We start from the raw sequence: 57,671 nt of genomic DNA on the forward strand, positions 1-57,671 counted from the left end.
GGTTGAAGACCGGGATCGTCGCCAACGCGACCGAGCTGTTCCAATGCCCCGTTGCCGCGACCACCGCGGGATCGTTGACCAGCTTCTGCGCCGCCGAAACGCCGACGGCCGGATCGGAGGCGTCATCGAGCACGACGCCTTCCACCTGGTGCGGATAGCCGCTGGCATTGGCCTGCTTGATGGCGAGCAGGAAGCCGTTGCGGGCGCCGAGGCCCTGCTGGGCGTTGCCGCCGGAGAGCGGCCCGATGAAGCCGAGCTTGATCTGGTCGGCCTGCGCCTGGGCGGCGCCCAGGGCGATGGCAAACAGAGAGCCGGCCAGAATTGACGATACGCGGATAAGCGCACTGCGCCTGTTTTGCATGGTTCCACCTCAAACAGAATTATCTGCCGCCGTCGTAGCGACCCGGCCGATCGTGATCGTCGGCTGATCATCAGTGTACGGGCGCGTATTCAGTGACGAAATTCGGAAATTGTGACTCGTGAGTTCGGAGATTCGTTCTGTCCGCCCGGGATGGCGATTGATACCTGTCGGCTTCAATCGAGAGACCGACCGCATGGCGGAACTGCTTGTCCAGCAACTGGTGAACTGGATAACCCTTGGCTGCATCTATGCCTTGCTGGCGATCGGATTCAGCCTGATCTTCGGTGTCTTGAACGTCATTCATTTCTCGCACGGCGATGTCGCGATGACGGCGCCGTTCATCACGCTGGCGCTTGCCCAGGCGTTGGCGACCGCTCTTGGCGCCTCGGGGCCCGCCTGGCTGGTGCTTGCGGTTCCGGTCGCCGTGCTCGCCGTCGGTTTGATCGGCGTCCTGCTGGACAAGGTGGTCATCAGGCGCTTCCGCGATGCGCCCGCCATGATGGCGCTGGTGGCGACCGTGGCGCTCGGCATCGTCATCCGCGAACTGATCCGCCATCTCTATCCGCAGGGATCGAACCCGCATGCCTTCCCGCGCCTGGTGTCGGGCATGGCTTTCGAAATCTCCGGCGTTGCCATCAGCTGGTTCGCGCTGCTGGTGGTGGTGCTGACCGTCGCGCTGGTTGCCATGCTGTTTGTCTTCCTGCGCATGACCCCGCTCGGGCTGCGCATCCGGGCGGCCTCGGAGGACCGGGTCGTGGCGCGCATGATGGGCATCCGCGATGCACGCGTCTTCCGTGCGACGTTCTTCATTGCCTCGGCTATCGGCGCCATCGCTGGACTTCTGTTCGCAAGCTATGCCGGCGTGACACGGTTCGACTTCGGCGTCATGGCCGGCCTGCTCGGCTTTTCCGCCGCGGTCATCGGCGGCCTCGGCTCGATGCCGGGCGCCATACTGGGCGGACTGATCATTGCCGGCATCGAAGTGCTGGCGCAGACATTCGTGCCGGACGGCGCTTCCTACCGGCTGGTCTTCGTCTTCCTGCTGGTCATCGCCGTGCTCATCTTCCGCCCCGCCGGCCTGCTTGGGCGCACCGTCATGGAGAAAGTCTAGCATGCAGGGTCGTGCTTCACCCGACGTGCCGGGCATAGCCGCGGCCACGGTCTTCGCCATCGCCTCGCAAATCATCGGGGCAGCGTTCCTGTACCTCATCCTCAAAGTCGACCGCGGCTGGCAGGTGGTCGGCCTGCTGGCCTTGCTCGGCCTCGGTTTCTATCTGCTGGAGAGGCTGCCGTGGATCGCCGACTATGCGTTGGCGAGCTTTGCCCGGGTTCCGCTCGTGGCGATGATCACTGCGGCGGTCATCGTGCTGGCCTTTCCGTTCTTCGTCGGATCCAACACCTATATCCTCCATCTGCTGATCGTCGCCGAGCTTTATGCGGTGCTGGCGCTGGCGCTCAATTTCCAGCTCGGCAGCGCCAACATCCCGAACTTCGCCACCGGCGCTTCCTACGGCATCGGCGCCTACGTGTCGGCGCTGCTGGCGATCAATTTCGGCGTCAGCTTCTGGCTGACGCTGCCGGTCGCGGCGCTGGCGGCGACCCTGTTCGGTTTCATCATCGGCATCCCGTCGATGCGCACGCGCGACACTTATCTGGCGCTTGTCACCATCGCCTTCGGCGTCGTGGTCCAGCAATTGCTGAACAATTTCAGCTGGACCGGCGGACCCAACGGACTGGTCGGCATTCCGGCGCCCAGCCTGTTCGGCCATTCCTTTGCCGATCCGCTGGTGATCTTCGGCTGGAAGCTGCCGAGCCAGGCGAATTTCTATTATTTGTCGGCCGCACTGGTCGTCGTCGCCATCGTCACCGCGCATCGGCTGCACGGTTCGCGCATCGGTCTGGCCTGGAATGCGCTGCGCGCCGACGAGATCGCCGCCAAGGCGCAAGGCATCAATGTGGCGTGGTTCAAGGTTCTGGCCTTCGCCGTCGACGCCTTTCTCGCCGCCTTCGCCGGCACGATCTACGCCTTCTACGTCTCCTACATTTCTCCCGACAATTTCACCTTCCTGGTCTCCGTCACCATCATGACCATGGTCATCGTCGGCGGCATGGACAATATTTTCGGTGTCATCGTCGGTGCGTTCCTGCTGACCATCCTGCCGGAGAAATTGCGCGCGTTCGCCGACTACCGCCTGCTGTTCTTCGGCGTCGTCATCATCGGCTTCCTGATGATCCGGCCGCAAGGTCTGTTCCCGCAACGCATGCGGCGCTACGGAGGCGGACTGTGAGCGCGCTTCTCAAGGTCGAGAATTTGACGATGCGCTTCGGCGGCCTGGTCGCGCTCAACGATGTCAGCCTGTCGATCGACAAGGGCGCGGTGCTCGCCGTCATCGGCCCGAACGGCGCCGGCAAGTCGACGCTGTTCAATGTCGTGACCGGCGTCTACCGGCCAACCTCCGGTCGCGTGACCTTCGACGGCGCCGAGATCACCGGCCGCCCGTCCTACGAAGTTGTCGACCGCGGCATCGCCCGCACATTCCAGTCGTCGCGTCTGTTCTCCGACCTCAGTGTCCTCGACAACGTCATCATCGGCATGCACACCCGCACCAGGACCGGCGTGCTGACCGCGCTGTTTCGGCCCGGCGCGTCGCGCCGTGAGATGGCGGCCTGCGTGGAAAAGGCCGAAACCCTGCTCAAGCTCGGCTCCGGCGACCTGTTCGAACAACGCTACCGGCCAGCGGGCACGCTGGCGCAGGCCGACAGGCGACGGCTGGAAATTGCCCGCGCGCTCGCATCGCAGCCCAAGCTCTTGCTGCTCGACGAACCTTCGGTCGGCATGGACGACACGGAAACCGACGCACTGGTGGCCGACATCACGCGGCTGCGCGTACAAAACCCTGCTCTGTCGGTAGTTCTGATCGAGCACGACATGCGGGTGGTCGAAGCGTTCCCGCAGCATGTCACCTGCATCGACTATGGCAGCAAGATCGCCGAGGGCGACTTCGCGGCGGTGCGCGCCGACCCGCGCGTCCAGGAAGCCTATCTCGGGAAGGCGGTCGCCCATGCTTGAACTCAGGGATGTCGATACTTCCTATGGCGCGGTGCCGATGCTGCGCGGCGTGGCGATGAGCGTGCGCCCCGGCGAACTGGTCTGCCTGCTGGGGCCGAACGGCGCCGGCAAGACGACGACCTTCATGACAGTCTGCGGCGTCGTGCGGGCGCAGCGCGGCAAGGTCGAGGTGATGGGCAGGGACATGGCGACGCTCGGCACGGAAAACCTGGCGTCGCTCGGCGTCGGGCTCGTTCCCGAAGGGCGCCGGCTGTTCCCCGGCCTGACCGTGATGGAGAATTTGCGCCTGGGCTATGACGCGGTGTCGGGCAGGGGACCCAATTTCGGGGTGCAACTGGACAAGATGTGCAAGCTGTTTCCGCGCATCCAGGAGCGCCTGCGCCAGGTCGCCGGGACTTTGTCGGGCGGCGAACAGGCGATGGTGGCGCTGGCGCGCGCGCTGATCGGCGAACCCAGACTGGTGATCATGGACGAGCCGTCGCTCGGTCTCTCGCCAAAACTCATCGGCGAGTATTTCGAGATCACAAGGGAGATCCATCGCCAAGGCACGACCATCCTGTTGATCGAACAGAATGCCGAAATGGGGCTGGGCATCGCCGATCGCGGCTATGTGCTGGTCAAGGGTAAGGTCGCCCAGGAGGGGCCGGCAAAGGAGTTGCTCTCGTCCAAGGCGGCCAGAAGCCTCTATCTCTGAGCCGTCCGTTTCTTCTGACTCAACAGTGATGATCCACGCCCCGCGCTCCACATCTTCGGCCATGCTTCCCGGCATTTAGGGACAAGCTAACCACTGCCACATGAAATCATAATTTTCGCTGCCCGGTGCCTCCAGTAAATCAACGATCAGATCTCCGCCGCATCCGCAGACACTCCCGGGGAGAGCCAGAAAGGGCCGCTGAAATGCCAGTCGAAACGGTAGACACGCTTGTTGTTGGCGGCGGCCAGGCGGGGCTGGCCATGAGCGAGCATCTGAGCAAGTGCGGGGTGCCGCATCTCGTGCTCGAGCGAAGCCGCATCGCCGAACGCTGGCGTACCGAAAGATGGGACTCGCTGGTTGCCAATGGTCCCGCCTGGCATGATCGTTTTCCCGGCATGGAATTTCCGGATGCCGGTCCCGACGCCTTTGTCGGCAAGGAGAAGGTCGCCGACTATTTTGTCGCTTACGCCAGCATGATCGCTGCCCCCATCCGCTGCGGCGTGGAGGTCAGGAGCGTGGAAAGGCTTGTCGGCCGTCCCGGCTTCCGGGTCGAAACCTCGGATGGCGTGATCGAGGCCAGGAGCGTGGTTGCCGCTACCGGGGCTTTCCAGCATCCGGTCATTCCGGCGGTTGTCCCCGGGGATGCCGGAGCGATGCAGATCCATTCCAGCGCCTATCGCAATCCGGGCCAGTTGCCCGAAGGTGCGGTGCTGGTGGTCGGCTCGGGATCTTCGGGAGTGCAGATCGCCGACGAACTCCAGCGCGCGGGAAGGCGCGTCTATCTCTCTGTCGGGCCGCATGATCGGCCGCCGCGGGCGTATCGCGAGCGTGACTTCTGCTGGTGGCTGGGGGTTTTAGGCAAGTGGGACGCCCAGGCGCCGGCGCCGGGCACCGAACATGTCACTATCGCGGTCAGCGGTGCGCGCGGCGGCCAGACGATCGACTTCCGGCGTCTTGCCGCGCAAGGGATAATGCTGGTTGGCCGGACTGAATCCTACAAGGACGGGGTTCTGACCTTCGCGTCGGACTTGGCTAAAAATATCGCGCGCGGCGATGCGAACTACATGTCGGTGCTGGACGAGGCCGACGCCTATGTCGCTCGCAACGGCCTCGACCTTCCAGAGGAGCCTGCGGCCCGCGAGATCGGACCGGACCCGCAATGCATGACCGATCCCATTCTCGAGCTGAACCTGGCGGAAGCCGGGATAGGTTCGATCATCTGGGCAACGGGTTTCACCGTCGATTACAACTGGCTGAAGGTCGATGTGTTTGACGAAAAGGGCAAGCCGAAGCACCAGCGCGGCGTGTCGACCGAGCCGGGAATCTATTTCCTGGGACTGCCGTGGCAATCGCGGCGGGGGTCGAGCTTCATCTGGGGCGTCTGGCACGACGCCCAGCATGTGGCGGACCATATCTCCACGCAGCGCAAGTACCTGGCCTACCATGCGTCCGCGAAGCGCGAGACCAAAGTGGCATAGAAACGGACGTCCCGACCTCGAGCCGACTGACGGAGACCAAGATGGCCCATACAAGAATTCGCAAGTTCAACACCAAGGACACCTATCCCGAGCAGAAGCTCGACAATGATCTGTGCCAGGCGGTCGTTACGCGGGGCGGCAGGACCGTCTATCTGCGCGGCCAATGCCCGCAGGACCTCGACACGGCCAAGAATATCGAAAGCCATGATCCGGTCGAACAGACGCACAAGGTCATGCAGAACATCCGCCAGCTGATCGAGGAGTGCGGCGGCACCATGGAGCATTTGGTCAAGGTGGTGGTCTACATTACCGATGTCCGCTATCGCGAGGCGGTCTACCGCACCATGGGCGAGTATATCAAAGGCGTGCATCCCGTCTCGACCGGCCTTGTCGTGCAGGCCCTGGCGCGGCCGGACTGGCTGGTCGAGATCGACGGCACCGCAGTTATCCCGGATTAAAGTCATGACATTCTCCATCGTCGCGCGGTGCAGCCGCACCGGCATGTTCGGGGTCGCGGTGTCCTCCTCGTCGCCTGCTGTGGCGGCGCGCTGCGCCTATGCGCAGGCGGGCGCCGGCGCCGTTGCCAGTCAGAACGTCACCGATCCTACGCTGGGACTGCGCGGTCTCGAATTGCTGGCGCGCGGCGCGTCGGCGGCAGAGGCGATTGTCATATTGAAGCGCACCGGTGCCTATCCCGAATACCGGCAGGTGCTGGCTGTCGATGCCGCCGGGACGACCGCTATCCACTCAGGGCCCAAGGCGCTTGGCATCTGGGCGGAGGCGCGTGCGGACAATGTCGCCTGCGGCGGCAACATGCTGGCCCATGACGGCGTTCCGCAAGCCATGGTCGAGGCTTTCCTGGCGTCGGAAGGGCATCTCGGCGACCGCCTCATCGCGACCATGCGCGCCGCGCTGAAAGCGGGCGGCGAGGCCGGCCCGGTCCATTCGGCTGGCATGAAGCTGGTGCGCGAGGTTGCGTGGCCGGTCGCCGATCTGCGCTGCGACTGGACCGACGACTGCCCGATCGAGCAACTGGCGACGCTGTGGGAACTCTACAAGCCACAGCTCGATGCCTATGTGACCCGTGCCATAAACCCATCCGATGCGCCGAGCTACGGCGTGCCGGGCGACGAATAGTCAAGACAGGGGTCGCCTGCGATGAGCGAACTCAGCCACAAGGACTGGATCGGCAAGGCGTCGGCGATCCGTTTTCGCGACAAGGCGTTCATCGACGGCAAGACGGTTGCGGCGCGTTCGGGCCGGACTTTTGCCAGCGTCAATCCGGCAACCGGCGAGGTGCTGGCCGAAGTGGCGTCCTGCGGTGAGGAAGACATCGATCTGGCGGTTGCCGCAGCGCGGCGCAGCTTCAACGCCGGCGTCTGGTCGCGGACCAGTCCGGCGCACCGTAAGGAGGTGCTGCTGCGGCTGGCGCAATTGCTGCGCGAAAACCTGCATGAACTGGCTCTGCTGGAATCGCTCGACATGGGCAAACTGGTCAGGGATGCGGCCGCGGTCGACGTTCCCGGCTCGGCAGCGATCTTCCAATGGTATGGCGAGGCCATCGACAAGATCTATGGCGAAGTGGCGCCGACCGGCGAAGGTGATCTGGTGCTGGTGCGGCGCGAACCGCTTGGCGTGGTCGGCGCGGTGGTGCCGTGGAATTTCCCGCTCGACATGGCGACCTGGAAATGCGCGCCGGCACTGGCGGCAGGCAATTCGGTGGTGCTGAAACCCGCCGAGCAGTCGCCTTTGTCGGCCCTGCTTCTGGCGGAACTGGCAATGGAAGCGGGCCTGCCTGCAGGCGTGCTCAATGTCGTGCCCGGCCTTGGCGAAACCGCCGGCCAGGCGCTTGGCCGCCATATGGATGTGGATTGCCTCGCCTTCACCGGTTCGACCGCCGTGGGCAAGATGTTTCTGCAGTATTCCGGCCAGTCGAACATGAAGCAGGTCTGGCTGGAAACCGGCGGCAAGAGCCCGAACCTCATCTTTGCCGATTGCGGCGATCTTGACACGGCAGCCGACATGGCTGCCTTCGGCATCTTCTTCAACCAGGGCGAGGTCTGTTCCGCCAATTCACGCCTGCTCGTCCAGCGCGGCATCAAGGATGCCCTGATGGAGAAACTGGTGCAACGTGCGGCGGCCACGCAGCCCGGCGATCCGCTCGATCCGGCTTCGAAAATGGGCGCGATGGTCGATGCCCGCCACGCGGCCAATGTCATGCGGTTCGTCGAGGCCGGCAAGAAAAGCGCGCGCCTGGTCGCGGGCGGCGACCTGGTCACGGTCAATGGGCGCGGCAGCTTTGTCCAGCCGACCATCTTCGACGATGTCGCACCTGCCGATCCGATTGCTCGCGACGAGATCTTCGGGCCGGTGCTTTCGGTCATCGCCTTCGACGACGAGGCCGACGCGATCCGCATCGCCAATGACAGCCCCTATGGGCTGGCCGCATCGCTGTGGACCGACAGCCTGTCGCGCGCGCATCGTATCGCCGGCCGGCTGCATGCCGGCACGGTTTCCGTCAACACGGTCGACGCGCTGAGCCCGATGACGCCGTTCGGCGGTTTCAAGCAATCCGGCTTCGGCCGCGACCTGTCGCTGCATGCGCTCGACAAATACACCGCGCTCAAAACGACATGGATCAAATACTGATGGGCGCCTAAAGCGCATCGCGATTGAACGGATTCAAGCGATGCGCTTTAGGCCTTTGCTCTATGCATGTCATTTGCGCAAAACCGGGGCCACTTTTGCGCGACATGCATTAGGCTTGATCGAAGCCCTCAAACCAGCAACATAGCCAGCCATGCCGCTACGCTTCACGCTCAGACAGCTGGAATATTTCGTCGCCGTGGGCGAAGCCGGTTCCATCGCTAAGGCGGCCGAACAGGTCAATGTATCGCCGCCATCGATTTCGGCCTCGATCGCGCAGCTGGAAACCGAGTTCGGTGTCCAGCTGTTTGTCCGCAAGCATTCGCACGGCCTCTCGCTGACGGCCGGTGGCCGCATCTTCCTCAAGGAAGCCGCCCGGCTGCTCAACGATGCAGACGCCTTGCACGACGTCGCCGGCGACTTTGCCGAGAAGGTGCGCGGCCCGCTGGCGGTGGGATGCCTGCTGACCTTTGCGCAAATCGTGCTGCCGGCGCTGCGCATGCGGTTCGAACGCGCCTATCCCGATGTGCGCGTGCGCCAGTTCGAGCGCAATCAGGGGCAATTGCTCGAGATGCTGCAGCGCGGTGAAATCGATCTTGCCCTGACCTACGATCTCGAACTGTCGCAGGACATGACCTTCGAGCCGCTGATGCTGGTGCCGGCCTATGTCATGCTGCCGGCGGGGCATCGCTTTGCGGCAAAGGCGTCGATCACGACGGAGGAATTGGCCGACGAGCCGATGGTGCTGCTCGACCTGCCGTTCAGCCGCGAATATTTCCTTTCGGCATTCCACCAGCGCGGGATCCGCCCCAACATTGCCGAGCGCACCGGCGACATCGCCGTCATGCGTTCCATGGTGGCCAACGGCTTCGGCTACGGCATCGCCAATATGCGGCCGCTCAACACGCTGGCGCCGGACGGCAAGCCGCTGGTCTTCGTGCCGCTGGACGGCGATCTGCGGCCGCTGACCATGGGCGTCGCCTTGCCCAGTTCCGAACACCGCACGCAAACCGTCCAGGCCTTCATCGACCACTGCCGGCATTTCGTCGTCGAGCAAGGCGTGTTCGGCGCCGAGCGGGCTGTCGGCCAGGCAGCACTTCCACAGAAGTAGCCCCGGTTAAGCCAACTGCTGGTCGGCAAGCCGCTGCAGCAATTTTTCCAGCATGCCATCGCAACGGCGCATCTGCTCGACGCTGACGAACTCATCCGGCTTGTGTCCCTGCGCCATCGATCCCGGTCCGCACACGACCGTCGGCGTGCCGAGATCGCGGCTGAACAGGCCGCCCTCCGTGCCGTAGGCAACCTTGATGGTGTTGTTGGCGCCGGTCAGCGATTTGATGAAAGCGACGGCTTGCGAACTGACCGGCGTGTCCAGGCCGGGATAGGTGTTGGTGATGTCGATGTCGATTGCCGCCTCGAGCGCGATAGCCGAGGCTTCGGTGGCAATGCGCGCGGCCTCCACGCGCAGACGCTCGAGAATCTCATGCGGGTCGTCGGCCGCGACATTGCGGATCTCGAAGTCGACCTGGCAGAGGTTCGGCACGATGTTCAGCGCCACGCCGGCGTTGATCTTGCCGACATGGACGGTTGTGTAGGCAATGTCGTAGTCGCCGTCGCGGGCGCCATCGCGCACCAGCCGGTCCTGTTCGCGGCGCAAGGCGGCGACGAAATCGCAGCCGAGATGGATGGCGTTGAGCGCCAGCGGGGCCAGCGCCGAATGGCCCTCGCGTCCCTTGCAAAGCGCGCGTGCGGCAAGCTTGCCCTTGTGGCCCGTCGCCACCTGCATATCGGTCGGCTCGCCGACAATGCATAGCAACGGCCGCTGCGGGGCTGCTTGCAGCATGTCGATCAGGCTTCGCACACCAATGCAGCCGATCTCCTCGTCGTAGGAGAGCGCCAAATGCAGCGGCGTGCGCAGCGTCATTTTCGAGGCTTTAAGGCACGCCGCGAGCGCGCAGGCCACAAAACCCTTCATGTCGGCTGTGCCACGTCCGTAAAGCTTGCCGTCTCGGCTCGTCATCTCGAAGGGCGGCAGCGTCCAGGCCTGGCCGTCGACGGGGACGACGTCGGTGTGGCCGGACAGCATGATGCCGGAAGCATCAGTCGGTCCGATGGTGGCAAACAAATTGGCTTTGTGGCCGTCCTCGCTGTGGATGATCCGGCTGGCAATGCCGTGCGCGTCCAGCAGCTCCGCCACGTAGCCGACGAGGGCGAGGTTCGAATCGCGGCTCACCGTCGGGAACGCGATCAGTTTTTCAAGGATCTGGATGCTGTCCATGCGTCTTGTGTCTCATTGGGCGTGCGCGCTATCTAACATCGCGCGGCGGCGGCCTTGAAGTCGCATTTGGCTCAGCCGGAATTCAGCGGATGCTAATCCATGCAGTGCTGCCGATTAGGCGCGTCCTAACCGGCACAGAAGAAATCTGTTGTTTCCCGGCGCTTGCCGCAACTTATGAATGGTCTCACGGCATCAACCCACTGGGCTGGCCGGCTTGCACCTTGGCTCGAAACCATGATCGGGCATGTGCAAGGCGACGCTGGCAGGAAGGCACGTTCCATGCGCGATCCGCGCTACGACATTCTGTTCGAGCCCGTGAAGATCGGTCCGGTGACCGCCAAGAACCGCTTCTATCAGGTTCCGCATTGCAATGGCGGCGGCTATCGCGATCCTTCGGCCGCGGCCGAGATGCGCCGCATCAAGTCGGAAGGCGGCTGGGGCGTCATCTTCACCGAGCAGACCGAGATGCACCACACATCGGAGATCACGCCCTTCATCGAGCTCAGGCTGTGGGACGACGCCGATATCCCGGCGTTGGCGAAGATGGCAGAGGCCATGCACCAGCATGGCGCGCTGGCCGGCATCCAGTTGGCCTATTCGGGCATCAACGGTCCCAACCTCTACACCAAGGAGGTACCGCGCGGACCGTCGGCCCTGCCGATCCGAACCTTCACCAACGATCCGGTGCAGGCGCGCGCCATGGACAAGCAGGATATTCGCGACCTGCGCCGCTGGCACCGCAATGCATTCAAGCGTGCCAAACTGGCGGGCTTCGACCTGGTCTGCCTCTACGGCGCGCATGGCTTCGGCATCATCCAGCACTTCCTGTCCACCGCCACGAACCAGCGCAGCGACGAATATGGCGGCTCGCTGGAAAACCGCTCGCGGCTGATGCGTGAGCTGATCGAAGAGGGCAGGAACGCCATCGGCGACACGTGCGGCCTAACGCTGCGGCTGTCGCTGGACGAGATGATCGGCGAGCTTGGCTTCGGCAACTCCGAAGTGCGCGACATGATCGAGATGCATGCCGACCTGCCAGACCTCTGGGACCTGGCGCATGGCGCCTGGGAGGACTGTTCGGGGCCGTCGCGGTTCAAGGAGGAGGGCGCGCAGGAGAGCCTGGTGTCCGGCATCAAGATGCTGACCTCGAAGCCGGTCGTCGGCGTCGGTCGCTTCACCTCGCCGGATGTGATGGTGAAGATGATCAAGTCCGGCACGCTGGACTTCATTGGCTGCGCGCGGCCGTCGATTGCCGATCCCTTCCTGCCGAAGAAGGTGGAGGAGGGGCGGATCGAGGACATTCGCGAATGCATCGGCTGCAACATCTGCATCACCGGCGACATGACCATGTCGATCTCTCGCTGCACGCAGAACCCGACCTTCATGGAGGAGTGGCGCAAGGGCTGGCATCCCGAACGGATGCAGGCCAAGGGCGACAGCGACAGCGTGCTGATCGTCGGCGCCGGCCCGGCCGGGCTGGAGGCGGCGCGTGCACTCGGCCTGCGCGGCTACCAGGTGGCCATCGCCGAAGCCGGAACCGAACTCGGCGGCCGCGTGGCGCGCGAGTGCCGCTTGCCCGGTCTCTCGGCATGGGGGCGTGTGCGCGACTATCGCCAGTACCAGATCAGCCAGATGTCCAATGTCGACGTCTATTTCGAAAGCCGGCTGTCGGCCGAGGAAATCCTCGCCTTCGGCTTCCAGAACATTGCCGTCGCCACCGGCTCGACATGGCGCCGCGATGGCGTGGCGCGCGCGCATGTCGTGCCGATGCCGGTGGACCCGGCCATGCCGGTCTACACGCCGGACGATTTGATGGGCGGCAATATACCGACCGGCACTGTCGTGCTGTTCGACGACGATCACTATTACATGGGCGGTGTCCTGGCCGAGCTGATGGCGCGGCAGGGCGCGAAGGTGACGCTGGTGACGCCGTCGGCCTATGTGTCCGACTGGACCCGCAACACGCTGGAGCAGGGCGCCATCCACCGCCGGCTGGCCGAACTCGGCGTCGATATCGTGCTGAACCGGACCGTGACGCGCATCGTCCCGGGCGGCGTCGCCACGGCCTGCGCCTATACGGGCGCCCGAAGCGACATTGCCGCGGACGCCGTGGTGCTGGTGACGTCGCGCCAACAGGACGACGGCGTCTGGCGCGAGTTGAAGGCGCGGCGGGACGAATGGGCCGATAGCGGCATCCGCTCGATCAAGGTCATCGGCGACGCCGAAGCGCCGGGTCCGATCGCCTGGGCAACCTATGCCGGCCACCGCTTTGCGCGCGAGCTGGACGAAGCCGACATCGGCGACGCACTGCCCTTCCGCCGCGAGGTCACGGCGTTGGCGGCGGATTAGACGCCGGCGGCCCGGTCAGCGAATATCGGGTTGTTCAACCATACTGCATTGCACAATTCCTTCGCTTGGTCACAATGCAGGCATGGTTCGAACCGCACTCGCCGTCCTGGTGATCGATGAAAACCGCATCCGCGCCGCGATCATCGAGGCGGGGTTGCGCGAGGCCGGCCATGAGCGTGTCACCGTCATCCATGACGTGACCGGCATTGCGCGGCGGATCGCCGAGATCGAGCCCGATGTCATCGTCATCGATCTCGAAAACCCGAACCGCGACATGCTGGAAAACATGTTCCAGCTGTCGCGCGCCGTAAAACGGCCGATCGCCATGTTCGTCGACCGCTCCGATCAGGCCTCGATCGAGGCGGCGGTCGATGCCGGCGTTTCGGCCTATGTCGTCGACGGTCTGCGGCAAGAGCGCGTCAAGCCGATCCTCGACATGGCGGTAAGCCGCTTCAACGCTTTTTCGCGCATGGCGCGCGAACTGGAAGAGGTTCGCGGCGAGCTAGAGAGCCGTAAGGTGATCGATCGTGCCAAGGGCATATTGTTGAAGTCGCGCGGCCTCTCCGAAGAGGCCGCCTACACGCTGCTGCGCAAGACGGCGATGAACCAGAACCGCAAGATCGGCGACATCGCCCAGAGCCTGGTGACTGCCGCCGGGCTGCTGGGACCGCCGGAGGACGAATGAGCATGACTGCTGCGCACCAGATCACCGCCGGTTTCATGCCGCTTTTCGACAGCGCCGTGCTGGTCGCGGCCGGGGAACTTGGCTTTGCCGCACGAGAAGGCATCGACCTCACCCTACACCGCGAGACGTCCTGGGCCAACATCCGCGACCGCATCGCCATCGGTCACTTTCATCTCGCGCATATGCTGGGACCGATGCCGCTCGCCTGCAATCTCGGGCTGACGCCACTCGCTTCGGAAACCATCGTGCCGTTCTCGCTCGGGCTCGGCGGCAATTGCGTCACCGTCTCCAACACCGTCTGGGCCGGAATGGTGGCGCACGGCGCCGAAGCCGATCTTGATCCGGCGCGCGCCGGTGCGGCGTTGCGCGCGCTCATTCGCGAGCGCGCTGCGGCCGGCCGTGACCCGCTGCGCTTCGCCGTGGTGCATCCGCATTCCGGGCACAATTACGAATTGCGCTATTGGCTCGCCGCCTGCGGCATCGATCCGGCGCGCGAAATCGAGATCGTCATCGTGCCGCCGCCCTTCATGGCGGATGCGCTGGCCACCGGCCGCATCGACGGGTACTGCGCAGGCGAACCCTGGAACAGTGCTGCGGTTGCCGCCGGCACCGGGCATATCGTCACCGTCAAGGCGCGGATATGGCGTAACAGCCCGGAGAAGGTGATCGGCGTACGCAAGGCGTGGGCAGACGAAAATCCCGAGGCACTGGCGGCGCTGCTGCGTGCGCTGCATCACTCGGCGCGCTGGTGCCAGGATCCGGCCAACCGTGGCGAATTGGCAGCTGTGATGGCGCAGGCCGGCTTTCTCGGTCTGCCGCCGGCCGTGCAGATGCCGATCCTGACCGGTCATCTCCGACTGGGCGGCGGCGCGGAGCGGACCATCGACGACTTCTTCCTCCCGTTCGACAAGGCAGCGAACTTTCCATGGAAGAGCCATGCGCTGTGGTTCTACACGCAGATGGTGCGCTGGGGGCACGTGGCGCACACGCCGGAAAACCTTGCCATCGCCCGCAACTGCTACCGGCCCGACCTCTACCGTTCGGCTCTGAAGCCGCTTGGTGTGGCGCTTCCCGGCGCCAATTCGAAAGTCGAGGGTGCGCTCCAAGTTGCCACCGCGGTCGGCGCGACAGGCGCCGGCCTTGTGCTCGGTCCGGACGGTTTCTTCGACGGCCAGATCTTCGATCCGGACGAGGTCGACGCCTACATTACCGGCCAGAAATCGGCTCGCGCGGAAGCCTGATCATTTCCGCGTCATTCTTGTGCATTGCACAAAAATTGTGCGCGCGATTGCCCGAATGAACAATCTTTGGCCTTCCGGCCATACGACCCGGTGCGTCCGCGATCGGCGCGGGTTGCTGATTTAATTGATCTTTTTCACCTCTCTCAAAACTGGCACGGTTCCTGCTTTGAAATAGACAGGCCCTTCGCGGGTCACGGAACAGGCGTCCAATGACGGGCGCCACAGGCAAAGCTGCCGCTCAGGTTAATGCGCGCTCCCGGTCACCCGGACGCGAAGACCTGGCTGGCGGCTTTTTTGTTTTGATCAACACGCAATCGACGACGCGGATCCCAAGCCGCGCCCAACCGGAGACGACGATGACGAAACGGATCAGGACTGGAACGACCCTCAAGGACATGACGCGCCGCGATTTTCTCGTCAGCAGCGCGATGACGGCCGGCCTGTTCGTGGCGGCCCGCAAGCTCTTCCCTTCCGGCGCCTATGCTGCGACCGCCACTCCGGAGGTCACCGGGGCCAAGCTCGGCTTCATTGCCCTCACCGATGCGGCACCGCTGATGATCGCCAAGGAGAAGGGGCTGTTCGCCAAGTTCGGCATGCCCGATGTCGAGGTGCTCAAGCAGGCCTCCTGGGGTGCGACACGCGACAATCTGATGCTCGGCGGCGCGGCCAACGGCATCGACGGCGCCCATATCCTGACGCCGCTGCCTTACCTCATGCACACGGGCAAGGTGACGCAGAACAACCAGCCGATGCCGATGGCGATCGTGGCGCGGCTCAACTACGACTGCCAAGGCATTTCGGTCGCCCAAGAATATGCCGGCACCGGTGTCGGTCTCGACGCCTCGAAGCTGAAAGACGCTTTTGCCGCCAAGAAAGCGGCTGGCAAGGAAATCAAGGCCGCCATGACCTTCCCGGGCGGCACGCATGATTTGTGGCTGCGCTACTGGCTGGCGGCCGGTGGCATCGATCCCGACAAAGACGTCTCGACCATCGTCGTGCCGCCGCCGCAGATGGTGGCCAACATGAAGGTCGGCAACATGGACGTGTTCTGCGTCGGCGAGCCGTGGAACGAGCAGCTCGTCCATCAGGGCGTCGGTTTCACCGCCGCCACGACGGGCGAATTGTGGAAGGGCCATCCGGAAAAGGCGCTCGGCCTGCGTGCCGAATTCATCGAGAAAAACCCGAACGCCACCAAGGCGATCCTGATGGCCGTCATGGAAGCCCAGCAATGGTGCGAAGCCAGCGACAACAAGGACGAGATGGCCGCCATCATCGGCAAGCGGCAATGGATGAACGTGCCCGTCGCCGACATCATCGGCCGCCTCAAGGGCGATATCAACTACGGCAATGGCCGCGTCGCCAACGGCACCGATCTTTCCATGAAGTTCTGGAAGGGCGGCGTCTCCTATCCGTTCAAGAGCCACGATACGTGGTTCCTCGCCGAGAACATCCGCTGGGGCAAGTTCGCGCCGACCACCGACATCAAGGCGCTGGTCGATCAGGTCAACCGCGAGGATCTGTGGCGCGAGGCGGCCAAGGATCTCGGCGTTGCGGCTGCCGACGTTCCGGCGTCGTCGTCGCGCGGCGTCGAGACCTTCTTCGACGGCAAGATCTTCGATCCGGCCAACCCGTCCGCCTATCTCGATAGCCTGAAGATCAAGGCATCGGCCTGAACCCCTGCGCAAACGGCGCATTGCGCCGTTTGTCGCTCGAATTATCTGCCCCACGGAGTTTTCCCCAGACATGTCGATCCAGACTATCGAGGACACCAAGGTGAAGGCCTTTCCTGCCAAGCCGGCGGAGGTCATCGCCTTCACTGCCAAGGCACGGCGTCGCTTCGAGCCGCTCGCCATCGCCGGCAAACTGGCAAGCGCGCTGGTGCCGCCCATCATCGTGATCGCGCTGATGCTGGTCGTCTGGCAGATCGCCTGTTCGTCGCCGACATCAAGCCTGCCGCCGCCGACCCAGGTGTGGAACGAGGCCTACGATTTGATCGCGCATCCGTTCTTCGACAATGGCCCGCAGGATATCGGTCTGGCATGGCGCGTGCTGATCTCGCTGCAGCGTGTCGCCATCGGCTTCGGCCTGGCGGCGGTCGTCGGCGTCGCGCTCGGCGCGCTGGTCGGCCAGTCGATCTGGGCGATGCGCGGCCTCGACCCGGTGTTCCAGATCCTGCGCACGGTGCCGCCGCTGGCCTGGCTGCCTCTGTCGCTGGCGGCGTTCCGCGATTCCAGCCCGTCGGCGATCTTCGTCATCTTCATCACGTCGATCTGGCCAATCATCATCAACACCGCGGTCGGCGTGCGTAACATCCCAGAGGATTATCGCAACGTCTCGCGCATCCTGCGGCTCAACCAGTTCGAGTTCTTCGTGAAGATCATGGTGCCGGCCGCCGCGCCTTACATCTTTACCGGCCTCAGGATCGGCATCGGCCTGTCCTGGCTCGCCATCGTCGCCGCCGAAATGCTGACCGGCGGCGTCGGCATCGGCTTCTTCATCTGGGACGCGTGGAACTCGTCCCGGCTGCCCGACATCATCGTCGCGCTCGCCTATATCGGCGTCACCGGCTTCTGCCTCGACCGTCTGGTCGCAGCGGTCGGCGCCTTTGTCACCCGCGGCACAACGGCAAAGTGAGGAGAGGGGCGATGACGGCCTATCTGAAGCTCGACCATATCGACAAATCCTTCACGCGTGGTGCCCAGGTCAGCGAGGTATTGAAGGACATCAGGCTGACCATCGACAAGGGCGAATTCGTCTCCATCATCGGCCATTCCGGCTGTGGCAAGTCGACCTTGCTCAATCTGATCGCCGGGCTGACCAAGGTGTCCGCCGGCGCCGTGCTGCTCGAGGACAAGGAGGTCGACAGCCCCGGACCGGAACGCGCCGTGGTGTTCCAGAACCACAGCCTTTTGCCGTGGCTGACCGTCTACGAAAACATCAATCTGGCGGTGTCGAAGGTCTTCGGTCGTTCGAAGAGCAAGGCCGAGCGGCATGACTGGATCATGCGCAATCTCGACCTCGTGCAGATGGCGCAGGCCAAGGATAAACGCCCGGCAGAAATATCGGGCGGCATGAAGCAGCGCGTCGGGATCGCCCGGGCGCTGGCCATGGAGCCGAAGATACTGCTGCTCGACGAGCCGTTCGGCGCGCTCGATGCGCTGACGCGCGCCCATCTGCAGGATGCGGTGATGGACATCCACTCCAGGCTCGGCTCGACGACGATCATGATCACCCACGATGTCGACGAGGCGGTGCTGCTTTCCGACCGCATCGTCATGATGACCAATGGCCCGGCGGCAACCATCGGCGAAGTGCTTCCCGTGCCGCTGGCGCGGCCGCGCCGGCGCGTCGAACTTTCTTCCGACCGGATTTTCCTGCGCTGCCGCGAGGCGGTGCTGAAGTTCCTCTACGAACGCCACCGCTTCGTCGAAGCCGCGGAGTAGCACCATGAGCGAAAGACTTGTCATCATCGGCAATGGCATGGCCCCCGGGCGCATGCTCGAGCACCTGTTGGAACAGGCGCCGGGCCGCTACATCGTCACCATCTTCAACGCCGAGCCGCGCGTCAATTACGACCGCATCATGCTGTCGCCGGTTCTGTCGGGCGAGAAAGCCTATGAGGAGATCATCATCCACGGCGACGGCTGGTACATCGCCAACAACATCACCCTCTACAAGGGCCACAAGATCATTGCCATCGACCGGACGGCAAAGACCGTTACTTCGGATCATGGTGTCACCGAGCCTTACGACAAGCTCGTCATCGCCACCGGTTCGGTGCCGTTCATCATTCCGGTGCCGGGCCATGATCTGCCGGGCGTGCTGACCTATCGCGACCTCGATGACGTCCAGGCGATGATGCTTGCCGCCCAGTCGCGCGCCAAGGCGGTGGTCATCGGCGGCGGCCTGCTCGGGCTGGAGGCGGCAGCAGGGCTGAACGCGCAAGGCATGGACGTCACCGTGCTGCATGTCATGCCGACGCTGATGGAGCGCCAACTCGATCCCGCGGCCGGCTATCTGCTGCAGCGTGCCGTGGAGCAGCGCGGCATCAAGGTGATCACCAAGGCCAACACACAGGCGATCACAGGCAACGGCAAGGTCGGGCAGGTGGAGCTTGCTGACGGCACCATTATCCCAGCAACGCTTGTGGTGATGGCTGTCGGCATCAGGCCGAATTCCGCGCTGGCGAAACAGGCCGGCATCGCCGTCAACAGGGGCATCGTCGTCGACGCCGGCATGCGCAGCAACGATCCCGACATCTACGCGCTCGGCGAATGTGCCGAGGTCAACGGCCAGGTCTATGGCCTCGTCGCACCGCTCTACGAGATGGCGCGCGTCACAGCCAGCCAGCTGGCCGGCAACGAGGCGGCGGCCTTCGTCCATATGGACACGCCGACCAAGCTCAAGGTCACCGGCATCGACCTGTTCTCGCTCGGCGACTTCGCCGAGGGCGAGGACCGCCAGGAGATCGTGCTGCGCGATGCGGCCGCCGGCGTCTACAAGCGCCTCGTCCTGAAGGACGACCGCATCATCGGTACCGTGCTCTACGGCGAGACGGCTGATGGAGCCTGGTTCAACGACCTCAAGAAGAAGCAGACCGATATTTCCGAAATGCGCGACACGCTCATCTTCGGCCAGTCCTACCAGGGGGGTGCCCCGCTGGACCCTATGGCGGCCGTTGCAGCCTTGCCGGATGATGCGGAAATCTGCGGCTGCAACGGCGTTTGCAAGGGAAAGATCACTGGCGCGATTACGGGGAAGGGCCTGACCTCGCTCGACGACGTGCGCGCCCACACCAAGGCGTCAGCCTCCTGCGGCTCCTGCACCGGGCTGGTCGAGAAGCTGATGGTGCTGACCATCGGCGACAAATACAATCCGGCGGCGGTGCAGCCGAAGTGCGGCTGCACGACGCTCGGCCATGACGAGGTGCGCCGGCTGATCATCGCCAAGAGCCTGAAGACGATTCCGGCGGTTATGCAGGAGCTGGAGTGGACGACCTCCTGCGGCTGCGCCAAATGCCGGCCGGCGCTCAACTATTATCTCGTCTGCGACTGGCCGGACGACTACGCCGACGACTACCAGTCGCGCTTCATCAACGAGCGCGTCCACGCCAACATCCAGAAGGACGGCACCTATTCGGTGGTGCCGCGCATGTGGGGCGGCGTCACCAACGCGGCGGAGCTGCGCGCTATCGCCGACGTCGTCGACAAGTTCGAAATCCCGATGGTCAAGGTCACCGGCGGCCAGCGCATCGACATGCTCGGCATCCGCAAGGAAGACCTGCCGGCGGTATGGGCCGATCTCGGTCAGGCCGGCTTCGTCTCCGGCCACGCCTATGCCAAGGGGTTGCGCACGGTGAAGACCTGCGTCGGCTCGGACTGGTGCCGCTTCGGCACGCAGGATTCGACAGGGTTTGGCGTCCGCATCGAAAAATTCATGTGGGGCTCGTGGACCCCGGCCAAGGTCAAGATGGCGGTGTCGGGCTGTCCTCGCAACTGCGCCGAGGCGACCTGCAAGGATGTCGGCGTGATCTGCGTCGACAGTGGTTACGAGATCCATTTTGCCGGCGCGGCCGGCCTCGATATCAAGGGCACCGAGGTGCTCGGCCTGGTCAAGACCGAGGATGAGGCGCTGGAGCATATCGTGGCGCTGACGCAGATGTATCGCGAGCAGGGCCGCTATCTCGAGCGCATCTACAAATGGGCCAAACGCATCGGCATCCCCGAGATCAAGCGCCAGATCATGGACGATGGCGAGAAGCGCAAGGCTTATTACGACCGCTTCGTCTTCAGCCAGAAATTCGCCCAGGTCGACCCGTGGTCGGAACGCGTTTCCGGCAAGGACAAGCACGAATTCCGGCCGATGGCCTCGGTCGGATTTGCGCAGGCGGCGGAGTGACAATCATGAACTGGACCGCCATCGGCTCCATCTCGGACATCCCCCGCCGCGGCGCGCGGTGCGTCGCCACCCCGGAAGGCAAGATCGCCGTCTTCCGCACCGCCGACGATCAGGTCTACGCCATCGACGACCATTGCCCGCACAGAGGCGGGCCGCTCAGCCAGGGCATCGTGCACGGGACGTCGGTGACCTGTCCCTTACACAATTGGGTGATTTCGCTGGAGACGGGCAAGGCGCTCGGCGCCGACGAGGGCGCGGTGCGCACCATTCCGGTGCGGGTCGAAGGCGAGCATCTGTTCATTGCGCTGGAAGCGCTGGCCAGCCGCGCGGCCTGACCATGGAGATCGACGAAGCGCGCGAGGTGAGGACCACCTGCCCCTATTGCGGGGTGGGCTGCGGCGTGCTGGCGAAGGTCGCCGCGGACGGGCAGGTGTCCGTGCGTGGCGACCCCGACCACCCGGCCAATTTCGGCCGGCTCTGCTCCAAGGGCTCGGCACTGGCCGAGACCATCGACCTCGACGGCAGGCTGCTTCATCCGGAGATCCATGGCCGCCGCGCCGGCTGGGACGAGGCGCTCGACCTGGTCGCTTCGACCTTCTCGCAGACCATCGCCGAGCATGGGCCCGATGCGGTCGCCTTCTATGTCTCCGGCCAGTTGCTGACCGAGGACTATTATGTCGCCAACAAACTGATGAAGGGTTTTGTCGGCTCGGCCAACATCGACACCAATTCGCGCCTGTGCATGGCCTCCTCGGTCGCCGGCCACCGCCGCGCTTTCGGCTCCGACACCGTGCCGGGAACCTACGAGGATCTGGAACTGGCCGACCTGATCGTGCTGGTCGGCTCCAACCTCGCCTGGTGCCATCCGGTGCTCTACCAGCGCATCGCGGCTGCCCGGGAAAAGCGGCCGGAGATGAAGATCGTCCTGGTCGACCCGCGTCGCACCATGACCGCTGACATCGCCGATATGCATCTGGCGATCGCGCCCGATGGCGACGTCGCTTTGTTCACGGGCCTGCTCGCTTATCTCGGCCAGCACAATGCGCTCGACCGCGCCTACATCACGACGCACACGACCGGCTTCGGGCAAGCGCTTTTCGCGGCCTCCGCGCTCGACCTGGCCGGCGTCGCCGCCGCCACCGGCCTGAGCGAGGACGAGCTTGGCCGTTTCTACAGCCTGTTTGCAGCGACGGCGAAAACGGTTACGGTTTACAGCCAGGGTGTGAACCAGTCGTCGTCGGGGACCGACAAGGTCAACGCCATCATCAACTGCCATCTCGCCACCGGCCGCATCGGCAAGCCAGGGGCAGGGCCGTTTTCGGTGACGGGCCAGCCCAACGCCATGGGCGGCCGCGAGGTCGGCGGTATGGCCAACATGCTGGCCGCCCATATGGAGATCGAAAACCCCGACCATCGCGAGCGCGTGCAGCGCTTCTGGAACGCGCCGGCCATTGCCGGAAAGCCCGGCCTGAAGGCAGTCGAGATGTTCCAGGCGCTGGCCGACGGGCGCATCAAGGCGCTGTGGATCATGGCCACCAACCCGGTCGATTCGATGCCGGACGCCGATGCCGTCGAAGCGGCGATCAAGGCGTGCCCTTTCGTGGTGGTGTCGGACGTGCTGGCCCGGACCGACACCGTCCGCCATGCCCATGTCCGGCTGCCCGCCGCCGCCTGGGGCGAGAAGGACGGCACCGTCACCAATTCAGAGCGCCGGGTGTCGCGCCAGCGCGCGTTTTTGGAGCTGCCCGGCGAGGTGCTGCCCGACTGGCGGATCGTCGCCGAGGTGGGCAAGCGGATGGGGTTCGGCGAGGCGTTTTCCTATGCGACGCCGGCGGAAGTTTTTGCTGAACACGCGGCGCTGTCGGGGTTCGAGAATGATGGTGTGCGGGACTTCGATATTGGCGTCTACGGCGGAGTTGATGGCGAGACCTACGCAACGCTTGAGCCGTTCCAGTGGCCGGCGCCCGGTCGTGCCGACCCCTTCTGGCCTGCCGGCCATCTCCCCCTCAAGGGGGGAGATCAGCCTGCCGCTCGGCTTTCGCCAATCGCCAACGCTGCGGAAGAAGCGCCGGTGTCAAAGCTGCTAGTCTCCCCCCTCGAGGGGGAGATGGCCGGCAGGCCAGAAGGGGTCGGCACGACTGGGCTCCAGGTTCGCTTCTTCGCCGACGGCAATTTCTACACACCCGATCGAAAGGCGCGCTTCATCGCCATCCGCCCGACCACGGAAGTCCGCACCAGTCCCGACTATCCGCTGATCCTCAACACCGGCCGTATCCGCGACCATTGGCACACCATGACGCGGACCGGCAAAAGCCCGCGGCTTTCGCAGCACATCGCCGAGCCATTCGTCGAGATCCACCCGGTGGATGCGCAGCGCTTCGGCATCGGTGACGCCGACATCGTGCGCGTTTCCAGCCCGCGCGGTGACGTGCTGGTGCGCGCGCTGGTGACGATACGCCAGCGCCAGGGCAGCCTGTTTGCGCCGATGCACTGGACCGATCAGTTCTCGGCAAAGGGCCGGCTCGACACGCTGACCGCGCCGCTGACCGATCCCATTTCCGGCCAGCCGGCGCTGAAACATGTCGCCGCCCGCATCGAGAAATTCGCCGCAAAAGCCTTCGGCTTTGCGGTGACGCGGCATAGGCCGTCGCCCGATGCCGCGGCCTATTGGGCCGTGGCCAAATGCAAGGGCGGCTGGCGGGTCGAGCTTGCCTTTGCCGAAGACGACATCGACTGGGCCGGCTTTGCCGGGTCACTGTTCGGCGCGTCACCGGGTGCGGAAATGCTCGCCTATCATGACTGCGACGCCGGCCAGCATCGCATCGCCGCCTTCGACGGCGATCAACTGTCAGGCGCCTTGTTCGTCGCGCCCGGCCCGGTCGCCGTGTCGCGCGGCTGGGCGGCGGAACAGTTGAGTGCCGATCATGTCGACCGGCGCGGCAGGCTGGCGATCGTGGCCGGACGGCCGTGCGGGATCGACGTCGACCGCGGCGCCATCGTCTGCTCCTGTTTCGGCGTCGGCGTCAACCAGATCGCCGAAGCGGTGCGCCGCGGCTGCGGCAGCGTCGCGGCGATCGGCGTGGCCCTGCATGCCGGTACGAATTGCGGCTCCTGCCGCGCCGAGATCAGGGTCATCATTGACGCGCAAAGTCTTGAAGCAGCCGAGTGATTGTCCCGACCAAAGGGGCCTGCGCGACGGCGCTGGTTGGGCTATGGTGGCGTAAGCGTGCTGCGCACGAATCGCCTTCAGTCAGGGTCATCCCAATGGCAAATCCCCCGCGCCGACCGACAAATCCGATGGTGGCCGCCGAAGCGGCTTTCAAGCCGGTGAAGAAGCCGGCCGCGCCGGTTCGTGAGCCCTCCGCCGCTCCAGGCGTCAGGGAGCTTGTTTCGATCCGGATCGACCGCGCCGTGCTGGACCACTTCCAGGAGGATGGGCCGGGCTGGCAGGACCGCATCAACGACGCCTTGCGGCAGGCGATAGAAGGCAAGCCGACGGCCGGCGGTTTGGACGACGAGTAGCGCCCATCGCTTCGTCATCCACGGGCGGAGCTAGGAGCGTAGCGACGCGGCGCAGACCCCTGGAGCTGCTCCGCAGCCCAAAGGATACATGCCGCGACCTCAAAGCGCTGCAGCGGTGCAGATTCTGTTCCGCTGCATTCCTCGATGGCTGTCACGGAATGGATCCCAGGGTCTCCGCGACGGAGCTTCGCTCCTGCTTCGCCCTAGGATGACGAAGTTTGGGGAGGCTTCGGCCAAAGCGGACGTCGGCTCACGCCTCGAAGTGCAGGATATAGAGCTTCCGCGTCTTCTCGTGGATCGTCCATTCGCCTTTCCACCCTTTCGGCAGCACCAGCATTTCGCCCGGGCCGACGTCCTTGCTGCGGCCATCGGGACCATGCAGCGAGACCCGGCCTGACACGATGTGGCACGTTTCGGAATTGCTGTCGCGCGATGCGGTGAAGCGGCCCGGCGTGCACTCCCAGACGCCTACTTCCAACGTGCCGTCGGGCGAGGTCCACAGCGTCTTCGCTGCTTCGAACTGATTGCCGCTGATCGAGGTCGGCTTGGGCTCGGGCTCGCCGAGATCGATCGAGGCGAGATGGGCGAAGGTCTGGAAATCGGTCATGGCAGTCTCTTAATGTCCTGTGATGCGATCGGCGATTGCGGCGAGTTTCGACGTGTGCTGGAGGCCGGCCTCCTCGCGTTCGTCGGCGACGCGGTAGAGCTGATACATCGAGTGGACACCGAGCCAGCGCATCGGCTCGGGCTCCCACTTGCTGACCTGGCGGTTGACCCAGGGCAGGCGGGTCAGCTCAGTGTCGCGCCGCAGGATGAGATCGCGCAGCGTGCGGCCCGACAGGTTGGAACTGGATACGCCGAGCCCGACATAGCCGCCGGCCCAGCCGATGCCGGTCTCAGGGTCGAGACCGGCCGTCGTGCACCAGTCGCGGGGCACGCCCAGCACGCCGCACCAGGCGTGGTCGATGCGAAGCTTGGCTGTCTGTGGCAGAAGGCGGATGAGGATCGCGTGCAGGCTTTCGATCGTCGCCTGCTGCGTCTGGCCGCGCACGTCGGTCTGCGAGCCGTAGCGGTAGGGCACGCCGCGTCCGCCTATGGTGATGCGGCCTTCCCTGGTGCGCTGTGCATAGCAATAGGCGTGCGCGGCGTCGCCGAGAAGCTCATGGCCCTCCCAGCCGATCTCGTCCCATAGCGATTGCGGCAGCGGCTCGGTGATGATCTGCGCGCTGTTGAGCGGCAGCCAGAGCCGCTCATTGCCTGGTATGCCGGCCGTGAACCCTTCCGTGGCACGGATGATGATTGGCGCGCGCACGGTGCCGCGGCTCGTCGTGACCTTGCCCTTCTCGATGCCGGTCACGGTGGTCTGCTCGTAGATCGGCACGCCAATGCGTTCGACGGCTTCGGACAGGCCGCGCACCAGCTTGGCCGGCTGCACGCGCGCGGTGCCGTGGTGGATATAGCCGCCAAGCACATTTCTGATGTTGATGCGGGCTCTGGCCTCTTCCTGACCGATCAGGCTGACACGCTCGCTCGGAACGCTCCAGCCGATCGCATCGGCATAGGCGGCCTTGATCCGTTCGAGCTGCGGCGGATTGGTGGCGACCGTCAGATTGTCGACCCGGCGGATGTCGGCATCGATGCCTTCGGTCTCGGTCACCGCGATCACTTCGTCGACCGTGCCATGCATGGCGGTTTCCATGTCGATGACGGCGCCGCGCGTCGAGGTCTGCAGATATTTTTCGCGCGACCAGCTGAAGCCGCCGGACAGCCAGCCGCCATTTCGGCCCGACGCGCCGAAGCCGGCGAACTCCCTCTCGACGATGGCGATGCGGATCGATGGATCGGCCTTCTTCAGGTAATAAGCCGTCCACAAGCCGGTGTAGCCGGCGCCGACGATGCAGACATCGGCTTCGAGGTCGGCCGGAAGCGGCGCGCGATAGGCCGGCAGGCCGATGTCGGCATACCAGAACGAGACGTTGCCGTTGACTTTGGCGTCCATGTCTAAAATCCTGCGGGGAAAAGAGCGGTCAGGTCATCGTCATGTCGGCGCGGTCGTCGTCGGCAAGAAGTTTTGCATCGACGACGGACCAGCGCAGATCGACCGTGTCACCAATCGAGAACGGTGTGGCTTCCAGCGACGAGCGCACGATGGCGACCGAGCCATCGCGAAGCGTCACCTGGTATTTCGAACCCGACCCCAAATAGATCGCTTCGCTGATCTCACCGGTGAGGCTGTTCTGCCCGGCGGCGGGAGACGTGTTGGTGCCGGCAAGCGACAGCTTTTCCGGCCGCAGCAGGACCACCGGTTTGCCTCCGCTGGCGAGCTTGCCGTTGGCCACGATCTTCTGGCCGGCGATCGTCAGGCTGGTTTCGTTTCCGAACGTCTGGGCGGTGCCACGCAAACTGGTCGATTCGCCGATGAACTTGGCCACGAACAGGGTCGTCGGCTCGTCGTAGAGCTGGCGGCCGGTTCCGACCTGTTGGATGCGGCCTTGGTTGAAGACGGCGATGCGGTCGGAGAGCACCAGCGCTTCTTCCTGGTCGTGCGTCACATAGACGAAGGTGGTGCCGAGTTCGCGGTGGATCCGCTTGATCTCCAGCTGCAGCCATTCGCGCAGTTTCTTGTCGAGCGCGCCGAGCGGTTCGTCCATCAACAGCAGCGGCGGATCGAAGACGATGGCACGCGCCAGCGCCACGCGCTGCTGCTGGCCGCCGGAAAGTTCGGAGGGATAGCGATGCGCGAAGTCGGCCATCTTGACCATGTCCAGTGCTCGTACGACGAGACGGTCGCGCGCCTGCTTGTCCATGCCGCGCAAGGTGAGGGGATAGGCGACGTTCTTGCCGACCGTCATGTGCGGAAACAGCGCGTAATGCTGGAAGACGACGCCGATGTTGCGCTTGTGCGCCGGCAGGGCGACGATGCTCTTGCCGCCGACGGCAAGATCGCCTGCGGTGAGGTCGGTGAAGCCGGCCACCACATTCAGGGTCGTAGTCTTGCCCGAGCCGCTAGGCCCCAGCAGCGTCATGAACTCGCCGGGCTCGATATGCAGGCTGACATCGTCGAGCGCGGTGAAATTGCCGTAACGCTTGGTTGCGCCCTTGATGTCGATGGCCGCGCCACGTTCCCTCGCAGTCATCTCAACTCCTCGTCGATTTCGAGCTGATGATCAGCCCGGCGCTGATGATCAGCGTCGTGGCAATGAAGATGATGGTTCCGACGGCCGTCACCGTCGGGTCGGCGTCGCGGGTGATGCTGGTGAAGATCTGCACCGGCAAGGTCTTGAGGTAGGGACTGGTGATGAACAGCGCGACGATGATTTCATCGAAGGAGGTGACGAAGGCAAACAAAAGCCCGGACAGGATACCGGGCGCGATCAGCGGCAAGGTCACGGTGCGGAACGTGGTGAAGCGGTTGGCGCCGAGGCTGGCCGCCGCCGTTTCCAGCCGCACGTCGAAGACTTCGAGGCTTGCCGATACGGCGATGATGACGAAGGGGATCGCCAGCATCGTGTGCGCGATGACGAAGCCGGTGGTGGTGCCGACAAGCTGGTAGTCGAGGTAAACGGCATAGATGCCGATCGCCAGCACCACGCCGGGCACGATCATCGGCGTGATCAGGATAGCGCGCAGCAGGCCGGCGCCGGAATGTTTCATGCGGCTGAGGCCAAGCGACGCCAGCGTGCCGATCAGCGTGGCGGCAACGGCGACGAGGCCCGCGACCCTCAGCGAATTGAAGAAGCTCGACAGCCAATCGGGATTGGTGAAGAAATTCGCGTACCACTGCCAGGAGAAACCGGAGGGTGGGAAGGCCAACGACTTCTTCTCGTTGAACGACATCGGGATGATGACCAGCGTCGGCATGACCAGCCACACGGCGACCAGCAGGCAGAACAGGCCGAGCAGGATGCGGAAGGGGGCCAGCCTCATGATCTGGCCGCCTGCTTGTGGCGCTGGCGCATCAGCGGTGCGGCGAGCGCCAGAAGCACGAAGGTCGCGACCAGCAGGACGACCCCCATGGCGCCGCCGCGTCCCCAGTTGAGCAGGCTGAGCACCTGGCTCTGCACCAGCGTCGACAGCATGGTGCTGCGCGGGCCGCCGAGCAGGGCAGGGGTGATGTAGAAGCCGAGCGACAGGATGAAGACGATGATGGCGCCGGCGAAGACGCCTGGCAGCGACAGCGGCAGATAGATCTGCAGGAAGGCACGTGCGGGCCGCGCGCCGAGGCTGCGCGCCGCCTGCACGAGGCGCAAATCGATGCCGCGCATGACAGAATAGAGCGGCAGGATCATGAACGGCAGCAACACCTGCGCCATGCCGATGACGACTCCGGTCTGCGTGCGGATCAGCTTCACGCCGTCAAAGCCGAGCAGCCTGATGACCGAATTGATGATGCCGGAATCCTGCAGCAGGATGACCCAGGCCAGGGTACGCACCACGCCGCTGACCCAGAACGGTACGAGCACGCACAGGATGAGGACCAGCCGCAGGCGCGGCCCGACCGCCGTCATGAGATAGGCGTAGGGGTAGGCGGCGATGACGCAGACGATGGTGACCCAGGCGGCGATGGAAAAGGTGCGCCACAGGACGGTGACGTTCACCGGCGTGGAGAAGAACCAGACGTAGTTCTGCAGGCCCCAGGCCGGGTCCGAAAAACTGCGCAGCGTGACGGTCAGCAAGGGATAGCCCATAGCCGCGATAAGCAGGAGCAGGGCCGGCATCGCCAGCAGCGACGGATAGGCGGCAAGGCGCAGGTGCCGCTGCGGTCCCTGCACGGCGCCTGACGGCCGGGGATGATCACCCCCGGCCGTCGGCGTATGCGATGTCTGGCTCACGCCGTCACCTCAGTGATGGCCGGCTCAGTTGCCGGCCATCAGCGCCGTCCACTTGTCGGACGCAGCGGCGAAGTTGGCGACCCAGAACTTGATGTTCTGCTGATAGCCGAGCTTGGCGTGGTCCGGCGTGTTGGTCAGGAAGGCGGCGACGGACGCGTCGACCTTTGGCTGTGCCTCGTTGTTGATCGGCGAGTAGGAGGTCTGCTCGGTCAGGATCTCCTGCGACTTCTTGCCGAGATAGGCGTTGATCAGCGCGTAGGAGGCATCGGGGTCCTTGGCGCCGACCGGGATGGTCAGCTGATCCATGACGACCAGCCAGTCCTTCCACACCGGCGTATAGGCAGCGCCATTCTTGACCGCCGTCATGGCGCGGCCGGTCCACATGATGATCATGTCGGCCTCGCCGGATTCGGCAAGCTGCTGGGATTCTGCGCCGGTCTTCCAGAAGATGGTGTCGGGGCCGATCGCCTTGATCTTGGCGATGCCCTTGTCGATATCGGCAGGCGTCATGGCGTCGACCTTGCCGCCGTCGGCCAGGATGGCCTGTTCGATCAGGCCGCCGAGCGGGCTGCCGCTGCCGTCGATGGCGCGGGTGCCGGGGAATTTCGCGGTGTCGAAGAAATCCTTCCAGTCCTTTGGCGGATTGTCCTTGTAGGTGTCGTTCTTGTACATCAGGACCATGCCGTAATTCATCGCCGGCACGCTGCACTCGCCGACCTGTCCGGGCGGGATGTGCGAGATGTCGAGCTTGGTCAGATCGAGTTTCTGGAACAGTTTTCCGCAATGCACGAAGGGCGGAAAATCATCCGTATCGACGACATCCCAGGTCACATTGCCTGATTCGACCTGCGCCTGAAGCTTGGCGATTTCGGTCGGTCCGTCGTTCAAAAGCTTGACGCCGCTCTTGTCGACGAATTCCTTAAGCGCGGCAACCTGGCCGTCCTGGTAGATGCCGCCATAGGAGACGAAGGTCAGCGTCTTGCCCTTCAACGAGCCGTCGACGACGGTTCCGGCCGGCGGCGCGTTCTGCGCGTGAGCGGCGGCCGCAAGCAAGGCCAGTGCGGCGGCGCCGAAAAACCCGGCCAATCTTGATCTGCTTCCCATTTTCTAACCCTCCGATGGCTCGCTGTTTGATTTTGGCAGACCGGGCGCGAGCGTTTTCCGGGCTACATATTGGTCGAGGTCGACGGCGCCGCTTGTCGGCGGCGCAATGATCCACAGCACTTCGGCCACCGCATCGCCGACATTGATCGTCCGGTGCGGCGTCGAGGTCGAATATTCGATGCTGTCGCCCTCTTCGAGGGTGAAGCTCTCGTCTCCGAGCGTCAGTTGCACGCGTCCGCGCAGCACGAGGAACATCTCGTTCGCGTTGCCATGCGTGTAGGGCACGTCGCCGGTGGAGCCGCCGACGGCGAACTCGCCGCAATAGACTTCCATCTCGCGGATCGGCCGGCGCGACAGCAGCGTCTTGCGGTAGCCTTCGCTGGTCGGCAGCGCCGGCCGTTCGGCCCGTGTCAGCACCGCGTGCGGCGACACCTCGCGTTCGTCGAAAAGATCGGCGAGGCTGATGCCGAGCGCGTTGGCGATCAGCATCAGCGTGCTGGTGTTGGCACCCGAAAGGCCGCGCTCGAGCTGGCTCAGGAAGCTGGCGGTGGTGCCGATCATGTCGCCGAGCTGGCGCAGCGTCAGGCGCCGCGTGGTGCGATAGGCCTTGATGCGATCGCCCAATACCGTCGAGCGGCGCGCTTCGGCGCTGGTTGCGGCATTGTCGTTGAGTGCGTGATCCGCAGCGATTTTCATGGCGATCTCAGGGTTCACTTAACATGCTATTAAGTGAGGCGTCCTGGCAAGCGGAATCGCCTTGTCATTTGAAAATCATCGATGGACCTGCAGAGAGCCCGTAATCGGCCGACCGGCAACGCCGGTTCGGCTCGATCACTGGATCATGAAGCGCGAACTGAATGGCAGGCTTGCCGCGCCGACGGCCTTCGGGCTGATGCTGACCCGCGCGGGCAGCGCTTCGATGCCGGGGAATTCCCGGCCGATGTCGGCGCACAAGGCCTTGGCGATCTTCTGCGGCGCGTAGCTGGACAGGACGACCGTCCTGAATTCGACAAACTGGGTCAGTGCGGAAATAGAGGCTTTCAGGCGGTTGGAGCATTCCCCTAGCCATTCGCTGTAGGCCTCGCCAAGGTCAGGCCACTCGGGGCTGCTGCTCCAGATGATTTCGGACGGGCGCCGGCGCTTGGTCAGTTCGCTCTCCAGGCGCATCAGCCCATGATCGAAGCTGGCGCTGGAGTTTCCCTTGTAGATCTGGTGGTTGAGGATGAGCCTACTCTGCAGCCGTGCTCCCAGATAGAAGAACAAATAGTCGTTGAGCGGCTTGGCGACGCCGAACATGCTCTCGCCGCCGGCTGCCGCGGTGATATCGTTCTGCACGAAAACCGGCAGCTTGATCTGTTCCTCGATCTCCCCCTGCAAGGCTTTCAGCGAGGTGCTCGATCCGTTGCGGGTTGCAGCCATCGTGTCGACATCGTCGGGAACGGCCAGGCCGATGCCGGCAACCCGGCTGCGCGCCTCGACCGGCAGGCTGGTCATGGCTTGCCTGATCGCGCCGAACAGTTCGCTGCTTTGCGGAAAGGGATTGGCTTCATCCGCCGGCAACTGCGTGTGGAAGCGCACTGTGCCGATGAAGTCGATGAGCGCGATGTCGATCCTGCGCCGGCTGAAGCCGACGCCAACCGCATAGGCGCCCTCCGGGTTGAGCGAAAGCGGGATGGTGGGCGGCCCGACGCGGCCGCGCTGTGCCTCGCCCTGCGAGACTAGGCCTTCCTGCTCGAGCGAACGGACGATGACCGAGGCCGTCTGCGCCGACAGGCCGGTCTTTTCGCCGATTTCCATCCGCGAAATGCCTTCGTTCTGAAGCAGCAGCGACAGCACCAGCCGCTCATTGTAGCTGCGCACGCTCAAAGCATTCAGCCCGCTCGCACGATCGGCGATGCGCAAGGGGTTGGGTGGCGCGAATCTCATGTCAGGCAAGGGTCGCCCCGTCGGTAAGAGCGCGCTGCCTCGCGGCGGTATGGTTGCTCATGTCGAGCGGCTCCAGCCGATGGCATCGACCGCGCGGGCAAGTGCGGTGCCCAGCAATCTGTGCGCCTCGGCATCGATGTGAAAGCCGTCCGCTTCGCTGCACGAGACCACCGAGCCGGCATCGAAAAAGTGGAGTTCGAGCGAGTCCGCCAGAACCTCGAACTCGAGCGCGAGCAGGCGCGATTTCTCCGGCGCACCGGCGAAGATGGACTTCCATTCCTTGACGTCGTCCTGCATCGGCGGCGGCGCCACGATCATGATCTCGGGCGTCGAGCCGCCTGGCCCAGGCGCCAGCTCCTTGATGTCGTAGACGAGGCAGCCGATCCCCATCGCCACTTCCGACGGCGGCTTGTTGAAGCGGATCTTCAAATCGTTAGTGCCGAGCATGATGATGACGAGGTCGAGCGTCGCATGGCTCTGCAGGCAGGGGCGAAGATAGGTTCTGCCGTTTTTGTGGGCGCCCTCGATCGGGTCGTCGTGGACGGTGGTGCGGCCGCTCAATCCTTCCTCGATGACATACCAGTCGGGGCCTAGCTGAGAACGCAATATCCCCGGCCAGCGTTCACCCGGCCCATAGCGCTCGAGCGGCCCCCTGCCGGGGATCTGGCCGTGCGTGTTGGAGTCGCCGTAGCACAAGACTGATCGCATGTTTTTCCCGCCGGGACTGACAGCGCGCCGAAGCCGGCGAGCGCCAATCATGATGGATAGAGGAGCGATGAAAGGCAAGCAAGGGAATAGTCATTCAACATGACTAACTATTGACAGGGCGAATCCGCTGTGCTTCTAAAGTGCCCGGAGGAGTTCTCGACCGTCATCATCGTCCAGCAGGAATTGGGCTTCGGCACGCATGTGTTCGGGGGCGGGAGAATTGCGTGCATCGGTCGGTTTGCGACAACGAGCATGCATTGGGAGAGCGTCTCATGGCCGTACGCATTCGTACGGCCGGCCATACGAATTCGTAGGCCGGGGCAACCACAAGGAGGAGAGTTTAATGTTAGGATTGCTGAAAACCGTCGGCCTGGGGATGCTCGTTGCGTCCACGCTTGCCGCGACGTCGCTGGCGCATGCGGAAGACATCAAGCTGATGGACGGCGTGGCGCCGCGCCCCGACGACACGCGCATGACCGCGGCCGGTGCGTTCAAGAAGGACCCGCCCTGGGTCATCGGCATGAGCGACTTCGGCGTCAACGCCAACACCTGGACAGTACAGGTGGCGCATGAGGCGGAGAACGCCGCGGCCAAGGACAAGCGCATCTCGAAATTCATCCTGCTCGATGCCGGCTTCGACCAGAAAAAGCAGGTGGCCGACATCGAGGACCTGATCGCGCAGCATGTCGACGCGATCATCGTTCAGCCGGTGACCAGCACATCGGCCAATGCCAGCATCGCCAAGGCGGTCGCCGCCGGCATCCCGGTCATCCTTCACACCGGCCGCATCGATTCCGACGCCTACACCACCGAAATCCAGGGCGGCGCCGAGCATTTCGGCAAGGTGATGGGCGACTGGCTGGTCAAGACCGTCGGCGACAACGGCAAGATCTGGGTCCTGCGTGGCCTGGCCGGCCATCCGGAAGACACCAACCGCTACAACGGCTTACTGGAATCACTTAAAGGCACCCATGTGCAGATCATCGCCGAGGAGCATGGTGACTGGCAGTACGACAAGGCCAAGAAGCTGTGCGAGACGCTTTATCTGAACAACCCACAGGTTGACGGCATCTGGTCGTCCGGCGCTGACATGACGCGCGCCTGCGTCGATGTCTTCAAGCAGTTCGGCACGCCCGTTCCGCCGATTTCGGGCGAGGGCAACAATGGCTATTTCGGCCAGTGGATCACGGACGGGTTCAAGTCGATCTCGCCGGAATACAGCCCCGCCCAAGGTGCGGCCGGCGTGCGCGCCGCCGTTGCCCTTCTGGAAGGCAATCAGCTCTACAAACGCTATGTCTATAATCCCGACGGATGGGACCAGGACAAGGCCAAAAAATACTATCGCGACGACCTCACCGCCAATGTCTGGTGGCCGAGCGAACTGCCAGAAGACAAGCTCAAGGAATATTACGGCAAGAAGTGACGGCGCCGTGGCTGGCGGGGAGTGGACAAGCATTCCCCGCAGGCCATTCCATCTGTCGAATCCGGTTCGTTCGAGGGTTTCGTGACCAATCTTATCGAGATGTCCCACATTTCGAAGGCGTTCGGAGGGAGCAGGGCGCTCCATTCCGTTTCCCTCGATCTCAAGGCGGGCAGCGTCCACGCCCTGATGGGCGAGAACGGCGCCGGCAAATCGACGTTGATGAAGATCCTGGCGGGCGTGCATCAGCCCGATTCCGGTGAGATCTTCATGAACGGGGAGAAGCTCGATCTGAAATCGCCGCGAGCCGCACTCGATGCCGGCATTTCGACCGTTTTCCAGGAGCACTCGCTGCTGCCCAATCTGTCGATCGCCGAAAACATGTTTCTGGGCCGGGAGCCGACGACCCGGTTCGGCTCGATCGATTATCGGGTGATGAGCAGCCAGACCGCCAAGGCGCTTGGCGAACTCGGCCTCACGCTCGACCCGTCGCAACTCGTTTCAAACCTGACCATAGCCGAGCGGCAATTCGTCGAGATCGCGCATTGCATCCAGGCCGACGCCGGCGTGCTCATCCTCGATGAACCGACGGCGGCGCTCAACGCGGCCGATGTCGATGTGCTCAACCGCAACATCCGCCGGCTGCGCGATAAGGGAAAAGCCATCGTCTACATCTCGCATCGCATGGAGGAGATCTTCGAGCTGTGCGACACGGTGACGGTGCTGAAGGACGGCGCACTGGTCGGCACAAGAATGGTATCCGAGATCACCACCGACGAACTCATCGCCATGATGGTCGGACGCGAACTCCAGGACCTTTTTCCCGATCGTACTGATAACAAAGGCGACGAGATCCTGCGCGTCGAGAACCTGAGGATCACCGAGACATCGCGGCCGCTGTCGCTGACATTGCACAAGGGCGAGATCGTCGCCCTGGCCGGCCTGGAGGGACAGGGCCAGCAGCGCTTCCTGAGATCGCTGATCGGCCGCTATCATCCCTCCGCCGGGACGATTTCCGTCAACGGCAAAGCGCTGAAAATGCCGCTCCCGCCATCATCAGGCGTTCGCCATTTGCAGCAGCTGAGGGTCGGCTTCGTTCCCGAGGACCGCAAGGAAGAGGGGCTCTTCCTCGCTTTGCCGATCGCCCACAACATCGCCATCGGATTGCATTCGAGGCGATCCGAACTCGCGGCGGCGCGGCCGTATCGAAACGTGATCGCCCGCATGATGGAGGTCATGAACATAAAGGCGGCAGGGCCGTCCGCGCCGGTCGGCTCCCTGTCCGGCGGCAACCAGCAAAAGGTTCTGCTCGGCCGCTACCTGGCCGCCGATCTCGATCTTCTGCTGGTCGAGGAGCCGACCCGCGGAGTCGACATCGGCGCCAAGTCCGAGATCTACCACCTGCTGCGCGACTTTACCGCCAAGGGCGGCGCCGTGCTGGTGCTGTCGCGTGAGACGATCGAGTTGATCGGGCTCTGCGATCGCATCTACGTCGGCCACGACGATACCATCGTTGCCGAAATGCCGGCAGCGCAGGCGACAGAACACAAGATCCTCGACGCGGCCCTGATGGGCGGTTCCACGCGCCAGCATTAGGGGCCTCCATGCATCGTTCGCTTTTCAACATCCTGAGTGGCCGGAACACCCGGCAAGGCCTGTGGGGCCTGCCGCTTCTGGTCGCCTTGCTCATTTCGCTGTGGCTGGCCGTCGAGACGACACAGTTCGCCACGGCCGAAAACCTCTTCAACCTGGTGGCCCAGGCGATGCCGCTGATCATCGCGGCGATCGGACAGCTCGTCGTCGTGCTCATCGGCGGGCTCGACCTGTCGGTCGGTTCGGTCATCAGCTTCACCACCGCGGTGCTGGCGCTCGACCAGCCGGCGATCGTGCTGATCCCGGCGGTCTTCGTGCTGGCGGCACTCATCGGGCTGACCAACGGCCTGGCGATCACCCGCTTCAACGTCCATCCGATCATCGCGACGCTGTCGACGCAGTACATCGTGCTCGGCATCACGCGCATCCTGCGTCCCGTCTCCGGTGGCACCGTGCCGGAGATCGTCATCGATGCCGTCTCGGGCAGTTTCTTCGGCATTCCCTATCCGGTTTTCTGGGGCATCGCCGTGATCCTGGCAGCGTGGAAACTGCTCTACGGATCCCGGTACGGGCTGCATCTGTTTGCGATCGGCGGCGGCATCGCGTCCGGCGCCGAAAGCGCTGCCCGCAATTTCGGCGTCTCCGACCGCCGCAACATTATCCTCGCCTATGTGGTCTGCTCCTGTTTCGCGGCCGCTGCCGGTGTCTTCCTGGCCGGGCGCATCGTGTCGGGCGATCCGAATGTCGGTCTGCTTTTCGAACTCGATACCGTCACCGCCGTGGCGCTCGGAGGCACCCAGCTCTCCGGCGGCATCGGCAGCCTGCACGGCACAGTGATCGGCGCGCTGGTCATGGCGCTGCTGGCTAACGGCATGAACCTCGCCAACGTCTCGCCCTTTGTTCAGACAGCGATCAAGGGCGGCATCCTGCTGGCGGTGGTCGGGTTGCAATCCCGCAAGAAAATGGGGCTCTGAGCGATGGCCGCCGTTCTCGCAAATCCGATCGCCCGGCGTCTGCTGCGCATCCCGCCGTCCTATTTTGTCTTCATCGTGCTGCTGGCGACGCTGTGGATCGCGCGGCCGAACATGCTCAACCTCAACATCATGGGCATCTTCGTCAGGCAGATCGTGCCGCTCGGCATCCTGGTGCTGGGGCAGCTCGTCGTCATGCGGGTGAAGTCGATCGACCTCTCTGGCGGCGGCATCATCCTGCTCATCAACTATTTCATCTCGTCGGGCACTTTCCCCGGCGCGTCGATGCCTTTCTTCGTCGTGCTGGCGCTCGCCACCGGCCTCGTCATCGGCCTGTTCAACGGCTTCATGATCGGCAACCGGCGGGTGTCGGCGGTCATCGTCACGCTGGCGGTCAGCATCATCCTGGTCGGGCTGGTGCAGTTCCTGTCGAGCGGCAATCCGCCCGGCGATGTGCCGAAGCTGTTCAACGACCTATACAACACGAAATTCCTGTCGGTTCCGACGCCGGTGCTGTTCTGGGTCCTGCTGACCGCTTCGGTGTGGCTGCTTCTGTCGCGGACCATCTTTGGCCGCTACGTCGCTTCGGTCGGGGAGAATGCCGAAGCCGCGCATTTTTCCGGCGTGCCGGTCCAGCGCACGGTCATCCTGGCGCATACGCTCGCCGGCCTGATAGCGGCGATCGCCGCCCTGGTGCAGACCGGTTCCATCGCCGTCGGCAGCGTCCGTATCGGCCTCGACCTGCCGATCCTGGCGGTCGCGGCAACGATCCTCGGCGGCGTCGTCTTCGGTCGTGGCGACGGCGGCGTCTGGGGGCCTTTCTTCGGGGCGCTGTGTTTTGCGCTGCTGTTCGTGGTGATGACGGTGCTCGGCATCGACGAGCCCGGCAAGCTCATCGCGCAGGGCGTCATCATCCTCGGCGCGGCGATCTTCTACGGAGTGCGCGTGCGAAACCCCTGATTTGAAACGGCGAAGAGCAAGTGCGCCGGCGTTCAGACAATTGCAAACAGATGGAGAAACATGGATGTCACCGCCAAAAAACATCATGTGCTACGGCGACTCGCTGACCTGGGGCTGGGTTCCGGTCAAGGAAGGGTCGCCGACCTACCGCTACCCTTATGATCAGCGCTGGACCGGTATGATGGCGGCGGCGCTGGGGGCGGGCTACCACATCATCGAAGAAGGCCTGAGCGCGCGCACGACCTGTCTCGACGACCCCAACGATCCGCGCCTGAACGGGGCGAACTATCTGCCCTCGGCCATCGCCAGCCATCTGCCGCTCGACCTGGTCATCGTCATGCTCGGCACCAACGACACCAAGTCTTATTTCCGCCGGACGCCTTATGAGATCGCCAATGGAATGGCGAAACTGGTCGGGCAGATCCTGACCAGTGCCGGCGGCATCGGCACCCCTTATCCGGCTCCCAAGGCGCTGGTCATTGCGCCGCCGCCGCTGACCCCGATGCCCGATCCGTGGTTCGAGGGCATGTTTGGTGGCGGGCACGAAAAATCCAGGGATCTGGCCAGGCAGTACAAGGCGATGGCGGATTTCATGAAGATCGATTTCCTCAATGCCGGCGATTACCTCACCACGGATGGTGTTGACGGCATCCATTTTACTGCCGGAAACAACGCCGATCTGGGACGCGCCGTCGCCGACAAGGTCAAGTCGATCCTTGAGCCGGGCAAGGTCAGCACTGCCGCCTGAAGCCGCCACGCCCGTCGGCTCGCGGCACACAGGCCTACGGCGCGGGTGTATCGCTCGTTCCTCCGGCGATGCACATCGATACGGGGCCGTTTGGCCCCGTATCGATGTGGCGCTCGACGCCTGCAGACCTGCGTTGATCTAGGGCCTTGTGCCCCGAGGAACATGATCGGCAGACGATTTGGTTTGGCGGTCGAAAACGACCGCCAGGCCGTTCTTCACGGCAAGCGAGGCGACCATGTCGTCGAGTTCGCGATCGGGAATGGCGGGTTTGAGGACCTGCCGGATGGCCCGATAGGCCTGCTCGGTCGACACATAGTCGTAGCGCTTTTTGCGCGCTTCCACATATTGCTCGATGAGAATGCCCAATCGGCGGGCGGCGATGTCATCTGGTTGCTGCAAGGGAGCCTCCTCAGCGTCGATCGTTTGCAGACCCCCGAGATGTAAAAACCCACGCCGCGAAAGTTAAGGCCTGCTGTCGGCTTGAAGCCCAAAAAATCTATTGCCTTCGTTCAACGAACTGCACCGCAGAGTGACATCGTGTCCGAACTGGCACATCGCAGCCGCAAGGCGCGGGTCAACTTGCCCGTCCGAATCCCGACCAAAGCGTGTATTCACAACAGCTCCGACAGAACGGCCATGAAATGGTCGTTCTCCGCTGTCGAGCCGATGCTGACTCGCACATAGGTGTCAAAACCCTGCTGCTTCCACGGCTTGACGATGACGCCGTGACGCAGCAGGCCTTCGACGAAGGCGGAAGCATCTTGCCGGCAGTTGAAGAACAGGAAGTTGCCCCTGGAGGCAGCGACATCGAGGCCCTTGCTCGCCAGGAAAGTCTCGACGCGTTTTCTCTCTGCATTGGCCAGCGCGACGACCCTGGCAAGGTGTTCGTCGTCGGCCAGTGCCGCGAGTGCGGCGGCCTGGGCCATCGCGTTGGCGTTGAAAGGCGTGCGGACGCGGTCGAACAGCGCGCGCAGCTCCGGGTCACCGACGATGCCGAAGCCGATCCGCAATCCGGCCAGACCGAACGCCTTGGAAAAGGTCCGCAGCACGATCCATGGCTGCTCCAGCTTTTCGAGATAGGGCAGGGACGATGCATAATCGTCGCCCTTGGCATATTCGGCATAGGCTTCGTCGATGACGATCAGCGTCTCGTCGCCGACCGCATCCAGAACCCTCGACAGATCGCCGCCGGAGAGCCAGCTGCCGACCGGGTTCATCGGGTTCGAAAACAGCAGCATGCGCGGCCGTTCGCGCACCGCCTCGACCAGCGCATCGACATTGATGGTGAGATCGTCGTTGACGACAACGCGTTTGACGGTCGCCCCCATCAGCGTTGCGTAGTCCTCATGCAGCGGGAACGACGGATAGAGCGTGACGACCGCGTCGCCCGGCCGCAACACGGCACGGCTGATGACGGAGAGAAGGTCTTCGGAACCGTTGCCGAGGATGATCTGGCCCTCGGCGACGGCATATTTGTCGCCGATCGCCTGGCGCAGCTTGCGCCCGGCGGGGTCCGGATAGAGGCGGAACATCTCGGAGCCGGCATGCATCGTCGTGGCTAGCGTCGGGCTGGGCCCGAGCGGGTTTTCGTTGGAGCCCAGTTTGGCGATCCTGGCCGGTGCGTATCGCTCCATGACCTCGTCAATGGTGAGCCCGGAATTGTAGGGCGACAAACGGTTGACTTCGGTGCGGACCATATCCGAGGCTTTCGACACGGGTGGGCTCCTTTGCAGCGGATTTCGTCATCAGTACCGCAGCTGAAATGATTTGTATATGCTTGTATATGTAACCTGCGATCTGATAGCATTGATACCGGCGCCGAGGCCAACACCGATCAGGAGGATCACATGCGCAACGCTTCTCTCTTCGATCTGTCCGGCAGGAAGGCGCTTGTCACCGGTGCAAGCCGGGGCATCGGGCGCAGCATCGCCGAGGCGCTGAGTGCTGCCGGCGCCGACGTCGCGGTCACGGCGCGCAGCCTGGCCTCGCTGGAGGCCACCACGGCAGCCATCCGCGCCGCCGGCGGAGTGGCGCACGCCATCGCTCTCGACGTCACCGATGTCGGCCGCTGCCGCGCAGCCACCAACGAGGCTGCCGGCCTGCTTGGCGGTCTCGACATTCTCGTAAACAATGCCGGGATGGAGGAGGTGCGGCCCTCGCTCGATGTCGACGAGGCGCTGTGGGACAGGATCGTCGACACGAATCTCAAGGGAGCGTTCTTCTGCGCCCAGGCCGCCGCGCGGCAGATGCGCGATGCCGGCCGTCCTGGTGCCATCATCAATCTGTGCTCGCTGACATCCGAAGTCGGAATTCCCACCGCGGTGCCGTATGGCTCGTCGAAGTCGGGGCTGCTCGGCATGACCCGCGCCCTTGCGGCGGAGTGGGCGGAGCTTGGCATAAGGGTCAACGCCATCGCGCCGGGCTATTTCAGGACGGCGATGACGGACGTTTTCTACAGCAACGAGGCATGGCAGCACTCCATGCTGGCCAAGATCCCGCAGCGGCGTTTCGGTGATCTCTCCGACCTGCACGGCATCGCGGTGTTCCTCGCTTCGGATGCGGCGGCCTACATAACCGGCCAGTCCATTCCGGTCGATGGCGGCTTTCTCGCCTCGATCTGATGAGGCAGGTTTGTCTCCGCAGTTTCGAAGGGAAGGATGATGGAAAAATTGCTGGCGACCATCATACATACATGTATATACTTTTGTCCAAGTGAAGCCTCTCGACGGCTTTGATCCTTGTCCCGGGTCGACCTGTCGGCCCGCAGCATATGGCCGGCCTGCGCCAACCGTCATTGCGTTCCAAGAGTTCCAGGAGAACGAGCAGTTATGTCCGACATCAGCTTCCACGATTTGTCATCCATCGATGCCGACCAGCGCGCCAGTCTGCTGAAGCGCGCCGAGGCCGATCTGACGGTCTTCGTCGAGAAGGTCCGGCCGATCATCCAGGCCGTAAAGGACGAAGGCGACGCCGCCTTGATCCGCTTTGCCAGGGAACTCGACAAGGCCAGTGTCGCCGAGGGCGAACTGCAGGTGTCGGAAGCCGAGTTCGACGCGGCGTTCGACAAGGTGGAAAAGGACGTCGTCGAGAGCATCCGGTTCGGCATCGACAACATCAGGCATTTCCACGAAGAGCAGAAGCCGGAGACGATGTGGCTCAAGGAAGTCCGGCCGGGCGCCTATGCCGGCGACAGGTACACGCCGATCGCATCCGTTGCGCTCTACGTGCCGCGCGGCAAGGGCGCCTTTCCGTCGGTGACGATGATGACGTCGGTGCCGGCGGTGATTGCCGGCGTGCCGCAGATCGCCATCGTGACGCCGCCGACATCGGATGGTTCGGTGGATGCGGCAACGCTCGTCGCCGCGCGTCTCGCCGGCGTGGGCACGGTCTACAAATGCGGCGGCGCCCAGGCAGTTGCCGCCGTCGCTTACGGCACCGAGACGGTGAAGCCCGCGCTCAAGATCGTCGGCCCCGGCAGCCCGTGGGTGGTCGCGGCCAAGAGCGTGCTGTCGTCGGTCATCAACACAGGCCTTCCGGCCGGCCCGTCGGAAGCGATCATCTTTGCCGATGACAGCGTTGACGGCGGCCTTGCCGCGCTCGACCTGTTGATCGAAGCCGAGCACGGGCCGGATTCCTCGGCCTATCTGGTGACGCACAGCCGCAAGGTTGCAGAAGCAGCGCTTGCTGCACTTCCCGAGCATTGGTCGCGGATGACCGAACAGCGTGTGGAGTTTTCGCGCGCGGTGCTGACCGGCAAGCGCGGCGGCATCGTGCTGACCGCGTCGCTGGAAGACAGCTACCGCTTCATCAACGACTATGCGCCCGAACATCTCGAGATCCTGTCGAAGGAGCCGTTCGCGCATCTCGGGCGCATCACCGAGGCGGCCGAAATCCTGATGGGTCCGCACACGCCGGTGACGCTGGCCAACTTCGTTCTCGGTCCCAATGCTGTGCTGCCGACCAGCCGTTGGGCGCGGACCTACGGGCCGCTTTCGGTAACGGATTTCGTCAAGCGCTCGTCGGTCGGCTATGTCACCTCGGTGGCCTATCCTGAACTCGCTCTGCACGCCCGCAGGCTCGCCCGCTACGAGGGCTTCAGCTCGCATGAGAACGCGGTCTCGGAAATCCGCGACCGCTATCTCGCCGGTTGAGCGGAAGCGATCGTGATGAAGGCCGCACGACTGTATGGACCTGGTGACTTGCGCATCGAGGACATCGCCACGCCGGGCGTGCCGGATGCGGGCTGGGTGAAGCTCAGGGTCGACGCCGCCGGCATTTGCGGTTCGGACCTGCACAATTTCCGCACGGGACAGTGGATAAGCCGGTCGCCTTCGACGGCCGGCCATGAGTTGACCGGCACGGTGACTGCCATCGGCGCGGGCGTGGACGCCTTCGCCGTCGGCGACAGGGTGGTCGCCGATTCCCGTTTCTGGTGCGGAGACTGCGCGCAATGTCATGGCGGCAGGCGGCATCTCTGTGTGTCGCTGGGCTTTGTGGGAGAAATCTGCGACGGCGGGTTTGCCGAACAGGCGGTGCTGCCCGCGCGGCTTTTGCATATCATCGATGCCGGGCTCGACGAGCGGGTCGCGGCGATGGCCGAGCCGCTGGCGGTGGCGCTGCACGCGGTGCGGCGCCTGCCGAAAACGGCCGGCTCCGTGCTGGTCGTTGGCTGCGGGCCGATCGGCGGTCTTGCCGCGCTATTGCTGTCGCGAACCTTCGCCGGCACCGTGCTCGTCGCCGACCGCAACCAAGCTCGCAGCGCCCGCGTGTCGCAGGTGACGGGTGCCAGGATCGTCGATCTGAACCGAGATGCCGTTGCCGCCGCAACCGCCAATGCCCCGCTGCTCGCGGCCATTGAGGCGACCGGCAGCGTCGCGGCGCTCAACCAGTTGCTTGGCGTTGTCGATCCCGGCGGCACGATCGCCATGGTGGGCATTTTCCATGGCCGCCTCGACATTGATCCCAATACGCTGGTCGAACGCGAAATTGGCTTGCTGGGATGCCACGCCTTTGCCGATGAGCTGCCCGAGGCGGTGCGGATGCTAGGTGAACTCAGCGAACCGCTGTTGGCGCTGATCGACCAGGAGATCGGCCTGGATGACATTCCGGCTGCCTATGAGCGGCTGTTGGCGGGACACAGCGACGGCTTGAAAACAATCATCCGCATGCGGCAACCTGTCGAGCAGTCGTGATTTCCGATGAATCGCCGGAAAGGACTTTTGAAATGATCACTTTGCCCGACACGGCCAGCCCTCTTTACGAGAAGGTGAAGGACTACATCCTGGCGAACATCGGAACGGGCCGGTGGGGCAAGGATCGCAAGCTGCCGTCCGAGAACGAGTTGGTGGCGTCGCTCGGCGTGTCGCGGATGACGGTTCACCGGGCGCTCAGAGAGTTGACCTCGGCCGGGTTCCTGATCCGCCTGCAAGGTGTGGGAACCTTCATCGCGCCGCCGCGGCCGCAATCGACGCTGATCGAGATCAACAACATCGCAGCCGAGATCGTCGAGCGCGGCAACAGGCATCGTTCCGAAGTCCTCGTCCTCGAAACCATCATGCCGACAAAGGAGCTGGCGCTGTCGTTCGAGTTTCCAAAGCGCGTCTCGATCTATCATTCCGTCGTCGTCAATTTCGAGAATGATCTGCCGGTACAGCTGGAAGAGCGCTTCGTCAATCCGAGCCTCATTCCCGATTACGACAAGCAGGATTTTTCGAAGACGGCGACCTACGACTATCTCATGCAGAAAACCCCGGTGACCGAAGTCGAGCATATCATCTCGGCGATCCCGGCCGACGCCGAGACGGCGCGGCATCTGGGCATCGATGTCGGCGCCTGCTGCCTTTTCCTGCACCGCCGGACATGGACAGGCGCGGTGGTGGCCACCATCAGCAAGCTGACTTATGCCGGCAGCCGCTACTCGCTCGGCAGCCGCTATTCCCCTTCAAAAAGCAGCTAACGGAAGCAGGACGAATGCAAGTCGGAGCGGTTTCGTTGTCAATGTATATACATGTGTTGACGAGAACACTTTCGCTCTCGAATGGACGGGCCAAGAAGGACAACAGATGACGCAGACACCGAGTCGCACGGCGCAGATCCGGGCACTCGCGCAGCATGATGTTGCCGAAGCACAAAGCGCGCTGGCGGCATTGCTGGGCGACCTGTTCGCGATGAGTCCCCGCAATGTGCGCATCAACTTCGACAAATACAGCCTCAATTCCCTGAACGGCTTCTTCGAAGACGACGGCAAGGCCTACTTCTTCAAGTTCCATCAGGAGGAGCGGGAGGAGGCGATGACGGGCGAGTATTACCGCGCCGAGATTCTGTCGCGCGCCGGCCTGCCGGTCGACCAACCCATACACATGTCGGCGCAGCCCGGCGAGCAGATCCTTGTCTACCGCCGCCGCACGGATCCGAGATTTTCGGATGTGCTGTTCGCGCTAGATGCGCAGGACGATGCCGGCAAGCGGCAAGAAGCCGTTCTTGCCGAGCGCGACCTGTCGGCCAGGCTGCTCAAGGTCTATCTCGAGACGCTGCATCCGGTGACTGTCGCGGAGGTCTCGGCGGAGCCGATCCACAGGCTGTTTCATGAGCGGCTGATCGATGCAAACACACGCTTGTCGCCAGGCGGCCGGCTGGCCGATTTCTATGTCGGCAAGCCGTTCGTCTTTCCCGGTGCCGAGCTGGATTGGGATCGGTTTTCCCGGCTGAAATTCGTCATCAACGGCCAGCAGTACACCCACAGCGTCGGTGAGCTTTTCGATGCCGCCGCGGTGCGCTTGCGACCCGACCGGCTCGCCGATGCCGGCGGCGTGGTCGCGCATGGCGACGCCCACAACGCCAATGTCTGGTACACGGCTAAGGCGGGGAGGGCGGAACTGTCCTTCTTCGATCCCGCCTTTGCCGGCTCGCATATCCCGACGCTGCTGGCGGAGGTGAAGGCGACGTTCCACAACATCTTTGCCCATCCGTTCTGGCTCTATGATCCGGCGACCGCGACAGAGGCTTTTCGCGCCCAGGCGCGGCTGGACGGAAATCTGCTCCATGTCGACACGGACTGGGACCTGAGCCCCGTCCGCAGCGACCTGCTGGAGGTCAAGGCGACAGCGCTGTGGCGGCCATTGCTGCTGGAGCTCAAACGGCGCGGCATGCTGCCGGCCGATTGGCGCGCGGTGCTGCGGGCCGGTCTTTTCCTGTCGCCGACGCTGGTTATGAACCTGCGGGCCGGCGCGCGCAGCCACACGCCGGTCTCCTCCCTTATTGCCTTTTCAGTCGCGGTCATGGTCGGCAGCGAACCCGTTGCCGGAGCTGATCGGGCGACAGATTTCCTCGACCGGATCGATCCGGAAAAGCGTGAAAATTGAGTCTTTCTAACTTGTATATGCATGTATGTATTTTAGCCTTGACATCCGCTCCCGCTGACGCTGAAATATCCTCGCACTTCACCATGAAGTGGCAGGTAAGATGCCGAGGCACAGTGCCGCAAGAGCAGAAACCCGCAGTCTCACCAGACCGGCTGCCTGGGTTAGAAAAAGCGGTCTGATCATCAAGGGGAACAAAGATGATGCGTAACCTAACAGGACAATTTCGCGCGCTCGTGATGGCCGCCGCCATCGGGCTGGCCGCCGCCCCGGCAGCCTACGCAGCCGATGCGGCCATTCCCACCACGCCCGAGGCAGGAGCGTTCAAGATCGGGATCGAGCCCTGGCTCGGCTATGGCCAATGGCATGTCGCCGAGGCCAAGGGCCTGTTCAAGACAAACGGGCTGAGCGACGTCCAGATCGTCAACTTCGCTGAGGACAAGGACATCAATGCAGCACTTGCAAGCGGCCAGCTCGACGCCGCCAACATCGCCACCCACACGGCGATGGGCATGGTCGCGGCCGGCCTTCCGGTGAAGATCGTGCTGCTGCTCGACGTCTCCATGACCGCCGACGCCATCATCGCCGGCAAGGACGTCACCTCCATCGCGGACCTCAAGGGCAAGCAGGTGGCCTTCGAGGAAGGCACGACGAGCGACATTCTGCTCAAATACGCGCTCGCCAGGAACGGCATGTCGATCGACGATGTCAAGCCGGTTCCGATGCCGGCGTCCGATGCCGGCAGCGCCTTGATCGCCGGCCAGGTGCCGGTCGCGGTGACCTATGAACCGTACCTCACCGTCGCCATGGCGCAGAACAAGGACCTCAAGCTGCTGTTCACCGCCGGCGAGGATCCCGGCCTGATCAGCGACGTGCTGGTGGTGCGTGACGAGGTGATCAAGTCGCGGCCCGGCCAGGTGCTGGCCATGATCAAGAGCTGGGACGCGGCGCTCAAGGACTACAATGCCGACACGCCCGGTGGACGCGCCATCATCGCCAAGGCCGTCGGTTCGGACGTCAAGGACCTCAACACCGCCTTTGACGGCGTGCGCTACTACTCACTCGCCGAAAACAAGACGGCGCTGACAGGCGACTTCACCACCAAGACCTTCGCCGATGTCGAAGCCGCCGCCAAGAACGCCAAGCTGCTGCAGGCCGATGTGACGCCGGAGCAGATGATCGACCCGGCCTTCGTCAAGGCTGCGGAATGACGAAGGCCGGATCGCGGTGGTGACACAGATGCCCCGGGAGCGACCGGCGGCAGGACCGGTCACGAAACCGGCGAGGCGCCGCCGATCCTCCGGGATCGGCGTGCCCATCGCCAGGTCGCGCTTCCTGATCATCGCGGTGGCCGTGTTCGTCGGGCTCGGCCTTGCCTGGTGGGCGGCGACCGGACTGGGGTTGGTAAAGCCGATCTTCCTGCCGTCGCCGGGCAGCGTAGCTATGCAGATCGCCAAGCTCGCCGCCGACGGCACGTTGTGGCTGGACCTCAAAGCCTCGATGTATCGTATCTCCATCGGCTTCCTCATCGCCTCGGCCCTGTCGATACCGATCGGCGTGCTGATCGGCAGTTTCCGGTCCTGGGAAGCGGCCATCGAGCCGCTGGTGGATTTCATCCGCTACATGCCGGTCGTCGCTTTCGTGCCGCTCTCCATCCTGTGGGCGGGCACCGGAGATTCGCAGAAATTCCTGATCATCTTCATCGGCACCTTCTTCCAGCAGGTGCTGATGATCATGGACAATGTGAAACGGGTTCCAGCCGATTTCATTGGCCTTGGGCGTACACTCGGCTTGCCGGATCGCAAGATCCTGACGCGCATCGTCGTTCCCAGCGCCTTGCCGGGCATCTGGGATACGCTGCGCATCAGCCTCGGCTGGGCATGGACCTGGCTGGTGCTGGCCGAACTTGTCGCCGCGACTTCGGGGCTCGGCTATCGCATCACCGTGTCGCAGCGGTATTTCCAGACCAACACGATCATCGGCTACATCCTGCTGCTCGGCCTGCTCGGCCTCATCACCGACCAGGTGATGAAGGCGCTGGAAAAGGTGCTGTTCAAGCAAGAGGGCCGCTCGCAATGAGGTCCAGCCGATGAGCCCCCCCAAATTGCGGATCGCCGGCCTCCACAAGAGCTTCGGCACCGGCGAGCGGCGCACGGAAGTGCTGCGCGACATCAATCTCGATCTTGCCGACAACGAGTTTGTCTCCCTGGTCGGCACGTCGGGCTGCGGCAAGAGCACGCTGCTGTCGATCGTGGCCGGACTGCAGGACTTCGACGCCGGCGATCTCAGCATCGATGGCGCGCCGATCCTGCAGCCGGGTCTCGACCGTGGCGTCGTCTTCCAGTCCTACACGCTGCTTCCCTGGCTGACGGCGCGGCAGAACATCGAATTTGCCCTCAAGGCCGCCGGTTACGATCGCCCGACCTGCCGCAGGATCGCGCTGGAACATCTCGAACTCGTCAAGCTGTCCGACAGCGCCGACCGCTATCCGGCCGAACTCTCGGGCGGCATGAAACAGCGCGTCGCCATTGCGCGCGCGCTTTCCTACCGGCCCAAGATGCTGTTGATGGACGAGCCCTTCGGCGCGCTCGATGCCTTGACCCGGCATCAGATGCAGGAACTGCTCACCCAGATCTGGGAGGAACACAGGTTGACCGTCCTGTTTGTCACTCATGATGTGGAGGAGGCCGTCTATCTGTCGGACCGCATCGTCGTCATGGGGATCGGCCCGGGACGCATCACGCAGACCTTCAACGTCGATATCGAGCGCCCGCGCCGCGAAGAGGTGATGGAAAGCCCTGCATTCATGGATCTGCAGCGCGGCGTGCACAAGGCCATCCGCGAAGGTTCAAAACGCCCCGAAATGGCGTAGGCGCCTGTGGTAGGCCCAATCACGTCGCCTTGGCGACCGCCGCATCCAACTCCAGCTCGCCTTCGGAAATGTCGTCGAACGAGGCGTAATTCATGTTGTAGAGGCGGGCGTAGAGGCCTTTTCGGCCCATCAATTGGTCGTGGTTGCCGCTTTCGACGATCTCGCCGTTCTGCAGCACGATGATGCGGTCGGCGCCGCGGATGGTGGCAAGACGGTGGGCGATGACCAGCCCGGTGCGGCCTTCCAGCAGGGTGATCAGCGCCTTCTGGATCAGCATCTCGGTGTAGGAATCAATGCTGGCCGTGGCTTCGTCGAGCACCAGGATCTTGGCGTCGGCCACCAGTGCACGCGCAAAGCTGATCAGCTGGCGCTGGCCGAGCGAGAGATTGCCGCCGCGCTGCTCGAGTTCGGTATCGTAGCCATCGGGCAGGTTCTCGATGAAATCGTGCGCGCCGACGGCTTGTGCGGCGCGCACCACCTCCTCGCGGCTGGCTGATGTCTTGTGGTAGCGGATGTTTCCCAGCACCGAGCCGGAGAACAGGAACGGCTCCTGCAGCACCATCGCCACCTGATCGCCGAGCGAATCCTGGGTTAGGTCACGCACATCATGGCCGCCGACCAGAACCTCGCCCGACCAGACATCATAGAAGCGGTGCACCAGCGCCATAGAGCTGGACTTGCCCGATCCGGTAGGGCCGACAAGGGCTACGGTCTCGCCCGGGTTGACGCGGAAGGAGATGTTCTTCAGCACCGGCTGGTTGCGCCTATAGCCGAAGGTGACGTTCCTGAACTCGACCGAGCCGTCCATGTCGCTCGACAGCGCGATAGCACCGTCCTTGTCGCTGACGTCGACCGGCACGTCGAGCACTTCGGAGATGCGCTGGCCCGAAGCCATGGCGCGCTGCATGACGCTGTATTGCATGGTCAGCGAGCGGATCGGGTCGAAGAAGCGCTGGATGTAGAACAGGAACGCCACCATGACGCCGATGTCGAGGCTGTGCGACAGCACCATCGAACCGCCGACGACGATGACGGTCGCCATGGCGATGCCGGTCAGCGTGTCGACGATCGGCACCATCACCTGCGCGTATTTCGCCGAGGTCAGATGGGCATTGAGATTGGCCAGCACCTTCTCGTCGTAGAGGTCGAAATTGACGTGCTGGCGCTCCAGGCTCTGCACCGTGCGCACGCCGTGGATGCCTTCGGCCAGCGCGCCATTGGCGATCGAGTTGGTTTCGTGCGCGGCCATGAAGGCGACCTTGGCGCGCGGCAGCCAGAACAGGCGCACGATGAACAGCACCGGCATGGTCGACAGCGTCAGCAGCCCGAGCCGGAAATCCAGCCACAAAAGCACGCTGACGATGCCGAACAACAGCACGATGTCGCCGACCGACATGACGGATGTTTCGAGGAATTCCTGCATCGAATTGACGTCGCCCTGCAGGCGCGACATCAGACGGCCGACCTCGGTCTTGTCCATGAAGCTCAACGAGACCCGTTGCAGATGGCTGAACATGGCGCGGCGCAGGTCGGAGAGCACGTTCTCGGCCACTTTGCCGACGACGCTTTCCTGCACATAAGAGGCGGCATAGTTGATGAGGATGATCGCCGAGAAAGCGCCGATCGCGGCGATCATCACCGACTGGTCGAGCTTGCCGGCCGTCATGCCGTGGTCGATGGCGTAGCGGATGACCAGCGGGATCGCCAATTGGGTCAGCGTGAACACCAGTACGGCGGCGACCGAGATGAAGATCCGGCTCTGATACGGCTGCACGAAGCTCCAGATACGCCTGACGATGCGCGGGTCGTAGGCCTTGCCGAAGACCTCTTCCTCGTCGCGATGCGAGCCCACGACGGCCCTTGTCGGCCGGCGGCTGGTATCTTCCTTGTCGTCGTCGGCCTGTGTCGACATCATGCGGCTCCCGCCACGACAGGCCGCTCATCGTCCGGCCGCAGCTGCAAATCGTAGAGCGCGCGATAGCGGCCACCGAGCGCCAGCAGTTCCTCGTGCGTGCCGCGCTCGACGATCCGGCCGCCCTCGACGAACAGGATCTGGTCGGCATGCATCAGCGAGCTCAGCCGGTGCGAGATGATGAGCGTGACGCGGTCCCTGGCGAAGCGCTTCATCGCCGCCCGGATGCGCTGTTCGGTGCCGGCGTCTATGGCCGCGGTCGAATCGTCGAAGACCAGCACCGATGGCCGCAGCATCAGGCTGCGCGCAATGGTCAGGCGCTGCCGCTGGCCGCCGGAAAGCGATGCGCCGCGTTCGCCGACGACCGTGGTGTAACCGGCTGGGAGGCCCATGATGTAATTGTGCAGCTGGGCGTACTCGGCTGCCTGCCCGATGCGGGTCTCGCGCGCCCAGGGATTGCCATAGGCGATGTTGTTCTCGATCGAGGTGGTGAACAGGAACGCATCCTGCTGCACGACGCCGGCGGCCTTGCGCAGCGATTTCAGCGTCACCTCACGAATGTCCTGGCCGTCGATGGTGATCGAACCCGAAGTGACGTCGTAGAAACGCGGGATCAGATGCGCGATGGTCGACTTGCCGCTGCCCGGTGGGCCGACAATGCCGATGGTCTCGCCGGACCGGGCCTCGAAGGAGATGCCGGACAGTGTCGACCGGCCGCCCGCGCCCTCATAGCGAAAGCCGACATTGTCGAAGCGCAGCACGCCGTCGCTGACGACGAGATCCCTGGCGCCGGGCGCGTCCTCGATGTCGAGCTCGGCGTCGAGCAGTTCGAACAGCCGGGTGCCGCAGGTCGAGGCGCGCGCGAAGGAGTTGACCATCAGCCCGAGCTGGCGCACCGGCATCTGCAGGATGGTCATGAAGGTGAGGAACTGCGCCAGCGTGCCGACGCTGATCTGGCCTGCGATCACCTTCTGGCCGCCGAACCACAGGACCAGCCCCATGGCGGCCAGGAACGAGAAATTCATGGCGCTGGTGTTGGCGACGCGGATGTCGACGCGCTGATTGGCGAGGTCCAGTGCATCGCGCTTGGCGCGATCGAATTTTTCCAGCTCATGCCGCTGCGCTGCGAAAGCGCGCACGACACGGATACCGCCGAGGTTCTCATCCATCACCCGGCTCAGCACCGAGAGGCGCTCCTGCAACGTCAGCCAGGTGCTGCGCAGTTTGAGCTGGGTGACCGAGGACCGCCAGGGGACGAAGGGCACGAAGCTCAGACTGAGCAACCCGAGCACGGGATCGGTGCTGACCAGGAGATAGGCGCCGACGCCGAGCAGCACGCCGAGCAGCACCACGCGCAAAATGCCGGTGGAAAAGAACATGCGCACGCCGTCGAGATCGAGCAGGCCGAGCGTGATGAGATCGCCGGTGTGGACCCTGTCGTGGTAGGCGAAGCTCAGGCGCTGGATCTTCTCGTAGAAAGCCAGGCGCAGTTCATAGCCGGTGCGGTGGCCGACGGCCTCGCCATAGTAGTTCTGCGCCATTGTGAAGAGGCCGCGCAGGATCGAGACGACGAGCAGCGTCAGCGCCGTATTCCACAGCGCCTGTTCCGCGGCAGCGCCGGCACCCGCGGCCATCACACCTTGCGCCTGGTCGATGGCGCGGCCCAGCAGGCGGGGAATGAAAAGCTGCAAGGTCGCGGCAATAAAGGTCGAGACGATGGTGATGGCGACCTGCCAGGGATGGCGCAGCGTCATGCGCACGATGCGGAGCAAGGTGCTGAGGCCCTTGCCCCAGGAGGCTTCCGCCACATGGGCAAACGATTTGCCGCGCTCCGGCGCGCCGCCGATTGCTTGCGTGTTCAAGGGAAATATCCAAACCAATCCGGAGGTTAGTCCGGACTAATAAAGCAGACTCAATTCAGATGGCGCGATGTTACGCGTGTCCGACTTGGCCGTTCAAGAGCCAATTCCGGTATCGCACTGTGCCTGAACGGAAAGCGAGCATGCGACTGCGATCCGGCTGGCACCAGCGACGGAATCTTCTTGCTGAAGGGCGTTGGCCGGACGAGGCCAGCATCCGGCTGTACGCAAGCGACGGCCGGACGGCGTGCGATCTTCCATCCGGCCGGAATCCGGTCTGCTAGAGCCGGATGATTTCAGGTCGAATCGAGCTGAAATCTGAATCCGTCTCTAAATCAAAGAGATAGAGTATGATGTCGTCCGAAAACCGCTTCACACTTTTCGGCATCATGCTCTAGGCAGGTATCAGGACGGCGATACGATGCACGCCGACCTCCTTGCTTGTATTCGTCGCCTCGTCGGTCTTGCCCTTGGCGCAGGTGTACATGTCGCCTTCCTTGAGCTTGAATTCCTTGTCGGCTTTCTTGATCGTGAATGCGCCTGAAGTAATGGTGCAGACCATGTCATTGTCCATCACCATCTGAGGCGCGTGTGCGCCGGGCTGGAACACCACGTCGACGACTGCGATGCTCTTGTAGGCGGGAATGTCGGAGTCGCCGGTGCTGACCTCAACCACCCTGACACCGGGCGCAATCTCCTTGCCTTCCTTCGGGCCGTATTTCTTGACCTTCGCGGACGCCGCCAGGGTGAACAGAGGCGTTATCGCGGCAGCCGTCACACCGAGAGCAATTGCAGACCTGCGATTTATGGTTTTCATTGCATCCTCCCACATGTTCGTCACGAACGAATGTGCATGACCACAATATATTAGCATGAACGAATATATTTGTATGCGAGGAAACACCCAGGCCCAGCGCGGGCACCAGGAACTCCGGGCTTCCAGTGTCGGCAAATCAGCACGCCATGACAATGTTGCACCGCCTCGCCAGCCGTCGGAGAGGTTCCATGCATCGGACGACCTGCCTGCTGCTGAAACCGAGTTGCTGCGGACCTTCGGACTGCTGTTGAGCCGCTCAAAAACCCTGGCCGTGCCGCCAGCAGGCGATCCGGTGGCCAGCCGCAACCTCTATGGCTGATGGTTCTGCCTTTCTGCAGTCGGGCAGGACCAGGGGGCAGCGATCGGCGAAGGCGCATCCGGTGTTCGGGACACCGGTGGCCTCGATCTCGGCTGGAGCGGATAGTTTCGGCTCGGCCTCATCGGAAGATGCCGCCAGAAGTAGTGCCGTATAGGGGTGGTTGGGGCCGCGAAAGATCTGGTCGGATGTGCCGGTTTCGACCAGGCGTCCGCGATAGAGCACGCCGATCCTGTCGGCCATATAGCGCACCACCCTGAGGTCGTGGCTGATGAACAGATAGGTCGTGTCCTTGTCGTGCTGCAGGTCGTTGAGCAGGTTGAGAACGGTCGCCTGGACGGAGACGTCGAGCGCGGAGGTCGGTTCATCGAGCACGACGACCTTCGGCACGCCGGCGAAGGCGCGCGCGATCGCCGCCCGTTGCCGCTGGCCGCCGGACAGCGAGCGCGACTTCTGCTCGGCCGTGGCGCCGGCGAGGCGAACCGAGGCCAGCAGGTCGCCGACGCGGGCTCTCACCTCGCTGCGGCGCAGGCCGGCGAGCCGCCGCAGCGGACGGCCGAGGATGCGGCCTATCCGCTGGCGCGGGTTGAGCGTGCGATCCGGCGACTGGAAGACCATCTGCACGTCGCGGCGTTCGGCAAGGTTTCTCTTCTCGACGCGCGGCGCGACCGTCCTGCCGAACAGCTCGACCGATCCGGCGCTGGGCGTCTGCAGGCCGGTGACGATGCGTGCCAGGGTCGACTTGCCCGAACCGGACTCGCCTATCAGCCCGAAGGTTTCGCCCTGGCCGATGTCGAGATCGATGCCGTGCAGCACTGGCTGGCTGCCGAAGACATGGCTGATGCCTTTGCAGGCGATCGCGATCCGGCGTTCTTTTGGCAAGCCGGCGTCTTCGCCTTGGGCTGTGGGGTGCGCTGGCATGCCGTCCGTCTCCGCCAGTCTTCCGTCCCGCTTGGTGTAGTTGAGCGCCGGGATCGAGGCGATGAGCGCTTTGGTGTAGGCGTGAGTGGGGTTGTCGAAGACATCGCCCGCAACGCCGCTTTCGACCACGGTTCCCGCCTGCATCACCGCCACCCGGTCGCAGGAGCGGCGGATCATGTTGATATCGTGACTGATCAGCAGGATGCTGGTTTTGTGATCCTTGCGCAGGTCGGAGAGGATGGCGATGATCTCGGACTGGACGCTGGCGTCGAGCGCCGTCGTCGGCTCATCCAGCACCAGCAGCGACGGGTCGAGCGCAATCGCAATGGCGATGTTGGCGCGCTGCTGCATGCCGCCGGAGAGTTCGTGCGGATAGAGATCCAGCACACGCTCCGGATGGCTGACCCGGACCCGACCCAGCAGTTCGGCGGCACGCTCGCGCGCCTCGTCGAGGCGCACCGGGCGGTGCCGCATGATCGTCTCGGTGATCTGGCGGCCGATCGTCATGCTTGGATTGAGGGCCGCGCCCGGATGCTGGTAGACGGCCGCGATTTGATTTCCCCTGAGCCGGCGCAGCTGTTCGGTGGAAAGGTCGCGGATTTCGCGGCCCTGGAATTCAAGCGCTGAGGCCGCGATACGGGCGTTCTTCGGGAGATAACGCAGGATGGCGAGCGCCACAGAGCTTTTGCCCGATCCTGACTCGCCGACCAGGCCGAGCGCCTCGCCTTGGCCTATGTGCAGCGACACGCCGCTGACGGCGGGATGCGATCCCTTGCGCCCGTCATAGGCGACGGACAACTGGTCTACGTTCAGAACCGAGGAGGACATGGGGACTTGAAACCACTTTCTTCGAGCGCCGCCATCGAGGGCAATCGCTTCCGCTTTCGGAGTGCATTATCTCTATAAAATTACTCGGATTAAGCCGAAGCGCAATCTACCTTTCATGCCTCAGGAGAGATTGTCGCGGCTTAGGCAAGCAGCGCGACGGTCTCCGGAGCAGATCTGGAAGGAGGCCGTCATGGCTAGAGACCACATGATCCTCAGCGCATTTTTCTTCAACCCGCAGGGCGATCATCGGATGTCGTGGCGCCATCCCAGGGCACCGGGCCGGGAGGTGCTGGATTTCGAATTCTACCGCGATCTCGTGCAGGCGGCCGAGCGCGCCAGGATCGACACCATCTTCGTCGCCGACCACGTTTCGATTTGGGATTCGGTCAAGAGCGGCGTCGCCCACTACGCCAATGCGCGCCTCGAACCGCTGACGCTGCTCTCGGCGCTGGCGGGCGTGACCAAGCATATCGGCCTGATCACCACGGCATCGAGCTCCTACAGCGAGCCCTACAATGTGGCGCGCATGTTCGCCTCGCTCGACCACATCAGCAAGGGCAGGGCGTCGTGGAACGTCGTCACCTCGGCGATGGACGAGGAGGCGCGCAATTTCGGCCGCGACGGCAATATCGAACATGCGTTCCGCTACGAGCGTGCGACCGAATTCCTCGATATCGTCAAAGCGCTGTGGGACAGCTGGGAAGACGAGGCGCTGCTGATCGACAAGGCGTCGGGCTATTTCGCCGACCCCGACAAGGTCCATCCCATCGATCACAAGGGCAAGCACTTCAAGGTCCGCGGCCCGCTCAACGTCTCGCGGCCACCGCAAGGCCATCCGCTGATCGTCCAGGCGGGCTCCTCGGAGGACGGCAAGAACTTCGCCACCGCCCAGGCCGATGCGCACTTCGCCATCTACAGCACCAAGGAAGATGGCATCAAATACCGTCAGGATATCAACGAGCGGCTGGCCCGCCACGGCAGGCGGCCGGAGAGCTTCAAGATCCTGCCCGGCATCCTGCCTGTTGTCGCCGCCTCCGAAGCAGAAGGCCGGGAAAAGCAGGAATACCTGCAGACCTTGCTGCCGGATCAGGTCGGCATCGACCTTCTGTCCAGCTGGAGCGGGTTGGACCTGTCGCTGTTCCCGCCGGACGGGCCATTGCCGCCGCTGCCGGACGAGAGCACGTTCAACGGCGGACGCACGTCGCTCAACCGGGTCAGGCAATGGGCGAAGCAGAATCTCAGCCTGCGCGAGATCGCCCGCAAACTCGCCAACAGCGGTTCGGTGCCGACCGTCGCCGGCACGCCGGTACAGATCGCCGACCAGTTGCAGGACTGGTTCGTTTCCGGTGCCGCCGACGGCTTCAACTTGATGTTCCCGCTGCTGCCCGAGGACTGGGTGAATTTCGCCGAACAGGTGGTTCCGGAGCTGCAGCGGCGCGGCGTGTTCCCGACCGAATACGCGCCGGGAACGCTGCGCGACCGCTTCGGCCTGGCGCGGCCAGCCAATCGCTTCGCCGAACAACGCGACAATGCGCGCGCGGTGTCCTGACGTCAGGCCGGGAGAACGATCATGACCGTTGCACCAAGATTGCAGCCGCGCGAAGCCACCGCGCCGCAGCTCGTCAATGTCCTGCACAGCCCCAAGCGCGTGCGCGTCAAGTTCGGCGGCCGCACCATCGCCGACAGCCGCAACGTGCTCGTGCTGCGCTCCAACCATTTCCTGCCGATCTATTTCTTCCCGCCGTCAGCGGTCGACCCGTCGGTGCTGAGACCCTCACTGCATCGCGAACCGCACCCGGTCGGTGGCGAAACCGCCTATTGGGATATCGACAGCGGTGACAGGCGCAGCGCCAACGCGGCCTGGGCGTTCGTGTCGCCACCGGATGAAAACCTGGCGCCTCTGGCCGGCCGCATCGCCTTCACCTGGAAAGCCGTCGACCAATGGTTCGAGGAGGAAGAGGAAGTCTTCGTCCACGCCCGCGATCCCTACGCACGCATCGATGTGCTGCAGAGCTCCAGCCATGTGCAGGTCTGGTTCGACGGCGAGCCGATCGCCGACAGCCACCGCCCGGTTCTGCTGTTCGAGACGCATCTGCCAACGCGTTTCTATCTGCCGGCGGAAGACATCCGGCTGGAGCGGCTGACGGCGTCCGTCACAACGACGCGATGTCCTTACAAGGGCATCGCCTCCTATTGGTCCGGCCTGCTGAGCGACGGCTCGGTGCGCCCTGACATCGCCTGGAGCTACCGGGATCCCATAGAGGAAATGCCCAAGATCAAGGGCCTCATCGCGTTCTATCCGCA

General features: G+C 63.8%; 51 protein-coding genes (2 of these 51 cut by a window edge). 34 read left to right on the top strand and 17 right to left on the bottom strand.

Annotated features, from left to right (window positions below):
* A protein-coding gene (locus NKJ67_RS09280) for a branched-chain amino acid ABC transporter substrate-binding protein (RefSeq protein WP_352581157.1) crosses the window boundary here: on the bottom strand, positions 1-361 show its 5' portion. 770 nt of this gene lie to the left of the window's left edge; the window shows 361 of its 1,131 coding nt (coding positions 1-361); its start codon is at positions 359-361; the stop codon falls past the left edge of the window.
* 193 nt (positions 362-554) lie between these two features.
* Here NKJ67_RS09280 and NKJ67_RS09285 point away from each other — a divergent pair, with 193 nt between their 5' ends.
* The 9 genes from NKJ67_RS09285 to NKJ67_RS09325 all read left to right on the top strand — a co-directional run bounded on the left by NKJ67_RS09285 (position 555) and on the right by NKJ67_RS09325 (position 9,360).
* Entirely contained in the window at positions 555-1,472 is a 918-nt protein-coding gene (locus tag NKJ67_RS09285) for a branched-chain amino acid ABC transporter permease (protein ID WP_023809431.1), read from the top strand.
* Between the two features lies 1 nt (position 1,473).
* Positions 1,474-2,649 (top strand): branched-chain amino acid ABC transporter permease, encoded by a 1,176-nt coding sequence (locus NKJ67_RS09290; protein ID WP_352581158.1) that lies wholly within the window; start codon positions 1,474-1,476, stop codon positions 2,647-2,649.
* Entirely contained in the window at positions 2,646-3,431 is a 786-nt protein-coding gene (locus NKJ67_RS09295) for an ABC transporter ATP-binding protein (protein WP_236382713.1), read from the top strand. Before NKJ67_RS09290 ends, NKJ67_RS09295 begins: the two co-directional genes overlap by 4 nt.
* Positions 3,424-4,125, top strand: coding sequence for an ABC transporter ATP-binding protein (locus tag NKJ67_RS09300; protein WP_127326475.1), 702 nt, complete (start codon positions 3,424-3,426; stop codon positions 4,123-4,125). Before NKJ67_RS09295 ends, NKJ67_RS09300 begins: the two co-directional genes overlap by 8 nt.
* Positions 4,126-4,328: 203 nt before the next feature.
* Positions 4,329-5,603, top strand: coding sequence for a flavin-containing monooxygenase (locus NKJ67_RS09305; protein ID WP_352581159.1), 1,275 nt, complete (start codon positions 4,329-4,331; stop codon positions 5,601-5,603).
* Between the two features lie 41 nt (positions 5,604-5,644).
* Positions 5,645-6,061 (top strand): RidA family protein, encoded by a 417-nt coding sequence (locus NKJ67_RS09310; RefSeq protein WP_127267116.1) that lies wholly within the window; start codon positions 5,645-5,647, stop codon positions 6,059-6,061.
* Positions 6,062-6,065: 4 nt separating this feature from the next.
* Positions 6,066-6,740 carry a DUF1028 domain-containing protein gene (locus tag NKJ67_RS09315; protein ID WP_127267115.1) on the top strand — a complete coding sequence of 225 codons (675 nt, stop codon included), beginning with the start codon at positions 6,066-6,068 and terminating at the stop codon, positions 6,738-6,740.
* A 21-nt stretch (positions 6,741-6,761) separates the two neighbouring features.
* On the top strand, positions 6,762-8,252 hold the full coding sequence (locus NKJ67_RS09320) for an aldehyde dehydrogenase (protein WP_127267114.1): 1,491 nt from the start codon (positions 6,762-6,764) through the stop codon (positions 8,250-8,252).
* 151 nt (positions 8,253-8,403) lie between these two features.
* The gene (locus NKJ67_RS09325) at positions 8,404-9,360 is read left to right on the top strand and encodes a LysR family transcriptional regulator (protein ID WP_127267113.1); all 957 of its coding nucleotides are present in this window, start codon (positions 8,404-8,406) and stop codon (positions 9,358-9,360) included.
* Between the two features lie 6 nt (positions 9,361-9,366).
* Here the strand turns inward: NKJ67_RS09325 and argE are convergent, their stop codons facing one another.
* Positions 9,367-10,527: an acetylornithine deacetylase gene (argE, locus tag NKJ67_RS09330; protein WP_352581160.1), complete on the bottom strand. Its 1,161-nt coding sequence runs from the start codon at positions 10,525-10,527 to the stop codon at positions 9,367-9,369.
* 279 nt (positions 10,528-10,806) lie between these two features.
* Between argE and NKJ67_RS09335 the strand changes: the two genes are divergently transcribed.
* The 10 genes from NKJ67_RS09335 to NKJ67_RS09380 all read left to right on the top strand — a co-directional run bounded on the left by NKJ67_RS09335 (position 10,807) and on the right by NKJ67_RS09380 (position 24,222).
* Positions 10,807-12,876 carry an oxidoreductase gene (locus tag NKJ67_RS09335; protein WP_352581161.1) on the top strand — a complete coding sequence of 690 codons (2,070 nt, stop codon included), beginning with the start codon at positions 10,807-10,809 and terminating at the stop codon, positions 12,874-12,876.
* A gap of 82 nt (positions 12,877-12,958) precedes the next feature.
* Positions 12,959-13,561, top strand: coding sequence for an ANTAR domain-containing response regulator (locus NKJ67_RS09340; RefSeq protein WP_352581162.1), 603 nt, complete (start codon positions 12,959-12,961; stop codon positions 13,559-13,561).
* Between the two features lie 2 nt (positions 13,562-13,563).
* A complete protein-coding gene (locus NKJ67_RS09345) occupies positions 13,564-14,802 on the top strand; it encodes a CmpA/NrtA family ABC transporter substrate-binding protein (RefSeq protein ID WP_352581244.1) in 1,239 nt (412 codons plus the stop codon).
* Between the two features lie 356 nt (positions 14,803-15,158).
* On the top strand, positions 15,159-16,475 hold the full coding sequence (locus tag NKJ67_RS09350) for a CmpA/NrtA family ABC transporter substrate-binding protein (RefSeq protein ID WP_127396611.1): 1,317 nt from the start codon (positions 15,159-15,161) through the stop codon (positions 16,473-16,475).
* Positions 16,476-16,545: 70 nt separating this feature from the next.
* Entirely contained in the window at positions 16,546-17,436 is an 891-nt protein-coding gene (gene ntrB / locus NKJ67_RS09355) for a nitrate ABC transporter permease (RefSeq protein ID WP_127326483.1), read from the top strand.
* A gap of 11 nt (positions 17,437-17,447) precedes the next feature.
* Complete coding sequence (locus NKJ67_RS09360) at positions 17,448-18,245, top strand: ABC transporter ATP-binding protein (RefSeq protein ID WP_352581163.1); 798 nt, start codon at positions 17,448-17,450, stop codon at positions 18,243-18,245.
* A 4-nt stretch (positions 18,246-18,249) separates the two neighbouring features.
* Positions 18,250-20,700, top strand: coding sequence for a nitrite reductase large subunit NirB (nirB, locus tag NKJ67_RS09365; RefSeq protein ID WP_352581164.1), 2,451 nt, complete (start codon positions 18,250-18,252; stop codon positions 20,698-20,700).
* A 5-nt stretch (positions 20,701-20,705) separates the two neighbouring features.
* Positions 20,706-21,035: a nitrite reductase small subunit NirD gene (nirD, locus tag NKJ67_RS09370; RefSeq protein WP_352581165.1), complete on the top strand. Its 330-nt coding sequence runs from the start codon at positions 20,706-20,708 to the stop codon at positions 21,033-21,035.
* 2 nt (positions 21,036-21,037) lie between these two features.
* Entirely contained in the window at positions 21,038-23,869 is a 2,832-nt protein-coding gene (locus tag NKJ67_RS09375) for a nitrate reductase (protein ID WP_352581166.1), read from the top strand.
* A gap of 95 nt (positions 23,870-23,964) precedes the next feature.
* The gene (locus NKJ67_RS09380) at positions 23,965-24,222 is read left to right on the top strand and encodes a BrnA antitoxin family protein (RefSeq protein ID WP_352581167.1); all 258 of its coding nucleotides are present in this window, start codon (positions 23,965-23,967) and stop codon (positions 24,220-24,222) included.
* A 250-nt stretch (positions 24,223-24,472) separates the two neighbouring features.
* Here NKJ67_RS09380 and NKJ67_RS09385 read toward each other — a convergent pair whose 3' ends face one another.
* From NKJ67_RS09385 to NKJ67_RS09425, 9 genes are all read right to left on the bottom strand, one after another.
* Positions 24,473-24,829 carry a cupin domain-containing protein gene (locus NKJ67_RS09385; RefSeq protein WP_127267126.1) on the bottom strand — a complete coding sequence of 119 codons (357 nt, stop codon included), beginning with the start codon at positions 24,827-24,829 and terminating at the stop codon, positions 24,473-24,475.
* 9 nt (positions 24,830-24,838) lie between these two features.
* Entirely contained in the window at positions 24,839-26,221 is a 1,383-nt protein-coding gene (locus NKJ67_RS09390; protein WP_352581169.1) for an NAD(P)/FAD-dependent oxidoreductase, read from the bottom strand.
* Positions 26,222-26,249: 28 nt separating this feature from the next.
* On the bottom strand, positions 26,250-27,359 hold the full coding sequence (locus NKJ67_RS09395) for an ABC transporter ATP-binding protein (protein ID WP_352581170.1): 1,110 nt from the start codon (positions 27,357-27,359) through the stop codon (positions 26,250-26,252).
* A gap of 1 nt (position 27,360) precedes the next feature.
* The gene (locus tag NKJ67_RS09400) at positions 27,361-28,149 is read right to left on the bottom strand and encodes an ABC transporter permease (protein WP_127267129.1); all 789 of its coding nucleotides are present in this window, start codon (positions 28,147-28,149) and stop codon (positions 27,361-27,363) included.
* Positions 28,146-29,054, bottom strand: coding sequence for an ABC transporter permease (locus NKJ67_RS09405; RefSeq protein WP_352581171.1), 909 nt, complete (start codon positions 29,052-29,054; stop codon positions 28,146-28,148). Before NKJ67_RS09405 ends, NKJ67_RS09400 begins: the two co-directional genes overlap by 4 nt.
* 24 nt (positions 29,055-29,078) lie before the next feature.
* Entirely contained in the window at positions 29,079-30,158 is a 1,080-nt protein-coding gene (locus tag NKJ67_RS09410; protein WP_127319889.1) for an extracellular solute-binding protein, read from the bottom strand.
* Positions 30,159-30,161: 3 nt separating this feature from the next.
* Positions 30,162-30,854: a helix-turn-helix domain-containing protein gene (locus tag NKJ67_RS09415; protein WP_127319887.1), complete on the bottom strand. Its 693-nt coding sequence runs from the start codon at positions 30,852-30,854 to the stop codon at positions 30,162-30,164.
* 135 nt (positions 30,855-30,989) lie between these two features.
* Positions 30,990-32,084, bottom strand: coding sequence for an ROK family transcriptional regulator (locus NKJ67_RS09420; RefSeq protein ID WP_352581245.1), 1,095 nt, complete (start codon positions 32,082-32,084; stop codon positions 30,990-30,992).
* A 57-nt stretch (positions 32,085-32,141) separates the two neighbouring features.
* Complete coding sequence (locus NKJ67_RS09425; RefSeq protein WP_023809404.1) at positions 32,142-32,792, bottom strand: SGNH/GDSL hydrolase family protein; 651 nt, start codon at positions 32,790-32,792, stop codon at positions 32,142-32,144.
* Between the two features lie 343 nt (positions 32,793-33,135).
* Between NKJ67_RS09425 and NKJ67_RS09430 the strand changes: the two genes are divergently transcribed.
* The 5 genes from NKJ67_RS09430 to NKJ67_RS09450 all read left to right on the top strand — a co-directional run bounded on the left by NKJ67_RS09430 (position 33,136) and on the right by NKJ67_RS09450 (position 38,484).
* Positions 33,136-34,215, top strand: coding sequence for a substrate-binding domain-containing protein (locus NKJ67_RS09430; protein ID WP_352581173.1), 1,080 nt, complete (start codon positions 33,136-33,138; stop codon positions 34,213-34,215).
* Between the two features lie 81 nt (positions 34,216-34,296).
* On the top strand, positions 34,297-35,808 hold the full coding sequence (locus NKJ67_RS09435; protein WP_352581174.1) for a sugar ABC transporter ATP-binding protein: 1,512 nt from the start codon (positions 34,297-34,299) through the stop codon (positions 35,806-35,808).
* Positions 35,809-35,816: 8 nt separating this feature from the next.
* Positions 35,817-36,779, top strand: a complete 963-nt coding sequence (locus NKJ67_RS09440; protein WP_352581175.1) for an ABC transporter permease — start codon at positions 35,817-35,819, stop codon at positions 36,777-36,779.
* A gap of 3 nt (positions 36,780-36,782) precedes the next feature.
* Positions 36,783-37,736, top strand: a complete 954-nt coding sequence (locus NKJ67_RS09445) for an ABC transporter permease (protein WP_127272456.1) — start codon at positions 36,783-36,785, stop codon at positions 37,734-37,736.
* Between the two features lie 64 nt (positions 37,737-37,800).
* Complete coding sequence (locus tag NKJ67_RS09450) at positions 37,801-38,484, top strand: SGNH/GDSL hydrolase family protein (protein WP_352581176.1); 684 nt, start codon at positions 37,801-37,803, stop codon at positions 38,482-38,484.
* A gap of 138 nt (positions 38,485-38,622) precedes the next feature.
* Here the strand turns inward: NKJ67_RS09450 and NKJ67_RS09455 are convergent, their stop codons facing one another.
* Both NKJ67_RS09455 and NKJ67_RS09460 read right to left on the bottom strand, forming a co-directional pair.
* A complete protein-coding gene (locus tag NKJ67_RS09455; RefSeq protein WP_127321364.1) occupies positions 38,623-38,883 on the bottom strand; it encodes a hypothetical protein in 261 nt (86 codons plus the stop codon).
* Between the two features lie 212 nt (positions 38,884-39,095).
* A complete protein-coding gene (locus NKJ67_RS09460; RefSeq protein WP_352581177.1) occupies positions 39,096-40,199 on the bottom strand; it encodes a histidinol-phosphate transaminase in 1,104 nt (367 codons plus the stop codon).
* A gap of 132 nt (positions 40,200-40,331) precedes the next feature.
* Here NKJ67_RS09460 and NKJ67_RS09465 point away from each other — a divergent pair, with 132 nt between their 5' ends.
* From NKJ67_RS09465 to NKJ67_RS09500, 8 genes are all read left to right on the top strand, one after another.
* A complete protein-coding gene (locus NKJ67_RS09465; protein WP_127809700.1) occupies positions 40,332-41,105 on the top strand; it encodes an SDR family NAD(P)-dependent oxidoreductase in 774 nt (257 codons plus the stop codon).
* A gap of 207 nt (positions 41,106-41,312) precedes the next feature.
* A complete protein-coding gene (hisD, locus tag NKJ67_RS09470) occupies positions 41,313-42,635 on the top strand; it encodes a histidinol dehydrogenase (protein ID WP_352581178.1) in 1,323 nt (440 codons plus the stop codon).
* Positions 42,636-42,650: 15 nt separating this feature from the next.
* Complete coding sequence (locus NKJ67_RS09475) at positions 42,651-43,676, top strand: zinc-dependent alcohol dehydrogenase (protein ID WP_352581179.1); 1,026 nt, start codon at positions 42,651-42,653, stop codon at positions 43,674-43,676.
* 32 nt (positions 43,677-43,708) lie between these two features.
* On the top strand, positions 43,709-44,440 hold the full coding sequence (gene hutC / locus NKJ67_RS09480) for a histidine utilization transcriptional repressor HutC (protein ID WP_013530484.1): 732 nt from the start codon (positions 43,709-43,711) through the stop codon (positions 44,438-44,440).
* 106 nt (positions 44,441-44,546) lie between these two features.
* Positions 44,547-45,845, top strand: coding sequence for a hypothetical protein (locus NKJ67_RS09485; RefSeq protein ID WP_352581180.1), 1,299 nt, complete (start codon positions 44,547-44,549; stop codon positions 45,843-45,845).
* Positions 45,846-46,045: 200 nt separating this feature from the next.
* Complete coding sequence (locus tag NKJ67_RS09490) at positions 46,046-47,053, top strand: ABC transporter substrate-binding protein (RefSeq protein ID WP_127269923.1); 1,008 nt, start codon at positions 46,046-46,048, stop codon at positions 47,051-47,053.
* Between the two features lie 100 nt (positions 47,054-47,153).
* Positions 47,154-47,921, top strand: coding sequence for an ABC transporter permease (locus tag NKJ67_RS09495; RefSeq protein WP_127384037.1), 768 nt, complete (start codon positions 47,154-47,156; stop codon positions 47,919-47,921).
* 10 nt (positions 47,922-47,931) lie between these two features.
* Positions 47,932-48,714 (top strand): ABC transporter ATP-binding protein, encoded by a 783-nt coding sequence (locus NKJ67_RS09500; protein WP_127269920.1) that lies wholly within the window; start codon positions 47,932-47,934, stop codon positions 48,712-48,714.
* A gap of 19 nt (positions 48,715-48,733) precedes the next feature.
* Here NKJ67_RS09500 and NKJ67_RS09505 read toward each other — a convergent pair whose 3' ends face one another.
* The 4 genes from NKJ67_RS09505 to NKJ67_RS09520 all read right to left on the bottom strand — a co-directional run bounded on the left by NKJ67_RS09505 (position 48,734) and on the right by NKJ67_RS09520 (position 55,367).
* Positions 48,734-50,626 (bottom strand): ABC transporter ATP-binding protein, encoded by a 1,893-nt coding sequence (locus NKJ67_RS09505; RefSeq protein ID WP_352581181.1) that lies wholly within the window; start codon positions 50,624-50,626, stop codon positions 48,734-48,736.
* Positions 50,626-52,488: an ABC transporter ATP-binding protein gene (locus NKJ67_RS09510; protein ID WP_352581182.1), complete on the bottom strand. Its 1,863-nt coding sequence runs from the start codon at positions 52,486-52,488 to the stop codon at positions 50,626-50,628. Before NKJ67_RS09510 ends, NKJ67_RS09505 begins: the two co-directional genes overlap by 1 nt.
* A gap of 391 nt (positions 52,489-52,879) precedes the next feature.
* Positions 52,880-53,302 (bottom strand): cupin domain-containing protein, encoded by a 423-nt coding sequence (locus NKJ67_RS09515; RefSeq protein WP_127270176.1) that lies wholly within the window; start codon positions 53,300-53,302, stop codon positions 52,880-52,882.
* Positions 53,303-53,558: 256 nt separating this feature from the next.
* Complete coding sequence (locus NKJ67_RS09520; RefSeq protein WP_352581183.1) at positions 53,559-55,367, bottom strand: dipeptide ABC transporter ATP-binding protein; 1,809 nt, start codon at positions 55,365-55,367, stop codon at positions 53,559-53,561.
* A gap of 190 nt (positions 55,368-55,557) precedes the next feature.
* Here NKJ67_RS09520 and NKJ67_RS09525 point away from each other — a divergent pair, with 190 nt between their 5' ends.
* A complete protein-coding gene (locus NKJ67_RS09525; protein ID WP_352581184.1) occupies positions 55,558-56,916 on the top strand; it encodes an LLM class flavin-dependent oxidoreductase in 1,359 nt (452 codons plus the stop codon).
* Between the two features lie 21 nt (positions 56,917-56,937).
* A protein-coding gene (locus NKJ67_RS09530; protein ID WP_127320795.1) for a DUF427 domain-containing protein crosses the window boundary here: on the top strand, positions 56,938-57,671 show its 5' portion. It continues 43 nt past the right edge of the window; only the first 734 of its 777 coding nucleotides appear in the window; its start codon is at positions 56,938-56,940; its stop codon lies off the right edge, out of view.

It is taken from the genome of Mesorhizobium sp. M0088, assembly GCF_040322895.1.
GTDB lineage: Bacteria > Pseudomonadota > Alphaproteobacteria > Rhizobiales > Rhizobiaceae > Mesorhizobium.

What these genes read in the sequence shown, in the direction of transcription:
- NKJ67_RS09285 (WP_023809431.1), top strand. Translation starts at nt 555, where the DNA reads ATGGCGGAACTGCTTGTCCAGCAACTGGTGAACTGGATAACCCTTGGC.
- NKJ67_RS09290 (WP_352581158.1), top strand. Translation starts at nt 1,474, where the DNA reads ATGCAGGGTCGTGCTTCACCCGACGTGCCGGGCATAGCCGCGGCCACG.
- NKJ67_RS09300 (WP_127326475.1), top strand. Translation starts at nt 3,424, where the DNA reads ATGCTTGAACTCAGGGATGTCGATACTTCCTATGGCGCGGTGCCGATG.
- NKJ67_RS09305 (WP_352581159.1), top strand. Translation starts at nt 4,329, where the DNA reads ATGCCAGTCGAAACGGTAGACACGCTTGTTGTTGGCGGCGGCCAGGCG.
- NKJ67_RS09310 (WP_127267116.1), top strand. Translation starts at nt 5,645, where the DNA reads ATGGCCCATACAAGAATTCGCAAGTTCAACACCAAGGACACCTATCCC.
- NKJ67_RS09315 (WP_127267115.1), top strand. Translation starts at nt 6,066, where the DNA reads ATGACATTCTCCATCGTCGCGCGGTGCAGCCGCACCGGCATGTTCGGG.
- NKJ67_RS09320 (WP_127267114.1), top strand. Translation starts at nt 6,762, where the DNA reads ATGAGCGAACTCAGCCACAAGGACTGGATCGGCAAGGCGTCGGCGATC.
- NKJ67_RS09325 (WP_127267113.1), top strand. Translation starts at nt 8,404, where the DNA reads ATGCCGCTACGCTTCACGCTCAGACAGCTGGAATATTTCGTCGCCGTG.
- argE (WP_352581160.1), bottom strand. Translation starts at nt 10,527, where the DNA reads ATGGACAGCATCCAGATCCTTGAAAAACTGATCGCGTTCCCGACGGTG.
- NKJ67_RS09335 (WP_352581161.1), top strand. Translation starts at nt 10,807, where the DNA reads ATGCGCGATCCGCGCTACGACATTCTGTTCGAGCCCGTGAAGATCGGT.
- NKJ67_RS09340 (WP_352581162.1), top strand. Translation starts at nt 12,959, where the DNA reads ATGGTTCGAACCGCACTCGCCGTCCTGGTGATCGATGAAAACCGCATC.
- NKJ67_RS09345 (WP_352581244.1), top strand. Translation starts at nt 13,564, where the DNA reads ATGACTGCTGCGCACCAGATCACCGCCGGTTTCATGCCGCTTTTCGAC.
- NKJ67_RS09350 (WP_127396611.1), top strand. Translation starts at nt 15,159, where the DNA reads ATGACGAAACGGATCAGGACTGGAACGACCCTCAAGGACATGACGCGC.
- ntrB (WP_127326483.1), top strand. Translation starts at nt 16,546, where the DNA reads ATGTCGATCCAGACTATCGAGGACACCAAGGTGAAGGCCTTTCCTGCC.
- NKJ67_RS09360 (WP_352581163.1), top strand. Translation starts at nt 17,448, where the DNA reads ATGACGGCCTATCTGAAGCTCGACCATATCGACAAATCCTTCACGCGT.
- nirB (WP_352581164.1), top strand. Translation starts at nt 18,250, where the DNA reads ATGAGCGAAAGACTTGTCATCATCGGCAATGGCATGGCCCCCGGGCGC.
- nirD (WP_352581165.1), top strand. Translation starts at nt 20,706, where the DNA reads ATGAACTGGACCGCCATCGGCTCCATCTCGGACATCCCCCGCCGCGGC.
- NKJ67_RS09375 (WP_352581166.1), top strand. Translation starts at nt 21,038, where the DNA reads ATGGAGATCGACGAAGCGCGCGAGGTGAGGACCACCTGCCCCTATTGC.
- NKJ67_RS09380 (WP_352581167.1), top strand. Translation starts at nt 23,965, where the DNA reads ATGGCAAATCCCCCGCGCCGACCGACAAATCCGATGGTGGCCGCCGAA.
- NKJ67_RS09385 (WP_127267126.1), bottom strand. Translation starts at nt 24,829, where the DNA reads ATGACCGATTTCCAGACCTTCGCCCATCTCGCCTCGATCGATCTCGGC.
- NKJ67_RS09390 (WP_352581169.1), bottom strand. Translation starts at nt 26,221, where the DNA reads ATGGACGCCAAAGTCAACGGCAACGTCTCGTTCTGGTATGCCGACATC.
- NKJ67_RS09395 (WP_352581170.1), bottom strand. Translation starts at nt 27,359, where the DNA reads ATGACTGCGAGGGAACGTGGCGCGGCCATCGACATCAAGGGCGCAACC.
- NKJ67_RS09400 (WP_127267129.1), bottom strand. Translation starts at nt 28,149, where the DNA reads ATGAGGCTGGCCCCCTTCCGCATCCTGCTCGGCCTGTTCTGCCTGCTG.
- NKJ67_RS09410 (WP_127319889.1), bottom strand. Translation starts at nt 30,158, where the DNA reads ATGGGAAGCAGATCAAGATTGGCCGGGTTTTTCGGCGCCGCCGCACTG.
- NKJ67_RS09415 (WP_127319887.1), bottom strand. Translation starts at nt 30,854, where the DNA reads ATGAAAATCGCTGCGGATCACGCACTCAACGACAATGCCGCAACCAGC.
- NKJ67_RS09420 (WP_352581245.1), bottom strand. Translation starts at nt 32,084, where the DNA reads ATGAGATTCGCGCCACCCAACCCCTTGCGCATCGCCGATCGTGCGAGC.
- NKJ67_RS09425 (WP_023809404.1), bottom strand. Translation starts at nt 32,792, where the DNA reads ATGCGATCAGTCTTGTGCTACGGCGACTCCAACACGCACGGCCAGATC.
- NKJ67_RS09430 (WP_352581173.1), top strand. Translation starts at nt 33,136, where the DNA reads ATGTTAGGATTGCTGAAAACCGTCGGCCTGGGGATGCTCGTTGCGTCC.
- NKJ67_RS09440 (WP_352581175.1), top strand. Translation starts at nt 35,817, where the DNA reads ATGCATCGTTCGCTTTTCAACATCCTGAGTGGCCGGAACACCCGGCAA.
- NKJ67_RS09445 (WP_127272456.1), top strand. Translation starts at nt 36,783, where the DNA reads ATGGCCGCCGTTCTCGCAAATCCGATCGCCCGGCGTCTGCTGCGCATC.
- NKJ67_RS09450 (WP_352581176.1), top strand. Translation starts at nt 37,801, where the DNA reads ATGTCACCGCCAAAAAACATCATGTGCTACGGCGACTCGCTGACCTGG.
- NKJ67_RS09465 (WP_127809700.1), top strand. Translation starts at nt 40,332, where the DNA reads ATGCGCAACGCTTCTCTCTTCGATCTGTCCGGCAGGAAGGCGCTTGTC.
- hisD (WP_352581178.1), top strand. Translation starts at nt 41,313, where the DNA reads ATGTCCGACATCAGCTTCCACGATTTGTCATCCATCGATGCCGACCAG.
- NKJ67_RS09475 (WP_352581179.1), top strand. Translation starts at nt 42,651, where the DNA reads ATGAAGGCCGCACGACTGTATGGACCTGGTGACTTGCGCATCGAGGAC.
- hutC (WP_013530484.1), top strand. Translation starts at nt 43,709, where the DNA reads ATGATCACTTTGCCCGACACGGCCAGCCCTCTTTACGAGAAGGTGAAG.
- NKJ67_RS09485 (WP_352581180.1), top strand. Translation starts at nt 44,547, where the DNA reads ATGACGCAGACACCGAGTCGCACGGCGCAGATCCGGGCACTCGCGCAG.
- NKJ67_RS09490 (WP_127269923.1), top strand. Translation starts at nt 46,046, where the DNA reads ATGCGTAACCTAACAGGACAATTTCGCGCGCTCGTGATGGCCGCCGCC.
- NKJ67_RS09500 (WP_127269920.1), top strand. Translation starts at nt 47,932, where the DNA reads ATGAGCCCCCCCAAATTGCGGATCGCCGGCCTCCACAAGAGCTTCGGC.
- NKJ67_RS09505 (WP_352581181.1), bottom strand. Translation starts at nt 50,626, where the DNA reads ATGTCGACACAGGCCGACGACGACAAGGAAGATACCAGCCGCCGGCCG.
- NKJ67_RS09515 (WP_127270176.1), bottom strand. Translation starts at nt 53,302, where the DNA reads ATGAAAACCATAAATCGCAGGTCTGCAATTGCTCTCGGTGTGACGGCT.
- NKJ67_RS09520 (WP_352581183.1), bottom strand. Translation starts at nt 55,367, where the DNA reads ATGTCCTCCTCGGTTCTGAACGTAGACCAGTTGTCCGTCGCCTATGAC.
- NKJ67_RS09525 (WP_352581184.1), top strand. Translation starts at nt 55,558, where the DNA reads ATGGCTAGAGACCACATGATCCTCAGCGCATTTTTCTTCAACCCGCAG.